The organism is Streptomyces sp. NPDC003943, assembly GCF_053605265.1.
The window spans coordinates 1-42,636 of the sequence record NZ_JBSGIW010000075.1; the positions used below are offsets into that span (position 1 = coordinate 1).

At 74.1% G+C, this 42,636-nt stretch carries 37 protein-coding genes and 1 pseudogene; 25 read left to right on the forward strand and 13 right to left on the reverse strand.

Annotated features, from left to right (window positions below):
- Window positions 1-14: 14 nt before the first annotated feature.
- Together ACWEV0_RS26540 and ACWEV0_RS26545 are read left to right on the forward strand one after the other, a co-directional pair.
- The gene (locus tag ACWEV0_RS26540; protein ID WP_453152036.1) at window positions 15-1,337 is read left to right on the forward strand and encodes an MFS transporter; all 1,323 of its coding nucleotides are present in this window, start codon (window positions 15-17) and stop codon (window positions 1,335-1,337) included.
- 5 nt (window positions 1,338-1,342) lie between these two features.
- A complete protein-coding gene (locus ACWEV0_RS26545) occupies window positions 1,343-2,368 on the forward strand; it encodes a TolB-like translocation protein (RefSeq protein WP_453152037.1) in 1,026 nt (341 codons plus the stop codon).
- A 16-nt stretch (window positions 2,369-2,384) separates the two neighbouring features.
- Here ACWEV0_RS26545 and ACWEV0_RS26550 read toward each other — a convergent pair.
- A pseudogene (locus ACWEV0_RS26550) lies at window positions 2,385-2,879 on the reverse strand (DUF1345 domain-containing protein); the annotation flags it as partial.
- A 168-nt stretch (window positions 2,880-3,047) separates the two neighbouring features.
- Here ACWEV0_RS26550 and ACWEV0_RS26555 point away from each other — a divergent pair.
- Both ACWEV0_RS26555 and ACWEV0_RS26560 read left to right on the forward strand, forming a co-directional pair.
- A complete protein-coding gene (locus ACWEV0_RS26555; RefSeq protein ID WP_453152039.1) occupies window positions 3,048-3,458 on the forward strand; it encodes a hypothetical protein in 411 nt (136 codons plus the stop codon).
- Window positions 3,455-5,602, forward strand: a complete 2,148-nt coding sequence (locus ACWEV0_RS26560; protein ID WP_453152000.1) for a tetratricopeptide repeat protein — start codon at window positions 3,455-3,457, stop codon at window positions 5,600-5,602. Before ACWEV0_RS26555 ends, ACWEV0_RS26560 begins: the two co-directional genes overlap by 4 nt.
- A gap of 19 nt (window positions 5,603-5,621) precedes the next feature.
- Here the strand turns inward: ACWEV0_RS26560 and ACWEV0_RS26565 are convergent, their stop codons facing one another.
- Complete coding sequence (locus ACWEV0_RS26565; protein ID WP_453152040.1) at window positions 5,622-6,248, reverse strand: TOPRIM nucleotidyl transferase/hydrolase domain-containing protein; 627 nt, start codon at window positions 6,246-6,248, stop codon at window positions 5,622-5,624.
- Between the two features lie 148 nt (window positions 6,249-6,396).
- Here ACWEV0_RS26565 and ACWEV0_RS26570 point away from each other — a divergent pair, with 148 nt between their 5' ends.
- Complete coding sequence (locus ACWEV0_RS26570; RefSeq protein WP_453152001.1) at window positions 6,397-6,783, forward strand: VOC family protein; 387 nt, start codon at window positions 6,397-6,399, stop codon at window positions 6,781-6,783.
- 61 nt (window positions 6,784-6,844) lie between these two features.
- Here the strand turns inward: ACWEV0_RS26570 and ACWEV0_RS26575 are convergent, their stop codons facing one another.
- Both ACWEV0_RS26575 and ctaD read right to left on the reverse strand, forming a co-directional pair.
- Complete coding sequence (locus ACWEV0_RS26575; protein WP_453152002.1) at window positions 6,845-7,369, reverse strand: hypothetical protein; 525 nt, start codon at window positions 7,367-7,369, stop codon at window positions 6,845-6,847.
- The gene (gene ctaD, locus ACWEV0_RS26580; protein WP_453152003.1) at window positions 7,366-9,021 is read right to left on the reverse strand and encodes an aa3-type cytochrome oxidase subunit I; all 1,656 of its coding nucleotides are present in this window, start codon (window positions 9,019-9,021) and stop codon (window positions 7,366-7,368) included. The genes ACWEV0_RS26575 and ctaD overlap by 4 nt, the downstream gene beginning before the upstream one ends.
- Window positions 9,022-9,497: 476 nt before the next feature.
- Here ctaD and ACWEV0_RS26585 point away from each other — a divergent pair, with 476 nt between their 5' ends.
- Entirely contained in the window at window positions 9,498-11,126 is a 1,629-nt protein-coding gene (locus ACWEV0_RS26585) for a GAF domain-containing protein (protein WP_453152041.1), read from the forward strand.
- Window positions 11,127-11,160: 34 nt separating this feature from the next.
- On the opposite strand, the gene ACWEV0_RS26590 is transcribed toward ACWEV0_RS26585, so the two are convergent.
- Together ACWEV0_RS26590 and ACWEV0_RS26595 are read right to left on the reverse strand one after the other, a co-directional pair.
- Entirely contained in the window at window positions 11,161-11,880 is a 720-nt protein-coding gene (locus ACWEV0_RS26590; RefSeq protein WP_453152005.1) for a response regulator, read from the reverse strand.
- 241 nt (window positions 11,881-12,121) lie between these two features.
- A complete protein-coding gene (locus ACWEV0_RS26595; RefSeq protein ID WP_453152006.1) occupies window positions 12,122-12,682 on the reverse strand; it encodes a hypothetical protein in 561 nt (186 codons plus the stop codon).
- Between the two features lie 212 nt (window positions 12,683-12,894).
- On the opposite strand from ACWEV0_RS26595, the gene ACWEV0_RS26600 reads away from it, so the two are divergent.
- From ACWEV0_RS26600 to ACWEV0_RS26640, 9 genes are all read left to right on the forward strand, one after another.
- Complete coding sequence (locus ACWEV0_RS26600) at window positions 12,895-13,329, forward strand: pyridoxamine 5'-phosphate oxidase family protein (protein WP_453152007.1); 435 nt, start codon at window positions 12,895-12,897, stop codon at window positions 13,327-13,329.
- A gap of 164 nt (window positions 13,330-13,493) precedes the next feature.
- Window positions 13,494-13,835 (forward strand): ArsR/SmtB family transcription factor, encoded by a 342-nt coding sequence (locus ACWEV0_RS26605; protein ID WP_453152008.1) that lies wholly within the window; start codon window positions 13,494-13,496, stop codon window positions 13,833-13,835.
- Window positions 13,836-13,915: 80 nt separating this feature from the next.
- Complete coding sequence (locus tag ACWEV0_RS26610) at window positions 13,916-15,538, forward strand: SulP family inorganic anion transporter (RefSeq protein WP_453152042.1); 1,623 nt, start codon at window positions 13,916-13,918, stop codon at window positions 15,536-15,538.
- 152 nt (window positions 15,539-15,690) lie between these two features.
- On the forward strand, window positions 15,691-16,173 hold the full coding sequence (locus ACWEV0_RS26615) for an NADH-quinone oxidoreductase subunit B family protein (protein ID WP_453152010.1): 483 nt from the start codon (window positions 15,691-15,693) through the stop codon (window positions 16,171-16,173).
- Window positions 16,170-18,227: a proton-conducting transporter transmembrane domain-containing protein gene (locus ACWEV0_RS26620; protein WP_453152012.1), complete on the forward strand. Its 2,058-nt coding sequence runs from the start codon at window positions 16,170-16,172 to the stop codon at window positions 18,225-18,227. The genes ACWEV0_RS26615 and ACWEV0_RS26620 overlap by 4 nt, the downstream gene beginning before the upstream one ends.
- Complete coding sequence (locus ACWEV0_RS26625; RefSeq protein WP_453152013.1) at window positions 18,224-19,189, forward strand: respiratory chain complex I subunit 1 family protein; 966 nt, start codon at window positions 18,224-18,226, stop codon at window positions 19,187-19,189. The genes ACWEV0_RS26620 and ACWEV0_RS26625 overlap by 4 nt, the downstream gene beginning before the upstream one ends.
- The gene (locus tag ACWEV0_RS26630; RefSeq protein ID WP_453152014.1) at window positions 19,186-19,887 is read left to right on the forward strand and encodes a hypothetical protein; all 702 of its coding nucleotides are present in this window, start codon (window positions 19,186-19,188) and stop codon (window positions 19,885-19,887) included. Before ACWEV0_RS26625 ends, ACWEV0_RS26630 begins: the two co-directional genes overlap by 4 nt.
- Entirely contained in the window at window positions 19,887-21,509 is a 1,623-nt protein-coding gene (locus ACWEV0_RS26635) for a proton-conducting transporter transmembrane domain-containing protein (protein ID WP_453152015.1), read from the forward strand. Before ACWEV0_RS26630 ends, ACWEV0_RS26635 begins: the two co-directional genes overlap by 1 nt.
- Before the next feature lie 110 nt (window positions 21,510-21,619).
- Complete coding sequence (locus ACWEV0_RS26640; RefSeq protein WP_453152016.1) at window positions 21,620-23,185, forward strand: hydrogenase large subunit; 1,566 nt, start codon at window positions 21,620-21,622, stop codon at window positions 23,183-23,185.
- A gap of 24 nt (window positions 23,186-23,209) precedes the next feature.
- On the opposite strand, the gene ACWEV0_RS26645 is transcribed toward ACWEV0_RS26640, so the two are convergent.
- Window positions 23,210-24,289 carry a LuxR C-terminal-related transcriptional regulator gene (locus ACWEV0_RS26645; RefSeq protein WP_453152017.1) on the reverse strand — a complete coding sequence of 360 codons (1,080 nt, stop codon included), beginning with the start codon at window positions 24,287-24,289 and terminating at the stop codon, window positions 23,210-23,212.
- Window positions 24,290-24,431: 142 nt separating this feature from the next.
- Here ACWEV0_RS26645 and ACWEV0_RS26650 point away from each other — a divergent pair, with 142 nt between their 5' ends.
- The 6 genes from ACWEV0_RS26650 (at window position 24,432) to ACWEV0_RS26675 (ending at window position 29,692) form a co-directional block, all read left to right on the forward strand.
- Window positions 24,432-25,076 (forward strand): helix-turn-helix domain-containing protein, encoded by a 645-nt coding sequence (locus ACWEV0_RS26650; RefSeq protein ID WP_453152019.1) that lies wholly within the window; start codon window positions 24,432-24,434, stop codon window positions 25,074-25,076.
- A 176-nt stretch (window positions 25,077-25,252) separates the two neighbouring features.
- Complete coding sequence (locus tag ACWEV0_RS26655) at window positions 25,253-25,798, forward strand: hypothetical protein (protein ID WP_453152020.1); 546 nt, start codon at window positions 25,253-25,255, stop codon at window positions 25,796-25,798.
- Between the two features lie 62 nt (window positions 25,799-25,860).
- The gene (locus ACWEV0_RS26660) at window positions 25,861-26,700 is read left to right on the forward strand and encodes a DUF4097 family beta strand repeat-containing protein (RefSeq protein WP_453152021.1); all 840 of its coding nucleotides are present in this window, start codon (window positions 25,861-25,863) and stop codon (window positions 26,698-26,700) included.
- Between the two features lie 269 nt (window positions 26,701-26,969).
- Entirely contained in the window at window positions 26,970-27,962 is a 993-nt protein-coding gene (locus ACWEV0_RS26665; protein WP_453152022.1) for an ATP-binding cassette domain-containing protein, read from the forward strand.
- Complete coding sequence (locus tag ACWEV0_RS26670) at window positions 27,959-28,750, forward strand: ABC transporter permease (RefSeq protein WP_453152023.1); 792 nt, start codon at window positions 27,959-27,961, stop codon at window positions 28,748-28,750. Before ACWEV0_RS26665 ends, ACWEV0_RS26670 begins: the two co-directional genes overlap by 4 nt.
- Before the next feature lie 144 nt (window positions 28,751-28,894).
- The gene (locus ACWEV0_RS26675) at window positions 28,895-29,692 is read left to right on the forward strand and encodes a class I SAM-dependent methyltransferase (protein WP_453152024.1); all 798 of its coding nucleotides are present in this window, start codon (window positions 28,895-28,897) and stop codon (window positions 29,690-29,692) included.
- Here the strand turns inward: ACWEV0_RS26675 and ACWEV0_RS26680 are convergent.
- The 4 genes from ACWEV0_RS26680 to ACWEV0_RS26695 all read right to left on the reverse strand — a co-directional run bounded on the left by ACWEV0_RS26680 (window position 29,689) and on the right by ACWEV0_RS26695 (window position 35,657).
- Window positions 29,689-30,897, reverse strand: a complete 1,209-nt coding sequence (locus tag ACWEV0_RS26680) for an MFS transporter (protein ID WP_453152025.1) — start codon at window positions 30,895-30,897, stop codon at window positions 29,689-29,691. The two genes, ACWEV0_RS26675 and ACWEV0_RS26680, sit on opposite strands and share 4 nt — an antisense overlap.
- Window positions 30,898-31,005: 108 nt before the next feature.
- A complete protein-coding gene (gene pntB / locus ACWEV0_RS26685) occupies window positions 31,006-32,424 on the reverse strand; it encodes a Re/Si-specific NAD(P)(+) transhydrogenase subunit beta (protein ID WP_453152026.1) in 1,419 nt (472 codons plus the stop codon).
- 1 nt (window position 32,425) lies between these two features.
- Window positions 32,426-33,952, reverse strand: coding sequence for a Re/Si-specific NAD(P)(+) transhydrogenase subunit alpha (locus ACWEV0_RS26690; protein ID WP_453152027.1), 1,527 nt, complete (start codon window positions 33,950-33,952; stop codon window positions 32,426-32,428).
- 298 nt (window positions 33,953-34,250) lie between these two features.
- Window positions 34,251-35,657 (reverse strand): NAD(P)/FAD-dependent oxidoreductase, encoded by a 1,407-nt coding sequence (locus ACWEV0_RS26695; protein WP_453152028.1) that lies wholly within the window; start codon window positions 35,655-35,657, stop codon window positions 34,251-34,253.
- 223 nt (window positions 35,658-35,880) lie between these two features.
- On the opposite strand from ACWEV0_RS26695, the gene ACWEV0_RS26700 reads away from it, so the two are divergent.
- The 4 genes from ACWEV0_RS26700 to lanL all read left to right on the forward strand — a co-directional run bounded on the left by ACWEV0_RS26700 (window position 35,881) and on the right by lanL (window position 41,212).
- Window positions 35,881-36,423 carry an EF-hand domain-containing protein gene (locus tag ACWEV0_RS26700; protein WP_453152029.1) on the forward strand — a complete coding sequence of 181 codons (543 nt, stop codon included), beginning with the start codon at window positions 35,881-35,883 and terminating at the stop codon, window positions 36,421-36,423.
- 52 nt (window positions 36,424-36,475) lie between these two features.
- Window positions 36,476-37,618 (forward strand): carboxylate-amine ligase, encoded by a 1,143-nt coding sequence (locus tag ACWEV0_RS26705; protein ID WP_453152030.1) that lies wholly within the window; start codon window positions 36,476-36,478, stop codon window positions 37,616-37,618.
- Between the two features lie 808 nt (window positions 37,619-38,426).
- Window positions 38,427-38,609, forward strand: a complete 183-nt coding sequence (locus ACWEV0_RS26710; RefSeq protein ID WP_453152031.1) for an SflA family class IV lanthipeptide — start codon at window positions 38,427-38,429, stop codon at window positions 38,607-38,609.
- 2 nt (window positions 38,610-38,611) lie between these two features.
- Entirely contained in the window at window positions 38,612-41,212 is a 2,601-nt protein-coding gene (gene lanL / locus ACWEV0_RS26715; RefSeq protein ID WP_453152032.1) for a class IV lanthionine synthetase LanL, read from the forward strand.
- A gap of 331 nt (window positions 41,213-41,543) precedes the next feature.
- Here lanL and ACWEV0_RS26720 read toward each other — a convergent pair whose 3' ends face one another.
- Window positions 41,544-42,404, reverse strand: a complete 861-nt coding sequence (locus ACWEV0_RS26720) for a class II fructose-bisphosphate aldolase (protein WP_453152033.1) — start codon at window positions 42,402-42,404, stop codon at window positions 41,544-41,546.
- A gap of 9 nt (window positions 42,405-42,413) precedes the next feature.
- Window positions 42,414-42,636: PfkB family carbohydrate kinase (locus tag ACWEV0_RS26725; RefSeq protein ID WP_453152034.1), on the reverse strand; the 223-nt coding region annotated here is incomplete at its 5' end.

The following is a 42,636-nucleotide window of genomic DNA, read 5'->3' on the forward strand; positions in this document are numbered from 1 at the left end:
TGTGCTCTACCGATGTGGACAGCCGCACCACCCCCCCCGCGAGGGCCGCGCCGGCCGCCCCCCGGCACCGGGGCCCGGGGCGGCGCGCCGCCGTCGCCCCGACCGTGCTCGCGCTCGGCACGGTCAGCCTCGTCACGGACGTGTCCTCGGAGATGGTCACGGCCGTGCTGCCGCTCTACCTGGTCGCCGGGCTCGGCCTCTCGCCGCTCGGCTTCGGCCTGCTCGACGGCGTGTACAACGGTTTCAGCGCGCTCGTCCGGCTCGTCGGCGGCCATCTCGCCGACCGCGGCGGCCGGCACAAGACCGTGGCGGCCCTCGGCTACGGCCTCTCCGCGCTGTGCAAGCCCCTTCTCCTGGTGGCGGGTTCGCTGCCGCTGATCGGCGCCGTGCTGGCCGCCGACCGCACCGGCAAGGGCCTGCGGACCGCGCCGCGCGACGCGCTGATCTCGCTCGCCTCGCCGGAGGAGTCGCGCGGCCGGGCCTTCGGGGTGCACCGGGCGATGGACACCGCGGGCGCCCTGATCGGCCCGCTGGTGGCCTTCCTGATCCTCCGTCAGGCGGTGGACGGCTACGACGCCGTGTTCACGGTCAGCTTCTGCGTGGCCGCGGTCGGCGTGCTGGTCCTGCTGCTCTTCGTACCCTCGCGGCCCCGGCCCCTGGCGGCGCCGGCGACGCCCGACGGCGCGCCGCGTGCCTCGCTCAAGGCCGCGCTCGCCCTGCTCCGGGTGCCCGACGTTCGCCGACTCGCCCTGTGCGCCCTGCTCTTGGGGCTGGCGACCGTCAGCGACTCCTTCGTCTATCTGCTGCTGCAGCGACGCCTCGGCGTCGCCGACCGCTGGTTCGCGCTGCTGCCGATCGGCACGGCCGCCGCCTTCCTGCTGCTCGCCGTGCCGCTGGGACGGCTCGCCGACCGCGTCGGCCGCTGGCGGGTCTTCCTGGGCGGTCACGTCGCCCTGCTGCTCGTGTACGGGGCGCTGCTCAGCGGCTGGCAGAGCCCGGCGCTCCCCTACCTCGTTCTGGCGCTGCACGGCGGTTTCTACGCGGCGACCGACGGCGTCCTGATGGCGGCGGCGGCCGGCTGCGTGCCGCCCGAACTGCGCTCGTCCGGGCTGGCGTTGGTCCAGACGGGGCAGGCGCTCGCCCGGTTCGGCTGCTCGATCGCGTTCGGCGCGGCCTGGACCGCGTGGGGCGACCGCTGGGCGGTCGGCGCGGCGACGGCCGTGCTCGCGGTGTGCGCCGCGGCGGCGTACGCCCTGCGGCCCGCGACCCGGCACCCGTCCCAGGACCCGGCCACGCCCCCGCCCACCGCCCCCGTCTCGGAGGAAACCCCCGTATGACCCCGCTGACCCTGCGCGGCAGACTGCTCGTCCTGCTCGCGGCGCTCGTCGTGCTCGGCGGTGTGGCCGCGGCGTCGCTGCTGCACGCGTCCGACCGGGCCGCCGAGAAGGACCGCCCGCAGGCGGGTGGACCGGCGATCGGGTCCGGGCGGGTCTCGCTCGCGGCCGGCGCCGACCGCCGGATCGTCTTCCGCAACATGGCCTGGGGCCCGCACCGCGACGAGCTGGTCACCGTGCCGGCCTCCGCCCCCGCCGGTCCGCGCACCGCGTCCGGGGTGAAGTGTCTGCGCTTCCACGCGGCCGGCGGCACCGGCATCTGCCTGCAGGCGGTGCGCGGTGCGGTGGAGGACACCTACCGGGCGGTCGTCCTGGACCCGGCGCTCAAGGAGCGGGCCCACTATCCGCTGCCCGGCATCCCGACCCGCGCCCGGGTCTCGCCGTCGGGGCGGCTGGTGGCGTGGACGGTGTTCGTCGGCGGCGACTCGTACGCCAGCTCGAACTTCTCCACCCGGACCGCCGTCCTGGACACCCGGACGGGCCGGCTCACGACATCCCTGGAGGAGTTCCGGGTGGTGAAGGGCGGCAAGGACCACCACGCCGCCGACACCAACTTCTGGGGTGTCACCTTCTCCCGCGACGACCGGCACTTCTACGCCACCATGGCGACCGCCGGCCAGACCTACCTGGTGCGCGGCGACCTGGCCACCCGTACCGTCACCACGCTCCACCAGAACGTCGAGTGCCCGTCCCTCTCCCCCGACGAGACCCGGGTCGTCTACAAGAAGCGCGTCGCGGGCGCCCCCGTCGACGCGCCCTGGCACGAGTACGCCCTGGACCTGGCCACCATGCGGGAGACCGCGCTCGCCGAGCCCCGCAGCGTCGACGACCAGGCCGTCTGGCTCGACGACCGCACGGTCTCCTACTCCCTGCCGGGTGACTACGGCGCCGACCTCTACACCGTCCCGGCCGACGGCTCGGGCGCGCCGAAGCGCCTGATGACGGCGGCGCTGGCGCCGGCGTTCCTGAAATAGCCGCCGGAGACCCGGCTCAGACCCCGCTGACGGCGGAGACGAGGCTGGCGACCGTCACGGTGTTGAAGACGAAGGCGATGACCCCGTTGGCCGCGACCGTCCGGCGCATCTCCCGGGAGACGACGTCGACGTCGGTCGTCCCGAACGTCGTCATCACCGAGACGGCGAAGTACACGTAGTCGGACCAGCCCGTCTCCTCGTCGCCCGGGAAGTCGAGGGCCTCCTCCCGTTCCATGACGTTGTCCGCCTGGAAGGTGACGGCGAAGGACACCAGCACGCAGACCCACGCGATCACGACGAGGGCCAGCGCCGTCACCACCCGCGGCAGGGACGGGAACGCCGACCCGAGGTGCCCCGGCAGCCACAGCACCGCCACGATCAGCGCCGCCGTCGCGATGAAGATCGACCCGCCCGGCCCCGGCGCCGTCCCGAACACGTACCGCTGCAGCACCGTGCCCCGCCGCTCCCGCGCCGCCCAGACCCGCATCTGCTCGGTGGTCACGGTGGGGAAGGGACGCGGGACACCGGACTCGCGATGTGTGACGCCGCGTGACCGGGGAACCGACGGTATGTCATACGGGCGCTGCCAAGGGGCACTCGGGACGGCTTGTCGAACGGTGTCGACCTGGCCGCCGTCTGACCTAGGGTGGCGCTGCCGACGAATCTCGAGGGGGACGTGATGGACGCGGAGATCGCGACTCTGGCCGGTACGGCCGGGACGACACTGGTGACCCTGCTCGCCACCGACGCCTGGCAGACCGTGCGCGACGGCATCGCCGGTCTGTGGCAGCGCGTCCGGCCCGAACGGGCCCCGGCCGTCGCGGACGAGCTGGAATCCAGCCGGGAGGAACTGCTCAGGGCCAGGGCCACCGGGGACCAGGAGACCGAAGCCGAGGTACGGGCCGAATGGCAGGGTCGCATCCGGCGTCTGCTCGCCGCCCATCCCGAACTGGTCGAGGAACTTCGCGCGCTCCTCGCGGACACGGCCCCCGGCGCTCCCACCGTTCCCCAGGTCACTCAGCACGCCACCGCCTCCGGCCAGGCGCGGATCTACCAGGCGGGCCGCGACATGCGCCTGGAGCAGTCGTGACGGGCCGCAACGACGCCCGAGCCGAGGGGCAGGGGCGCGTCTACCAGGCATCCGGCGACCAGCACATCGTCGAGCACCACCATCACGGACCCTCCTGGGCCGGTCCGGACTCCGTGCGGCGCCCCGCCGTCGGCCGAGCGCCGGTGGTGCTGCGCGACCGCGCCGAGCTGATGAGCCGGCTGCGGGCGGCCGTGGACCGGGGCGCGGGCGACGAGGTGCTGGTGCTGCACGGGCTGGGCGGCTGTGGCAAGACTGCCGTCGCCTACACGCTCTTCCAGCATGCGACCGCCGACGGCGAGAGGCTCGGCTTCTGGGTGAACGCGTCGGACCAGGCGTCGCTGCGCGCCGGCATGCTCGCCGTCGCCGCCGACCGTGGGGCGGGCGAGGGCGAGCTCGTCGCCGCGCGCAGCGGTCTGCGGGCGGCGGCCGACCTCGTCTGGGAGTACCTGGACCGGTCCGAGCAGCCCTGGCTCCTGGTCCTCGACAACGCCGACGACCCGTCCGTGCTCCGTGACGGCGGGTGGCTGCGCGGCAGCCCGCGCGGCACCGTCCTCGTGACCACCCGGCAGGCGGCCGGCCACTGGTGGCCCCAGGCCGAGCTGCTGCACGTCGGCGTGCTGCCCCGGCCCGACGCCGCCCAGGTCCTGTGCGACATCGCTCCTGGCACGGGCACCCCGGAGGAGGCGGCCGCCGTCGCCGACCGGCTCGGCCGGCTGCCCCTCGCCCTCACCCTGGCGGGCGGCTTCCTCGCACATCAGGTCATCCGGCCGTGGACGATGACCGAATACGGCCGCCACCTGGAAGGCGACCAGGGAGTCGACCCCATCGAACTGATCGACCAGGGCGCCGCCGTCGATCCCGGCAACGACTCGCGGCACCTGGTCAGCGGCACCTGGCAGATCTCCATGAACCGGCTCGTCACCGGCGGCCTGCCTGAAGCGGTGACCCTGCTCCGGCTGCTCGCCTGCTGGTCGAACGATCCGCTCCCGCTGGCCCTGTTGAGCGGTGCCGCACTGGGCCCGACCCTGCCGGCCGTCCGCGTCGAGCCGGCGTTGCGCGGCCTGCTCGACCATTCGCTGACCGAGCTCGTACCGGCCGGGGTGCGGTGCCTGCGCACCCACGGCGTCCTGCTCGACAGCGTCGCCCGCGGCACCCCGGACGACGAGCACGAACTGCTCGCCGCCACGGCCGCGCGCCTCCTGGCCGCCGCGCTCCCCGCGGTGCCTGAGCGCGGCAGCACCGATACCGGCCTCGGCCTCCTCGTGCCCCATGTCCTGGCGCTGCTCCGGCGCATCCGCGACCGGCCCGCGGTGCGGCGGGAGACGGCGGAAGCCTCGGTGGAGTGTGCGCTGCGCCTGTCCACGGCACTGCACCGGGCGGGCGACTACACCTCGGCGCTCGCGCTGACGACCCAGGCGCGAGAGCTCGGCGAACCGCGTCTCGGCGGGGACCACGAACTGATCCTGGGCCTCCGGGAGCGGGCCGGCCGAGCGGTCTACCGGCTCGGGCGCTTCGAGGAGGCGGAGACGTTGCTGAAGCAGGTGCTGGCCGACTCCGAGCGGGCGCTCGGCCCTGCCGCCCTCAGGACGCTGGACTGCTGCGTGGCCCTCTCACGCCCCCTGTATCAGCGGGAGCAGACGGCCGAGGCCGTGTCGCTCATGCGGCGAGCGGTGCTGGGCCGATCCGAGCAGCTGGGGCCCTTCCACCCGTTGACGCTGCTGGTCAGGGCCCACCTCCTCGAAGTGCTTCCGGGGCCGGAGCTGGACGCCGAGGCACCAGCTGGTCCGCTGCTCCTCGCCGACTGTCTCAGAGAGCTGGGCCCGGACCATCAGATCACCATGGTCGCCCAGCTCGACTGCGCCTACGCCCTGTTCTTCACCGGACATCGCGCCGAGGCACTGCCCCTCGCCCGCGAGGCGCTGGCCGCCCACGAACGGCACTACGGGGCCGACTACCCCATCGCCCTCGCGGCGCGCCATCTCCTCGCCACCGTCCTTGCCGCCAACGGTGAACGCGCCGAGGCGATCGCCCAGTTGGCTCGGGTGGTCGACGGCAGGGAGCGGGTGCTCGGCCCCGAGCATCCTTTTGCGGTGCAGGCCCGCGAGGACCTGGTACGCCACAGGGAGGCGGAGTCGTCGCCGTAGGCCCCAGGGGTGTCCGCGGTCAGACTCCGGCGAGCAGGGCGTCCAGCGGGGCGGGTACGCGGTCGGGGTCGAGGGCCTCGACGAGGACGCGGCCGTAGTGGATCTTGCGCCCCTTCTTCGTACCGAGGAAGCGGCGCAGCTGTTGTTCCGGGGCGCGGCCCTGCTGGGCGGGCTGGCGCAGGAAGGTCTCCAGGGCGCGGAAGTCGCCCTCGGCGCGGACGAGTTCGGTGACGCGCGCCACTCCGAGCGCGCGGATGAGTTCGTCCTCGAGGTCGGCCGTGCAGACGAAGAAGCCGTCCCGATCGGCGCCGGCCCGCTCCAGGCCGCGGGCGTAGTAGCCGTGCTCGCGTTCGTCGCAGAGTCCGGTGAGGCGCAGGCCCAGGCCGGGCGGGCCGAGGAGGCGGGCGAAGCGGCCGACGTTCATGGCGCCGCCCATCGGCAGGACACAGACCCCCTCGGCCGCCAGGTCCCGGCCACGGCGTTCGGCGAGCGCGTCGACCGCGGCGAGGTCGCTGAGTCCTTCGAGCAGGACGACGGTACGGACGGGGAGCCGGCCGGCCAGTTCGCGCGCGGTGTCATCGGGCTCGCCGGAGCCGTCGGCGTCGAGCGCCGCCCAGGCGAGCGCCGCCTCCCGGAACTCCCGCATGGCGTCGGTTACATGGAGCATCGCATCAGCCTATCCACGCGGGAGGGGCACGCGCGTCCGCCGGAAGTACTTGCCCCGGGGCCGCGCGCTGATCATGATCGTTCGGGTCCGGCCCCACCCGTCCCACCCGAAAGCCGTGGTTCCTCTCATGCGCGTCAAAGCCTTCGACCACCTCGTCCTCAACGTGACCGACGTCGACCGGGCGCTCGACTTCTACACCGGCGTCCTGGGCCTCGCCCCCGAGCGGGTCGAGGAGTGGCGGGCCGGCAAGGTGTCCTTCCCGTCCGTACGCATCGACGAGAGCACGGTCATCGACCTCTTCTCGCGGCCGCGCGGCGAGTCCAACGTCGACCACATCTGTCTGGTCGTCGACCCGCTGGACTGGCAGGAGGTCATCGACTCCGGGACGCTCGACGTCGTCGAGGGTCCGGTGCCGCGCTGGGGTGCGCGCGGTTCGGCCGAGTCGGTGTACGTGAAGGACCCCGACGGCAACACGGTCGAGCTGCGCTGGTACCCGCAGGACGTCGAGGGCTGATGCCCCGCGAGGACCGAACGGAGCGCCCCACCCGGCGGACATGCCGGGTGGGGCGCTCTTTTCAGGGCCGCCGGGCGCTCACGGCCACGGCGGCCAGCAGTGCGCAGGCGGCGAGCGCCGCGGGCGCCGTCGCCACCAGGGCGAAGGGGATCCCATGGGGGCGCACCAAGACCGGCGCGAGGGCCGCGGCGAGGGCGAGGGCGAGGCCCGCGCCGATCGTGCGGGCGAAGACCCGCGGGCGCGGGGCGCCTGACCGCACCGGCGGCGGGATCTTCAGGGCCGTCCAGCAGACGGCGTCCTCCCGCTCCTCGCCGCGGCGCCGGACGGCCGCCCGGAGGCGGAGGGCGAGGCACCCGCCGGCGCCGGCCGCCGCCAGGGCGAACAGCGGCCGGGCGGGCACGCCCACGAGGAGCAGCAGGGCCGTGGCCGCGACGGTGGCCCAGCCGGCGAGGCAGCCGGCCGCGGCGAGGCGCCGGGAGACCGGGCGGTCGGCGCCGGCGCGCAGGTCGGCGAGAGCGGGGACGTACCAGACGCAGCCCGAGGCGGTCACGGCCGCGATGCCCAGTGCGGCCACGGCCGGGTTCACCGGTGGTTCTCCAGCCGGTCGACCGCCGCGATCTCCGGGTGGTGCAGGTCGAACGCCGGCGATTCGCTGCGGATCCTGGGCAGGGCGAGGAAGTTGTGCCGGGGCGGCGGGCAGGACGTCGCCCACTCCAGGGACCGGCCGTAGCCCCAGGGGTCGTCGACGGTGACCTTCTTCCCGTACCTGCCGGTCTTCCAGACGTTGTAGAAGAACGGCAGGAAGGAGAGGCCGAGAAGGAACGACCCGATGGTGGAGACGGTGTTGAGGGCGGTGAAGCCGTCGGAGTCGAGATAGTCCGCGTACCGGCGCGGCATCCCCTCGGCACCGAGCCAGTGCTGGACGAGGAACGTGGCGTGGAAACCGGTGGTCAGGGTCCAGAAGGTGATCTTGCCGAGGCGTTCGTCGAGCATCCTGCCGGTGAACTTGGGCCACCAGAAGTGGAACCCGGCGAACATCGCGTACACCACCGTGCCGAACAGCGTGTAGTGGAAGTGCGCGACGACGAAGTACGAGTCGGAGACGTGGAAGTCCATCGGCGGCGACGCCAGGATGACGCCGGTCAGACCGCCGAAGGTGAAGGTCACGAGGAATCCGGTCGCCCACAGCATCGGCGTCTCGAAGGACAGCGAGCCCTTCCACATGGTGCCGATCCAGTTGAAGAACTTCACGCCCGTCGGGACGGCGATGAGGAACGTCATGAAGGAGAAGAACGGGAGGAGCACACCACCGGTGACGTACATGTGGTGCGCCCACACGGTGACCGACAGGCCGGCGATGGCGATCGTCGCGGCGACGAGACCGATGTAGCCGAACATGGGCTTGCGGGAGAAGACCGGGATGACCTCGGAGATGATGCCGAAGAACGGCAGGGCCAGGATGTAGACCTCCGGATGCCCGAAGAACCAGAAGAGGTGCTGCCACAGCAGCGCGCCGCCGTTGGCCGCGTCGAAGACGTGCGAGCCGAACTTCCGGTCGCATTCGAGCGCGAAGAGCGCCGCCGCCAGGACCGGGAAGACCAGCAGGACGAGGAGGGAGGTCAGCAGCACGTTCCAGGTGAAGACCGGCATCCGGAACATCGTCATGCCGGGAGCGCGCATGCAGATGATGGTGGTGATGAAGTTGACCGCGCCCGCGATGGAGCCGAATCCGGACAGGGCGACGCCCATGATCCACAGGTCGGCCCCGAGGCCGGGCGAGTGCACGGCGTCGGACAGTGGCGCGTAGAGGAACCAGCCGAAGTCCGCTGCGCCGCCCGGGGTGAGGAAGCCGCCCGCGGCGATGAGCGAGCCGAAGAGGTAGAGCCAGTAGGCCAGCATGTTGAGCCGGGGGAAGGCCACGTCGGGCGCGCCGATCTGGAGCGGCGTGATCCAGTTGGCGAAGCCGGTGAACAGCGGCATGGCGAACAGCAGCAGCATGATCGAGCCGTGCATCGTGAACGCCTGGTTGAACTGCTCGTTCGACATGATCTGCATGCCCGGGCGGGCCAGTTCCGCCCGCATCATCAGGGCCATGACACCGCCGACGATGAAGAAGAACAGCGCGGAGCAGAGATAGAGCGTGCCGATCCGCTTGTGATCGGTCGTGGTGAGCCAGCTCACCCAGGAGGGCCGGCCGGCGTCCGTGGCCGCGGGCGCCGGCTCCGTCGGCTGCTTCACCTGAATGCTGCGTGGCTGTGTCTGTGCCTCGTCCACCGGACGGCGACCTTCCTTCTGCGGTGCGGGAAACGACCGGAAGCGACCGCACACGGGGGAGAGGGACGGCACGCTTCCGGCCGCCCCAGATGATCGCCACCGCACCCCCTGCCCCCGATAGGGTCGAACAGACCCCGCGGAGCTGCGGCAACGGGCCGAACGGCCCCTTCCGTCCGGTACGGGCCGGTCACGTACGCTCCGTACGGGACGGACGCCCGACCCCAGGACGCCCGCCCGGAGGGCGTCCCAACCGAGGACGCCCGCCCGGAGGACGCCCCGCCCAAGGGCGCCCGACCGCAGGGCGCCCCACCCGAGGACGCCCGAGCCCAGGACGCCCGACCCCAGGACGAGAGCCGCGCACGCACATGACCGACACCGTTCCGGCCCCGTACGAACCGCCCGACCGGCCGCCCTGGCCCCGGCTCGACGTACCCGAGCGGATGCACGGCCTGCTCACCGCCGTCATGGACCTCGGCCGCGACCTCGAACTCCCTCAGGTCCTCATGAGCATCGTCGAGGCCGCGGTCAGCCTGACCGACGCCGAGTACGGGGCGCTCGGCGTGATCGGCGACGGCGCCCAGCTCTCGCGCTTCCTCCCGGTCGGCATGGCCGACGAACTCGCGGCGCGCATCGGCCCGGCGCCGTGCGGGCACGGCATCCTCGGCGAACTCATCCGCAACCCGGCCCCGTTGCGCCTCGACGACCTCGCCCGACACCCGAGCAGCTTCGGCTTCCCCGCACACCACCCGCCGATGCGGACCTTCCTGGGCGCGCCGATCCGCGTCCGGGACGAGGTGTTCGGCAACATCTACCTGACCGAGAAGCGCGGCGGCCGCGCCTTCGACGCCGACGACGAGGCGGTGCTGACGACGCTGTCGATGGCGGCCGGCGTGGCGATCGACAACGCCCGCCTCTACCGGGACAGCCAGCGCCGCGAGCGCCGTCTCGAAGCGCTCGGCGAGATCACCCGGGCGCTGCTCGCGGGCACCGCGACCGACGAGGTGCTGCGGCTGATCGCCCGGCGGGCCATGGAGGTGGCCGACGCCGACCTGGCGACCGTGCTGCTGCCCTCGGGGCCCGCCGGTGATCTGACGGTGCAGGTGGCCCATGGCGACACCGCCAAGCTGGTACGGGGCGCGGTGCTGCCGGCGGCCGGTTCGCTGGCCGGGCTCGCGGCTCGGGCCCGCGGACCGGTCGTGACGACGGACGTACGGACCGACCCGCGGGCCCTTCCGCTCGGCGGCGCGGCCGGGGGCGCGGCCGACCGCGCGCACGGGCCGGTGGTGGCCGTGCCGCTGCCCGTCGACGACGCCGTGTGCGGGGCGCTGCGGCTGAGCCGGAAGGCGGGCCGGCAGGGCTTCGACGCCGCCGAGACCCAGCTGATCAGCGGTTTCGCCGATCAGGCGGCGATCGCCCTCGAACTGGCCCGGCGGCGCGCCGAGTCGGAGGAGCTGGTGGTGCTGCACGACCGGGACCGCATCGCGCGCGATCTGCACGACGTGGCGATCCAGCGCCTCTTCGCCACCGGTATGACACTGCAGAGCGCGACCCGGACGATCGAGGACACCGGGGCCGCGGAACGCGTGTCCCGGGCGGTGAACGACCTCGACGCCACCATCCAGATCATCCGCTCCACGATCCTGCAGCTGCGCACCGCGGACGACGACCGCAGCGGCCCCGCGCTGCGCCGCCGGCTCGCCGAGACCACCCAACTGGCCGCACAGCACCTCGGGTTCGCTCCGTCGCTGCGCATCACCGGCCCGGTCGACAGCACCGTGCCGGAGGCGCTGGCGGAGCACGTCCTCGCGGTGGCGGCGGAGGCGCTGAGCAACGCGGCACGGCACGCGCGGGCGAGCCGGGTGGACGTCGTGCTCGCCGTCCCGGACCCGGCCGACCGGCTCGTCCTCACGGTCACGGACGACGGCGCCGGCCTGGGCCTCGCCCGGCCGACCGGCGGGCTGCTCAACATGGGGGCGCGGGCGGAGCAGTGCCGGGGCAGCCTCCGCGTGGACGTGCCCGACGAGGGCGGCACGCGGATCACCTGGAGCGCGCCGATCGCGGTGGACTGACCGCCCCGGCAGGAGGGGGCGGTGGTCCGTCACGTCAGGGGCGGTCGCCCCGGTGCGCCTCGCGGAACCGCTCGGCGATCATCGCCGCCTGTATCCGGCGGCCCACGCCCAGCTTGCCGAGGATGGCCGACACCCGGTTCTTCACCGTCTTCTCGGCGAGGAAGAGCCGGTCAGCGATCTGGCGGTTCGTCAGGCCGAGCCCGATGAGGTCGAGGATCTCCAGCTCGCGCGGCGACAGCCGGTCGAGCTCGCCGGGCACGGCCGCCGCGGGCTCCGGTTCGGGCTCACGGATCCGGGCCATCACGCGGGCCGTCATCCTCGGGTCGAGGAGCGACCTGCCCGTGGCGACCGTGCGGACCGCCGCGATCAGGTCCGAGCCGCCGATCTGCTTGAGCACATAGCCGGCCGCGCCGGCCATGATGGCGTCGAAGAGGGCCTCGTCGTCGTCGAAGGACGTCAGCATCAGGCACGCCAACTCGGGCAGCTCGGCGCGCAGTTCGCGGCACACCTCGACACCCTCGTGGTCACCGCCGGTCGCGCTGCCGAGGCGCACGTCGAGCACGGCCACGTCCGGCCGGGCCGCGGGCACCCGGGCGAGCGCCTCCCGGGCGTTCGCCGCCTCGCCGACGACCTCGATGTCGGCTTCGGCTTCGAGCAGGTCGCGCACGCCCCGGCGGACCACCTCGTGGTCGTCGAGCAGGAAGACCCGGATCGGCGTGCCCGCGGTGTCGGCGGAGGCGTCGGCGGTCAGCACGGACGCCCCGCGTGGGCCGCGCAGGAGCCGCAGAGGTCCGCGCGGGCGAGTGTCGGCGGGGCGGCCGGACGTGGGGTGGGGCAGGGCTTCACCGAGGACTCCTGGGCAGGGCGACGGCCGGGCCGAACGCCCTGCCGTACGAGAGACGAGCGCCAGTATGGCAACGCCGGGGGTGGGCCTTTCGGCCCTGGTCCCGAAGGGCCGAAAGGCCCTTCACGGCCCGGCCGGGAGCATGATCCACTCACCCTCGCGCCCCGGTGTGCCCGCCCTGCCGAGGCCCGGCCGTCCCCCGGGCCCGGGGCCGGCACACCCGGGGCGCACCAGCCGGCCCGGCCGCACCGGCCGCCCGGACCGCCCCGACGGGCCACACCACCTCCACCCGCACCCCGTGCGTGCGCGCGTAGGCGACAAGGTGCGCCGTGGCGTCCCGCCCGTCGGTGGGCGAGCCGTCCCACACGGCGAGGAGCCGGTCGCACTGGCGGACCAGCGCCTCGTCGGCCCGCACCCGCGAGTCGCGGTCCGCCGGGTCGTACGCGAGCAGCCGCACCTCGTCCGCGAGCCGCGTCGCGGCGCGGGCCGGCTCCAGGACCCGCGGCGGCAGCGGCGCGGGCACCGCGCCCCGTGCGGGCAGCAGGACGACGAGCCGCCGGCCCGCCGCCCGTACGGCACGCGCGAAGGCGACGGCGGGACCGGACCCGGCGCGGACGAGGGCGGGTGCCGGATCCGCGTACCGCTCCAGGCGCACCCGCAGCTCGCGCTCCACCAGCGCCGACGTCTCCGCGCGCAGGTCCTCGTGTCCCACGACCGCGATCATGTTCCCTCGCCTCCCCGCCCTCCAGGGGCGCCTCCGGGGGCCGCCGCGGCCCCTCGGTCAGTCAGTCAACAGGTCCGGATCCCCCAGGTGGCAGGGGCCGAACGGCCCTTCCGGCCACGGATCGGCGGACGTCTACTGAGGGCGAGGAACCAGACGGGAGACCGACGGTCCCGTCCCATCGCGGCCCCTGGAAGGCACCCGTGCAGTACGAAGCACCCCCGAGCCGGCGCACGGTCGAGCTCGACACGGACGAGGCCCTGCGACTGCTGGCCGGGGTGCCGCTCGGCCGGATCGTGTTCACCCGGCGGGCGCTCCCCGCCGTCCGCCCGGTCAACCATCTCGTCGACGGCGGCGACATCGTCATCCGCACCCACGAGGGCGCCGCGCTGACCCTGCAGGCCAGGGAGGCGGGCAGCAGCGGAGTCGTCGTCGCCTACGAGGCCGACGACATCGACCTCGACGCGCGCCTGGGCTGGAGCGTCGTCGTCACCGGCTACTGCCGGCTGGTCGACGACCCGGAGGAGGCGGCCCGCTACCGGGCCGTGCTCCGCCCCTGGACCGACCAGCGGACGGATCACGTGGTGCGCATCCGCCCGGACCTCGTCACGGGCGTCCGGCTCGTGCCCGCCGACTGACCCTCCCCCGGTCCGCGGGACACCGCGCGGGCGTCACAGTCACAGCCACTCCCCTCCTGACATTCTGGCGAATTGCATAATTCAGCAATTGGCCACATGATGGTTCTGCTGTGCCCGCAGGTAGCCGCGGGCACGGCACCAAGCCATGACGAGAGGGCGAGGCCGTGTCGGTTCCGCTGTACCAGGCCAAGGCCGAGTTCTTCCGGATGCTCGGCCACCCGGTGCGCATCCGCGTGCTCGAACTGCTGCAGGACGGGCCGATGGCCGTGCGGGACCTGCTCGCCCAGATCGAGGTCGAGCCGCCCGCGCTCTCCCAGCAGCTCGCCGTGCTGCGCCGCTCGGGGATCGTGATCTCCACACGCGAGGGGTCGACGGTGGTCTACCGACTCGCGGGCGGAGACGTCGCGGAGCTGATGCAGGCCGCGCGGCGCATCCTCACCGAGATGCTGGCCGGGCAGAACGAGCTCCTCGCCGAGCTCAGGGACAGCGGAATCACGGCCCGGTGAACAGCGCGCTGAGCACAGCGGTGAACGGCGTCATCGCCCGGACACGGTCCCTGCTGCCGGGCCGCGCCGACGTCGCCGCCATGCGCCGCAACCCGCGGCGCGACCTGCTCGCGGGCCTGACGGTCGCCATCGTCGCGCTCCCGCTCGCCCTCGGTTTCGGGGTCTCCTCCGGGCTCGGCGCCCAGGCCGGCCTCGCGACCGCCGTCGTCGCGGGCGCGCTCGCCGCGCTCTTCGGCGGCTCGAACCTCCAGGTGTCCGGGCCGACCGGGGCGATGACGGTCGTCCTGGTGCCGATCGTGGCGCGGTACGGGCCGAGCGGCGTCCTCACCGTCGGGCTCCTGGCCGGCCTGATCGTGGTCGCGCTGGCCCTCGCCCGGGCCGGCCGCTACATGGCCTACATCCCGGCATCCGTCGTCGAGGGCTTCACCCTCGGCATCGCGCTGGTGATCGGCCTTCAGCAGATACCCAACGCGCTCGGCGTCCCCAAGCCCGAGGGCGACCGGGTCCTCGTCGTCACCTGGCGGGCCGTCGAGGAGTTCGTCGAGGCGCCCGACTGGACCTCCGTCGGGCTCGCCCTCGGTGTCGCCGCCATCATGCTGGTCGGGGCCCGGCTGCGGCCGGCGCTGCCGTTCTCGATCGTCGCCGTAGTGGCCGCCACCGTCGTGGCGCAGGCATTCCACCTCGACGCGGCGAAGCCCATCGGCGATCTGCCGGCCGGCCTCCCGGTCCCTTCCCTCGACTTCCTTGACCTCTCGCGGCTCGGCTCGCTGCTCGCGCCCGCCGTCGCGGTCGCCGCCCTCGCCGCCCTGGAGTCGCTGCTCTCGGCGCAGGTCGCCGACGGCATGACCGTGGGCCAGAAGCACGACCCGGACCGCGAACTGTTCGGGCAGGGGCTCGCGAACCTGGCCGCGCCGCTCTTCGGCGGCGTCCCGGCGACCGGCGCCATCGCCCGTACCGCCGTGAACGTCCGTACCGGCGCCTCGTCCCGGCTCGCGGCGCTCACCCACGCGGCGATCCTCGCCGTGATCGTCTTCGCCGCGGCCCCGCTCGTCTCGCGGATCCCGCTCGCCGCCCTCGCCGGCGTGCTGCTCGCCACCGCGGTCCGGATGGTCGAGGTCGGCTCGCTGCGGGCGATGGCCAGGGCCACCCGCTCCGACGCCGTGGTGCTCGTCCTCACCGCCGTGGCGACCCTCGCGCTCGACCTCGTGTACGCGGTCGTCATCGGCCTGCTCGTCGCGGGCGCGCTCGCGCTGCGCGCGGTGGCGAAGCAGGCCCGGCTCGCGGAGGTCGACTTCCGCCCCGATCTGCCGGGCGAGCACGGCGAGGAGGAGCACGCGCTGCTCGCCGAGCACATCGTCGCCTACCGGATCGACGGCCCGCTCTTCTTCGCCGCCGCCCACCGCTTCCTCCTCGAACTCACCGAGGTCGCCGACGTGCGCGTCGTCATCCTGCGCATGTCCCGGATCACGACGATCGACGCCACCGGCGCGCTCGTCCTCAAGGACGCCGTCGAGAAGCTGAACCGGCGCGGGATCGTCGTCATGGCCTCCGGGATACGGCCCGAGCAGCGCCGGGCCCTCGACTCCGTCGGCGCCCTGGAGCTGCTGCGGCAGGGCGGCCGCGAGTTCGCCACCACGCCCGAGGCGATCGCCGGCGCCCGCGCCCATCTGCACCGCGCCGGCGTCCTCACCGCCACCCCGTGACCCGCTCGCCCTGACCTTTTCCCTCGGCCACGACGACACCAAGACTCGACAAAGCACGCAAAGTGCACGGAAAGTGCCGTGACTCCGGCCGTACGCGGGCCCGTTAGCCGCCGTGGAAAGGCTCTCGTGAGGACGCGGGAGGGGTGGTGTGCATGGGCTTGTTGCGCAAGATCCGTACGACCGGCCGGGTGGCCGAACCGGCACCGCCCGCGCCCGAGGAGGGACCGCTCCCCCAGGCCCGGCGGCTCGGCGGTTCGGCGCAGGTGCGGTGCGTGGACGCCGGGTCGTGCAACGGGTGCGAGATCGAGATCGCGGCCGCCTTCAACCCCGTACACGACGCGGAGCGGTACGGGGCCCGGCTCGTCGCCTCGCCGCGGCACGCCGACGTGGCACTGGTGACGGGCCCGGTGACCCGGAACATGGCGGTGCCCCTGCGCCGTACCGTCCAGGCGATGCCCGAGCCGCCGATCGTGGTGGCCGTCGGCGACTGCGCGATCGACTGCGGGGAGTTCGCCGGGGGGTACGGGATCGAGGGCGCCGTCTCCGACGTCGTGCCCGTCGACCTCGCCGTGCCGGGGTGTCCCCCGGAGCCCGCGGCGATCGTCGCGGCCCTGCGGCGGGTGACCGGGCGGTGAGTCTCGTGGCGGCCGGTCTGGCGACGGCGGCCGGATGCGGCGCGACGGGAGCGGCGGCCGGAGCGGCGCTGCCGGCGAAGGCCCGGCGGGTGGTGGCCGGGTGGTGCACGGCCGGGGTCGGGGTGGCGGGCGGTACGGCGGGGGTCGCCGCCCTCGGCGGGGCGGACTGGGCCGCCGGACTGCCGGGGCTGCTGCCGCTCGCGGGCGCGGCGCTCTCGGTGGACGCCCTGTCGGGGCTGTTCATGGCGGTGGCGGGCGCGGTGGTGGCCGCCGTGGCGCTGTACGGCATCGGCTACGCGGCCCCGCACGGCCCGCACGCCGCCGGCGAGGCCCGCGGTCCGGCCTCCCGCACCGTGCAGGCGGTGCTTCCGCTCTTCGCCCTCACGCTGGTTCTCGTCCCGGCCGCGGCCTCGGTGTCGACCTTCCTGTCGCTGTGGGAGCTGATGGCGCTCGCCTCGCTCCTGCTCGTGCTCGCCGAGCACCGCGAGCGGGCGGAGGTGCGGCGCGCGGGCGTCTGGTACGCGGTGATGTCCCAGCTGGGTGTGGTGCTGCTGCTCGCCGGGTTCGCCCTGTTCGCCGGCGCCGCCGGGGGCGAGGGCTTCGGCGCGCTGCGGGCGGGCTCGGCGGGGCTTTCGCCGGCGGTGCGCGGCACGGTGTTCGCGCTGACCGGCCTGGCCTTCGCGTCCAAGGCGGGCACGGTGCCGCTGCACGCGTGGCTGCCCCGCGCCCACCCCGAGGCGCCGGCGCCGGTGTCGGCGCTGATGAGCGCGGCCATGGTCAACCTGGGCGTGTACGGGATCGTGCGCACGGGCTTCGACCTGCTCGGCGGCGGACCGGCCTGGTGGTGGCTGGCGCTGATGACGCTGGGCGGGCTGACCGCCGCGTACGGGATCCTGCAGGCCGCGATGGCCGCCGACCTCAAGCGGCTGCTCGCCCACTCGACGGCGGAGAACATGGGGCTCGTGCTCGTCGGCACGGGCGCGGCGGGGCTCTTCGCGGCCGAGGGCGACCGGGCGCTTTCCGCGCTCGCGCTGTCGGCGGGGTTGCTGCACGTCGTCAACCACGCGGCGTTCAAGGCCCTGTTGTTCGGTGCGGCGGGTTCGCTGGTGCGGGCGACCGGTGTCCGGAACCTCGACCGGCTGGGCGGGCTGCGGGCCCGGATGCCGGTGACGGCCGGTCTGTTCGCGGTGGGCGCGCTCGGCGCGGTGGCGCTGCCGCCCGGGAACGGCTTCGTGAGCGAGTGGCTGCTGCTGCAGTCGCTGATCCACGGACTCGAACTGCCGGGTCCGGCCGTCGCGATCGCGCTGCCGCTCGCGGTCGGACTCGTCGCGCTGTCGGCGGGCATCGCCGCGGCCGTGTTCGTGAAGGCGCTCGGCGTCGGCTTCTTCGCCCGGCCGCGCGGACCCGAGGCCCACCGCGCCGAGGAGTCGCCGCCGTTGATGCTGGCCGCCCTTGGACTGCTCGCCGCCGCCTGCGCGGGGCTCGCGCTCGTGCCCGGGCTGCTCGGCCCGGCCCTGGACCGGGCGGTGGCCACCGTCGCACTGCCCGGGACCGGGCCGGCGCGCGGTGGCGGGGCCGGGGTGCGGCTGCACGACATCTCGGCCTCGCTGTCACCGCTGTGGGTGGTGGCCGCGCTCACCGGGGCGGTGGCGCTGACCGGCGCGCTGAGCCGGGTGTACGGCGCCGAGGCCCGGCACCGGCGGGCGGGCGCCCGGCTGTGGGACTGCGGCGGCGGAGCGCCCACCGCGCGCATGGCGTACACGGCGACCTCGTTCGCCGAGCCGCTCCAGCGGGTCTTCGACGACGTGCTCGCCCCGGAGCAGGACGTGGCGGTGACCCACGCCGGCGAGTCGGCCTATCTGGTGGAGCGGGTGCGCTTCCAACACCGGGTGCCGGACCGGATCGAGCACCGGCTGTACGAGCCCGTGCTCGGCGCCCTCGCCCGGACCGGTCGCGGGGCGCGCCGGCTCGCCGGCGGCAGCGTCCATCTCTATCTCGGCTACGGCTTCCTCGGTCTGCTGTCCCTCTTCGTGGTGCTGGTGGTGGGCTGGTGAGCGCGCTCGGGTACGCGGCGGTGACCGCCCAGGTGGGCACGGTGGTCGCGGGTGCCCCGCTGCTCACGGGGCTGATGCGGCAGGTGCGGGCCCGTCTGGAGGGGCGGGCGGGCGCCGGGGTGCTCCAGCCGTGGCGGGACGTACGGAAGCTGCTGCGCCGGGAGCCGATCGGCCCGGCCGGGACGGGGCCCGCGTTCCGCACGGCGCCGGTCCTGCTCGTGGCGACGGCCCTGGTGGTGGCCGCGCTGGTGCCCCTGGTCTCCACCGACACCCCGGTCGCCCGGCGCGCGGACCTGATCCTGGTCGTGGCGCTGCTCGCGCTCGGCACGGTCACGCTGGCCCTGGCCGGCCTGGACAGCGGCACCGCGTTCGGCGGCATGGGCGCGTCGCGGGAGATGACGATCGCGGCCCTGGTCGAACCGACGCTGCTCATGGCGGTGTTCGCGCTGTCGGCGCCGGCCGGGACCACCAATCTGCCGGCCATCGTCGACGGGGCCGTGCGCGAGCCGGACCGCCTGGTCTCGCCCGCCGGGCTGCTCGCGGCGGCCGCGCTGGCCGTCGCCGTGCTCGCCGAGACCGGGCGGATCCCGGTGGACAACCCGTCCACCCATCTCGAACTGACCATGGTGCACGAGGCGATGGTCCTGGAGTACGCGGGCCGGGACCTCGCGCTGATCGAGCTCGGGGCGCAGCTGCGGCTGACCGTCCTGCTCGGGCTGCTGGCCTCGCTGTTCGCGCCGTGGGGCATCGCCACCACGGCCTCCGCCGGGGCGCTCGCCGTGGCACTGCCGGTGTTCGTGGCGAAGGTGGCGGTGCTCGGCACGGTGCTCGCGGCGGCCGAGGTGTGCTGGGCCAAGCTGCGGCTCTTCCGGGTGCCCGAACTGCTCGCCGGTTCCTTCCTGTTGGCGCTGCTCGCGGTGGCCGCCTCGTCCTTCCTTGGCGGAGCGGGAGCCGGCACATGACGGACCTTGCCTCCACTCCGTACTCCGAGCTCCTCGATCTGGCCTGCGGGGCCTTCCTGCTCGCCGCCGTCCTGGTCCTCTGGCGTCATGAAATCGCCGCCGTCGTACGCGCGTTCGCGCTCCAGGGCGTCGCGCTTGCCGCGATCGCGGCGCTGCTCGGCGTGCACGAGCGGCGCGCGGAGCTGGTCGTGGTGGCGGTCGGCGTCGGGGTGCTGCGGGCGGGCGTGCTGCCGTATCTGGTGCGGCGGGCGCTGACCGCCCTGACGGCCGGCCGGAGCCCGTACGACTCCGGGGGCAGCGAGACCCGGGAGACCCGGCCGCTGGTGAACGTGGCCGGGTCGCTGCTCGCGGCGGCCGCGCTGACCCTGCTGGCCCGCGCGGTGGCCCGCCCGCTGGTCGCGCTCGACCCGACGCCCGCGACCCGGGCGCTGCCGGTGGGGCTCGCCGTCGTGCTGATCGGCTTCTTCGTCCTGGTCACCAGGCGCCGGGCGCTCTCCCAGGTGGTGGGCTTCCTGCTGCTCGACAACGGGATCACCGCGACCGCGTTCCTCGCCGCCTCCGGGGTGCCGCTCGTCGTCGAACTTGGCGTCTCCTTCGACGTGTTGTTCGCGGTCCTGGTGCTCCATCTGCTGACCGCGCGGATGCGGGCCGCGTTCGGCACGACCGACCTCGACGACCTGCGGGAGCTGCACGACTGATGGACGCCGCCACGACCGCTCTCGTCCTGACCGCACCCGTCGCCGCGCCGTGCGCCGCCGCCGGCGCGTACGCGGTGCGCGGGCCGCTGCGCCGGACGCCGGCGAGGGCGCCGCTGCGGACACCCGTACCGGTCGGGGCGGGCCCCACGCCGCCGGACCTCGAAGCGGACCCGGTTCCGGCCGGCCTCCCGCCCGGCTGGGCCGTCGCCCCGCCCGTCGTCATCCTCGGCTGCGGCGCGCTCCTGGCCGCGGTCCTGCCACGGGGCGGTGCGCTCACCGCGTTCGGCGGGCTGCTGCGGGCCGACGCGCTGACGGTGTGGCTGCTGCTCGTGGTCGGCGCGGTCGCGGTGATCGCGTGCGGGACGCTGCCGGCGTATCTGGCCGGGGAACGGGAGGGCGCCCGGCACACGGCGGTGCTGCACGTGCTGGTGCAGGCGTTCCTGGGCGCGATGTGCCTGGCCGTGCTCACGGCGAACCTCGGCGTGCTGTGGGTGGCGGTCGAGGCGACCACGATCGTGACCACGTTCCTGGTGGGCCACCGCCGCACCCGCCGGTCCGTCGAGGCCGCGTGGAAGTACGTGGTGATCTGCTCGGCCGGCATCGCCCTGGCCTTCCTCGGCACGGTCCTCGTCTACTACGCGGCCCGGCAGGCCGGCATCGACGAGGCGCACGCCCTGGACTGGCCGACGCTCGTCGCGGGCGCCGGCCGGCTCGACCCGGCCGTGACCCGGCTCGCGATCTCGCTCGTGGTGCTCGGCTTCGGCGCCAAGGCCGGCCTGGCGCCGTTGCACGCCTGGCTGCCCGACGCCTACGGCCAGGCGCCCGCGCCGGTCTCGGCGCTGATGTCCGGCGCGCTCGCGTCCGTCGCCTTCGCGGCGGTGCTGCGGTACGAGCAGATCGCGGCCGGCGCGCTCGGCACGGGCCTGACGCGGGGCCTGCTGACCGGGATGGCCCTGATCACGCTGGCCGTGGCGGCGGCCCTGCTGCTCGCCCAGCGGGACTACCAGCGGATGCTGGCGTACTCCAGCATGGAGCACATGAGCCTGATCGCCCTGGGCGCGGCGATCGGCACCCCGCTCGCCCGGGCGGCCCTGCTGCTGCACGTCGCCGGGCACGGACTCGCGAAGGCGGTCGCCTTCTGCGCGTCGGGGCATGTGCTGCGGCTGACCGGGACGCCGCTGGTCGGGCGGGTACGGGGGCTGCTCGCCCGACTCCCGTGGCTCGGCGGCGCCTTCGGACTGGCGGTCGCCGCGCTGCTCGGCTTCCCGCCGTTCAGCCTCTTCGCCTCCGAACTCGGCATCGTGCGCGCCGGGTTCGGCGCGGGCCTGGGGTGGGTGGCGGCGGTCGCGCTGCTGCTCGTGCTCGTCGTCTTCGGCGCGCTCGCGGTCCGCACGGCCCGGATGCTGCTGGGTCCGGCGATGCCCGCCGCATCCCCGGGGGCGGAGGCGGGGCCCGGGGCGGGGCCGGGGCTGGGGCAGGGGCAGGGGGCAGGGCCGGGACCGTGGCCGGGCGCCGTCTGGCCGCTCGTCCTCGGCCTGGCCGCGTGCGCCGCGCTCGGCCTGACGACCGGCCCGCTGACCGGCCTGCTCCACGACGCCGCCGCCGTGATCGGAGGGCACTGACCCCCATGCGTACCGAATCCACGCGTTCCGACTCCGTACGTACCGACTGCGTGCCCGCCCCATCGGTGCCGACCGCTTCCGTGGCGACGGCTTCCGTGGCGGCCGCTTGTGTGTCCGCCGGCGCCGCCGTCCGCTCGGTCGAGGAGACCGGCACCGGTGAACTGGTCGCGCGGGCAGCCGAGTTGCTCGACGCCGGTCACCGGCTCGCGCTGGTCGCCGCCCATCACGACGACACGGACCGGGTCCGGGTGGTGCTGCTCTTCGTCGCGGGCCCGCCGGACGTCCGGACCGAGCTCCACGTGCGGCTCGACCCCGACAAGCCCGCGATCCCCACGCTCGCGGGGCTCTCCTTCCCCGCGGGCCGGTTCGAGCGCGAGATGCGCGACCTGCACGGTGTCGTACCGCTCGACCATCCGCTGCCGCGCCGCCTGGTACGGCACTTCCACTGGCCCAAGGGCTGGTACCCGATGCTCCCGGACGCCGGACCGCCCCCGCCGTTCGGCGAGCAGGAGGGCCCGTACCCCTTCCTGGAAGTCGAGGGCGACGGCGTGTACGAGATCCCCGTCGGCCCGGTGCACGCGGGGCTCATCGAGCCCGGCCACTTCCGCTTCTCGGTCGTCGGCGAGACCATCCTGCGGCTGAAGGCGCGGCTGTGGTTCGTACACCGCGGGGTCGAGAAGCTGTTCCAGGGCCGCACGGTCGAGGCCGGGCTGCCGCTGGCCGAGCGCATCAGCGGGGACACGGCCGTCGGTCATGCGCTCGCGTACTGCCTCGCCGCCGAGGAGGCCACCGGCACCGTCGTCCCCGCGGCCGCCGCCCGCGCCCGGGCGCTGCTCCTCGAACTGGAGCGGCTGCACAACCACGTCGCCGATCTGGGCATGCTGTGCAACGACGTCGGGCACGGGATCCTGAACGCGCACGCCCAGCGGATCCGCGAGCAACTCCTGCGCCTGAACGCGGAGATCACCGGTCACCGGCTGCTGCGCGGCGGCGTGGTCCCGGGCGGCGCGGTGCTGCGGGCGCTGCCCGATCCGGGGCGGCTGGCCGCCTTCGGCCGTGACATCCGCGAGATCGCCGGGCTGGCCCTCGGCCACTCCACCGTGCTCGACCGCTTCACCGGGACGGCCGTGCTCGGCGCGGACGCCGCACGGCAACTCGGCTGCCTCGGCTACGTGGCGCGCGCCAGCGGACTCACCGGCACGGACGCCCGGGTGGCGCATCCCTTCGTGCCGTACGACACCGAGGTCGCCGTCCCGGTGCGCGAGACCGGCGACGTGCTGGCCCGCTTCCTGGTGCGGGCCGAGGAGATCGACATCTCGCTCGCCCTGATCGAGCACCTGGCCGAGGGGCTCGCGCCGGGCGAGATGCGCGCCCCGGTCGGTGCGCGCCCCGGCGCGCGCACCGGATCGGACGGCGGCTCGGGTGCCGGATCGGGCGTCGGCTCGGGCGTCGGCTCGGGCGTCGGCTCGGGCGTGGGGCTCGTCGAGGGCTGGCGCGGCACGATCGCCACCCGGGTGGAGGTCGCCGCGGACGGCCGGCTCACCCGGGTCAAGCCGGTGGACCCGTCGTTCTTCAACTGGCCGGCCCTGCCGGTGGCACTCGCGGACACGATCGTTCCCGACTTCCCGCTCACCAACAAGAGCTTCAACCTGTCGTACGCCGGCAACGACCTCTGACGTCGCCGCGCTCCCGGGGCGTCGTCACTCACCATCACCGGGGAGCGACAGGGCCGGCAGGTAGTGCGGGAAGAAGACCTGGGCCACCAGTTCGCGGCGGGAGCGGACGCCGGTCTTGGTGAAGACCGCCTTCAGGTGGTCCTGCACGGTGAACGGGGAGAGCGCGAGCCGGGTGGCGATCTCCGACGTGGGCGCGCCGCTGACGACCTGGGTGAGGACCTGGCTCTCCCGGGGGGTGAGCGCGTACGCCTCCATCAGGGCGGCGATGCGGTCCGGTGGCGAGGCCGGTCCCATGGACAGGGCGATCTGGGGCTGCTCCCCCGTCTCCAGGCGCCAGCCCTCGATGGCCGCCCAGCCGCCCGCGCGGGTCGGCACACAGGCACGGCTGCCGCCGGTCGGGCTGCACAGGGCCGCGGCGGCGACGCCGTACGCGGCGGCCGGCAGGCCCGTACCGCGCGCGGGCTCCTCGGCGAGTCCGGCGCACCAGGCGGCGGCCGTGACGGACTCCGACACGATCTCGTACGCGGAGTTGAGCACCACGAGCGAGCGGGCTTCGAGGCCGGGCGCGGCGGGCCGGTCGGTGAGCGCGTCCCGCAGCGCACGGCCCAGCGGGGCGGAGAGCCGGGCGACGAAGTCGGTCTCGGCCGCGGAGAACGGCGGCCGGTCGGCGGCGCGGGTGAGCACCAGCGCGCCCCACACGCGTCCGGCGTCGCGCAGCAGCACCCGCAGTTCGTCGCCGAGGCCGAGCGGGCGGTAGATGTCCCGGTAGCGGACGCTCCGTTCGAGCCGGCCGCCGAGGTCTTCGGAGAGCGTGCCGACGGGGACGGCCCGCCGGGCCAGGTCGGGCATCTGCAGGGCGTCGCCCTCGCGGTACTCGATGTCGAGCATCCGGGGCATCCACTCGCCGGTGAGCCCGTGGCGGTAACTGCCTCCGACGTTGAGGAGCGTCAGCGGATCGAGCAGCACCCCGGCCCAGATCTCGAAGGGGACGGCTTCGGCGAGGGCCGCGGCCGCGGCCTCCAGGACGGGCACCGAGCCGCGCGCCTGCCTGGCCGCCCGGACGATCCTGCTGTGACTCGCCCGCACCTGACGGGGACGGTCCATACGCCCTCCCGCTGTTCGACCTGCGTCCAGGATCCCTCGGCGCGCTGAACGTCTGATAAACGCCCGACGCCCGGCGTCTGTTCGCCTCCCCCCCAGATTCCTGGGATGGCGGCGCCGTGGTGCGGACCGCACACTGCGCTGCATGTCCGAGATCCTGGGGGAGAGACCGGCCGGCCGGGGCGTGGTCGAGGGCGCGTTCGCGCTGCTCGACGCGCTGCGGCGACGGGGCGGGGAGGCAGGCCTGACCGAGCTCGCGGCGGAGTGCGGGGTACCCAAGGGGACCGCGCACCGGTTGCTGGAACAGCTGGGGCCGGTCGGGGCGATCGAACGGCGGGGCCGCCGTTACGTGTTGGGGGCGCAGTTGTTCCGCCTCGGTCAGTCGTGGCAGCCGCACCCGGGACTGCGGGCGGCGGCGCGGGCACCGCTGCACCGGCTGCGGGCGACGACGGGGGCCAGTGTGGTCCTCGTCGTGCTCAGTGAGGACCGGGCGCTGACCGTCGCCTCCGTTCCGGGCCGGGCGGAGTCGCTCCTGCCGGTGTACGACGGTCTGGCCCTCCCGCTGGGCCCGGCGCTCGGCGGCGCCCTGACGCGGGCCGGGCGCGAACGCGTGGCGCACCAGGAGGAGATCGTGGCCGGGGTGCGCTGTGTCGCGCTGCCGGTGCGCCGGGCGGACGGGCGGGTGGTCGCCGCGGTGGCGGCGCTGGTGCCGTCGGAGGGGCCGGTCGCTCATGTCGCCGCCGCGGTCGCCGCGGCGGCGAGCGCGGTGGGAAGTCGTCTGGCGCGCTGAGGCGGCGCCGGGGCTCTGATCTGCGGCGCCGTGGCACCATGGGTGCGGATCGGTGCCACCGGATGGCACACGGTGGCACCACATGGCGCACACCTGACACGCACATGGCGCCACGTGACGCCATTTGGCGCCACAGGGGGTTGCCATGGCGCCACTTTGGCGCCATGATGGTTCCCATGGACCTGACTCCCTACGTCGATCACCTCCGCCGCGAGCTCGCGGTCGCCGCCGAGGCGGGCGGGGAGGACGCTCGCGCCCTGGCCGAGCGGCTCACCACTCCGCTGGAGTCCGCTGTACGGCTGACCCTGCTGAACGCGCTGTCCGCCGCCTCGGACGAGATCACCCGTGAGCTCGCGCCCGGCTCGGTGGACGTGCGGCTGCGCGGGCTCGACCCCGAGTTCGTGGTGACGACGCCGCCGGCACCGGAGCTGCCCGCCGCGGGCCCCGAGGACATGGCACCGATGGCGCCACCGGTGGCACCACCGGCACCGGCGGCCCCGGACGCCGACGAGGGCGGCACGGCCCGCATCAACTTCAGACTCCCGGCCCACCTCAAGGCCCGCGTCGAGCACGCGGCCGGCCAGGAGGGCCTGTCCGTCAACGCCTGGCTGGTACGGGCGGTGGCCACCGCCCTGGAACCGGGCGCAACCGCACCGTCGGCCACTCCCGTGCGCACCGCGCGCCCGGGCAAGGGCCAGAGCTACCAGGGCTGGGTCCGCTAGCGGCCCGCCCCCCTCCCCACCTCCTGCGCATCCACCTTCACAGCCACGAGGACGGCACAGCCATGCCTTCTTACGAAACGCCTCAGCCCATCACCGCGATCCTCGAGTTCGACCTCGGCCACGTCCGGATCGTCGCGAGCGAGCGCACGGACACCGTCGTCGAGGTGCTGCCGAGCAACGGCGCCGACGACAACGACATCAAGACGGTGCAGCAGACGAAGGTCACGTACGCCAACGGCACCCTGACGCTCAAGGGCCCGAAGAAGCGCTCGGTGTTCGACAAGGTCGGCTCGATCGACGTGACCGTGGAACTCCCCGCCGGCTCCCACCTCCAGGCCAACTCCCCCATGGGCGACTACCTGAGCACCGGACCGCTCGGGGAATGCCGGGTCAAGACCTCGGTCGGCGACATCCGGCTCGACCAGACCGGCGCCGCGAACCTGCGCACCGGCCTCGGCGACATCCGCGTCGCCCGCATGGCGGGGAACGCGGAGGTCCACGGTTCCGGCCGGATCGACATCGGCGTTGTCGAGGGCGCGGCGACCGTCAAGAACGGCATGGGCGAGACGGCGATCGGCACGGTCACCGGCGACCTGAAGGTCAACACCTCCGCCGGCCCCGTCACGGTCGGCGTCGCGGAGGCGTCGGTGGACGTCAGGAGCTCCCACGGCTCCATCCAGGTGAACGAGGTGACCCGCGGCAGGGTCGAGCTCCAGACGTCGGTCGGCGGCGTCGAGATCGGCATCCGCGAGTCCACCGCGGCCTGGCTGGACGTCAGCTCGCGCGTCGGCACCGTGCGCAACTTCCTGGGCGCCGCCGAGGGCCCCGGCTCCGCCGACGACACCGTCGAGATCCACGCCCGCACCCAGGCCGGCGACATCGTGATCCGCCGCGCGGCCTGACCACGCGCCGCGAGCACCCGCCTGACCACGCGGCCCGAGCGCCCCGCGCGACCGCGCGGCCCGAGCACCCCGGTGACCGGCGCGCCCGAGCATCCCGCCCGCCCCGGACGCCCTGACCCGGACGCCCTGAGCGGCACGCCCGGGCGGCACACCCTGGCGCCGCGCCCCCGAGAGCACGCACGAGAACCGGGCGTCGGCACGGCGCGACGCCCGTCCTCGGATCCAGCTGTGCCATGTCACATCCCACAGGAGACTTCACAGGAGCCCCCATGGCCACCACCGCCACCACCCTCGTCGGCACCGCACCCGCGGCGCCGGCGATCTCCGCCCTCGGGCTGCGCAAGTCCTACGGCGACAAGCTCGTCCTGGACGGCGTCGACCTCACCATCCCCGAGGGCACGGTCTTCGCCCTGCTCGGCCCCAACGGCGCCGGCAAGACCACCACCGTCGAGATCCTCTCCACCCTGATCGCCCCCGACGCCGGCTCGGCCCGCATCGCCGGCCACGACCTGGCCGAACGGCCCGGTGACGTACGCTCCGCGATCGGCGTCACCGGTCAGTTCGCCGCCGTCGACAGCCTCCTCACCACCGAGGAGAACCTGCTCCTGATGGCCGATCTGCGGCATTTGCCCCGCGCCGAGGGCCGGCGCCGGACCGCCGAGCTGCTCGCACGCCTGGAGCTGACGGAGGCCGCGAAGAAGCCGGTGTCGACGCTCTCCGGCGGCATGAAGCGCAAACTCGACCTGGCCATGACGCTGGTGGGTGATCCGCGGATCATCTTCCTCGACGAGCCGACGACAGGGCTCGACCCGCGCAGCCGCCGGACCCTGTGGGAGATCATCCGCAATCTGGTCGAGCGCGACGGCGTGACCATCTTCCTCACCACGCAGTACCTGGAGGAGGCGGACCAGCTCGCCGACCGCATCGCCGTCCTCGACCGCGGCAGGATCGTCGCCGAGGGCACCGCGGACGAGCTCAAGCGGCTCATACCCGGCGGCCACATCCGGCTGGGCTTCACGGACCCGGCGCAACTCGACAGCGCGGCCCGTCACTTCGGTACCGCCGCGCGCGACGCCGAGGAGCTCACCCTGCGCATCCCGAGCGACGGGAGCCTCCCGACGCTGCGGGCCGTGCTCGACGTCCTGGACGCGGCCGGCATCCATCCCGAGTCGCTGACCCTGCACACCCCCGACCTCGACGACGTCTTCCTCACCCTGACCGGCACCGGCACCCCCGACACCTCCGTGGAGATGACCCGATGAGCACCCTCGGCCATGCCGTCAGCGACTCGATGACCATGCTGCGGCGCAACCTCAAGCACGCCCTGCGCTACCCGTCGATGACCGTCTCCGTCGTCCTCATGCCGGTGATGATGCTGCTGCTGTTCAACTACGCCTTCGGCGGCGCCCTCGGCGCGGGCATCGCCGGCGCGCCGACCGGCGGCGGGAAGTACATCGACTACGTCGCCCCCGGCATCATCCTGATGACCGCGACCGCCGGGGCGGTGGCCACGGCGGTCGGCGTCTGCGTCGACATGACCGAGGGCATCGTCAACCGCTTCCGTACGATGTCGATCTCCCGCGCCGCGTTCCTCACCGGGCACGTCGTCGGCAGCGTCATACAGACCCTGGCCGCCATCGCCCTGGTCGTCGGCGTCGCCCTCGCCATCGGCTTCCGCCCCAACGCCTCCGTCGTCGAGTGGCTCGCCGCGGCCGGCCTCCTCGCCCTGCTCACCCTGGCGCTGACCTGGCTGTCGGCCGGTATCGGCATGGTGGCCAGGACCCCGGAGTCGGCCAGCAACACCCCGCTTCCGCTGACCTTCCTGCCCTTCCTCGGCAGCGCCGTCGTGCCGACCGACTCCATGCCGACCGGACTGCGCTGGTTCGCCGAGTACCAGCCCTTCACGCCCGCGATCGAGACCCTGCGCGGTCTGCTGATGGGCACCGCGATCGGCGACAGCGGCTACATAGCCCTCGCCTGGTGCGTCGGCCTGACCCTGGTCGGCTACGTCTGGGCCCGCCGCTCCTTCGGCCGCGGGGCCAAGCGATAGCCCGAGCCGGTGGAGGGGCCGTGCCGGATTCCGCCGGAACGGCCCCTCGGGTGCACGTTCGGCCGGCCAGGCGGACGATACGTCCATGAGACCGTTCGGCAGCTTGGTCACGTCCGGCACCTTCGGCAGCGCGGCAGCGGCGGCATGACGGCCGCGCCGGGCGACGGGCGGTACGGCGAGGACGTCTTCCGGCCCGAGCAGGCCGGCGAGGGCGAGCGCATCGACTTCGGAGCGCTCGCCTACGACGACATCACCATGGCCCGGCTCGTGGCGCTCGGCGCCGGGCCCGGCTGGCGCTGTCTCGACGTGGGCGCCGGTACGGGCACGGTCTCCCGCCGGCTGCTCGCGGACGCCGGGGTGGCGAGCGTGCTCGCCGTGGACCGCGATGTGCGCTTCCTGCGCGAGCGGCCCGTGCCGGGGCTCGATCTCATGGAGGCCGACATCACCGCCCCGGACTTCGCCCCCGGCCGGTTCCGGCTCGTCCACGCGCGCTTCGTGCTGATGCACCTGGCGGAGCGCGAGCGGCTGGTCAGGACGCTCGCCGGACTGGTGGAGCCCGGTGGGTTCCTGGTGCTCAGCGACGCCGTCGATCCGACCGGTGACCGGGCGCCCGTCACCCCGTACACGAGGGCGATGCGGGCGATGTGGCAGGGGCTGCGCGCCACCATCGGCACCGACGTCTCGTGGGTGCCGTCCTACCCGCAACTGCTGCGCGGGCCCGGTCTCGGTCACGTCGGCGCCGAGATCCACGTGCCGCCGCTGCTGCCGGGCAGTCCGATCAGCCGCTTCTGGGCGGACACCTGGCAGCGCAGCAGGGCGGCGATGGTCGCCACCGGCCTGGTGGACGACGCGGCCGTGGACGGGGCGGTGCGGTATCTGGAGTCCGACGAGTGCGCGGATGTGTCGGCCGGCATGCTGACCGTCTGGGGCAGGCGGTCCTAGCCGTTCCGGTCCGGATCGGCGACCGGCAGGCGTGCCCGCCGGAGCAGATAGGCGGCGGCGAACGCGACGAGCACCAGCATGCAGGCGATGAACACCAGGCCCGCGTCTTCGAGGCCCATCGGCTCCGCCACCAGGCCGACGCCGATCACCGGAATCGAGATGCCCGTGTACGCGACCACGAACAGGGACGAGATGACCGCCGCCCGCTGGTCGGCCGGCGACGCCGCGGCGACGGCCGACAGCGCGGCCCGGAAGGACAGGCCCTGCCCGGTGCCGCCCACGACGGCGGCCAGGACGACGAAGACGAGGAGGTCCGTGTAGAGCGCGACGCCGAGCAGGACCAGGCCGGTGAAGAGGATGCCGCAGCCCAGCGGCAGCGAGCGCGCGGGCCCGACGCGGCCGGCCAGGACCTGGCCGCCGGTGGAGGCGAAGAAGGCGAGGGCGACGACGAGGCCGCTGACGGCGTGGTTGTCGACGTCCAGATAGCGGGCGAGGAAGGCGGGACTGACCGAGGTGAACACGCCGAAGAGGGCGAACCCCGCGAAGGAGGCGACCGCCGCCGGTACGAACACCGGCCGCACCTCGGCCGGCAGGGCCGGTCGCTGCGGCCGTACGGCGCTCAGCGGCTGCCGGTCCGCCACCGTCTCGGGCAGCCACTGCAGGACGGCGGCCGAGACCGCGACCAGGCCGAGGTGCACCGCGAACGGCAGCAGCAGCGGCTCGGGCGCGTACTCGGCGAGCAGTCCCGCCAGGAGCGGACCGCAGCCCAGGCCGCCCATGTTCGCGGCCGTCGCCACGAGCGTCGCCCGCGAGCCGCCGCCGGGCGGGGCCAGCTCGATGACGTACGCGGTGGCGGCTCCGGTGAAGAGGCCGGCCGAGAGCCCGGACAGCAGCCGCCCCGCGTACAACCAGCCCAGGGAGTCGGCGAGCAGGAAACAGACCGCGCTCGCCGCCGCGAACCCGAGGCCGAAGCGCAGCGTGGGCCGCCGGCCGATGATGTCGGATGCGTTGCCCGCGACGAACAGCACGCCGATGACACCGAAGGCGTACACGGCGTAGACCACCGTTACCGTCAGTTCGGAGAAGCCGAACTTCTCCTGGTAGAGGGGGTAGAGCGGGGTGGGCAGCGTGGTGCCGATCATGCACACCGCGAACACCGCTCCGCCGAGCAGACACCGCAGCCAACCTCGTCGCTCACCCGCCATGCCGGCGACCGTAACCCGGCGGGGGCCGCACGGCCGGGCCGACACGGCCGAGCCGGCCGAGCCGGGGGTCCCGGCCGCGTACGGCCGGGACCCCCGTGCCCGTCGGGCTCAGAGCGCGCCGACGATGTCCTCGACCCGTGCCTTCGCGTCACCGAAGAGCATCGAGGTGTTCTCGCGGAAGAACAGCGGGTTCTGCACGCCCGCGTACCCGGAGGCCATCGACCGCTTGAACACGATGACCTTGCCGGCCTCCCAGACGGTGAGCACCGGCATGCCGGCGATGGGGCTGCTCGGGTCCTCGGCGCCGGCCGGGTTGACGGTGTCGTTGGCGCCGATGACGAGGACGACGTCGGTCGCGGCGAAGTCCTCGTTGATCTCGTCCATCTCGAGCACGATGTCGTACGGCACCTTGGCCTCGGCGAGCAGCACGTTCATGTGGCCGGGCAGCCGGCCGGCGACCGGGTGGATGCCGAACCGCACGTCGACGCCCTTCGCGCGCAGCTTCGAGGTGAGCTCCGCGACCGGGTACTGGGCCTGTGCGACGGCCATGCCGTAGCCGGGCGTGATGACCACGGAACGGGCCGATCCGAGGAGCTCGGCGACGCTCTCCGCGGTGATCTCGGTGTGCTCGCCGTAGTCGACGTCCGAGGCCGAGGGGGCCTCGATGCCGAAGCCGCCGGCGATCACGGAGATGAACGAGCGGTTCATCGCCTTGCACATGATGTAGGACAGGTAGGCACCCGAGGAGCCGACCAGCGCGCCGGTGACGATGAGCAGGTCGTTGCCGAGCAGGAAGCCTGAGGCGGCCGCGGCCCAGCCGGAGTAGCTGTTGAGCATCGAGACGACGACCGGCATGTCGCCGCCGCCGATCGAGGCCACCAGGTGCCAGCCGAGCGCCAGCGCCACGACGGTCACCGCGATCAGCGGCCACAGCGCCGGCGAGACGACGAACCAGACGGTCAGGGCGACGAACAGGCCGAGCGCGCCGAGGTTCAGGGCGTTCTTGCCCGGCAGGACCAGCGGCTTGCTGTTGATCTTCGCCGAGAGCTTCAGGTTCGCCACGATCGAGCCGGTGAACGTCACCGCGCCGATGAACACGCCGATGAACACCTCGGCGTGGTGGATGCCCAGCGTGCCGAGCGCGTCCAGGGCCTTGGCCTCGGGGCCGTCCGGGTGGTTCTCGACGTTGAGGAAGCCGTTCCAGCTGACGAGGACGGCCGCCAGACCGACGAAGGAGTGCAGCAGCGCGATGAGTTCGGGCATGCCGGTCATCTCGACGCCGCGGGCGCGCTGCAGGCCGATCAGCGCGCCGATCAGCATCGCCAGGAGCATCAGGCCGAGTCCGGCGGCGTCGATGTCGCCGTCGGCCGCGAGCACGATCGTCGCGACGAGCGCCACGCCCATGCCGAGCATGCCGAAGGCGTTGCCGAGCCGAGCCGACTCGTGCTTGGAGAGTCCTGCCAGCGCCAGGATGAACAGCAGCGCGGCAACGAGATAGGCCGCCTGTGCGGCGAGGGTCGCAGACATGTCAGCTCCGGTTGAACATGGCGAGCATGCGACGCGTCACCGCGAAGCCGCCGAAGACGTTGATACTGGCCAGAAGGATCGCCACGCACGACAGCACCGTGACCGTCGTGCTCGTCTGCCCGATCTGCAGCAGCGCGCCGACGACGATGATCCCGGAGATCGCGTTGGTCACCGACATCAGCGGTGTGTGCAGGGCGTGGTGCACATGGCCGATCACGTAGTAGCCGATCACGATCGCGAGCACGAAGACCGTCACATGGGGCAGTAGCGCCGCCGGCGCGAACCCGGCGGTGAGGAACAGCGCCAGCGCGCCGAGGGCGACGGCACCGAACTTCTGCTTCGCCGTCATCGGCGCCTTCTTCGGCGCGGGCGCCGTCGCGGCCGCGGGGGCGGCCGGGGCCGGGGCCGCCGAGACCTGGACCGGCGGGGGCGGCCAGGCGAGCTCGCCCTTGCGGACCACGGTGATGGAGCGCTGCACCGGGTCGTCCCAGTCGAGGACCAGTTGCGCGTCCTTGCCCGGTGTCATCAGCTTGAGCAGGTTCACCAGGTTCGTGCCGTAGAGCTGCGAGGACTGCGCGGGGAGCCGGCCGGCCAGATCGGTGTAGCCGATGATCGTCACGCCGTTGTCGGTGACGACCTTCTCGCCCTTCACGGTGCCGACGACGTTGCCGCCGTTGGCGGCGGCCATGTCCACGATCACCGAGCCCGGCTTCATGCTCGCCACCATCTCCGCCGTGATCAGCGTCGGCGCGGGGCGTCCCGGGATCAGCGCCGTGGTGATGACGATGTCGACCTCACGGCACTGCGCGCCGTAGAGCTCGGCCTCGCGCGCCTTGTAGTCGTCGCCCATCTCCTTGGCGTAGCCCGTCTTCGAGACCTCCACCTCCGGGGACTCGATCGACAGGTACTCGCCGCCCAGCGACTTGACCTGGTCGGCCACCTCGGGCCGCGGGTCGGTCGCCCGCACGATCGCGCCGAGCGAGCCGGCCGCACCGATCGCCGCGAGGCCCGCGACGCCCGCGCCGGCGACGAGCACCTTCGCCGGCGGCACCTTGCCCGCGGCCGTCACCTGGCCGGTGAAGAACCGCCCGAACGCGTGCGCCGCCTCGACCACCGCCCGGTAGCCGGCGATGTTCGCCATCGACGACAGCACGTCCATCGACTGTGCCCGGCTGATGCGTGGCACGGCGTCCATCGACAGCGCCGTGAAGGGGCGGCGGCCGAGCTCCTCGACCATCGCCGGGTCGAACGCCGGCGCGAACAGCGCGATCACGGTCGCCTCGGGCCGTACCCGGTCCAGTTGCGCCGGTTCCGGGGCGTTGACGCCCAGGACCACGTCCGCGGCGGCCGCGTCGCCGATGGTCGCACCGGCGGCCTCGTAGGCGCTGTCGGTGAAGCCGGCCGCGACGCCCGCGCCGGAGTCGACGACGACGTCGTACCCCAGTTTGCGGATCGGTTCGATCGTGGCCGGCGTGGCCGAGACGCGGTTCTCACCTGCCCGCGCTTCCTTGAGGACTCCGACAATCACGTGTGTTCTCCGTTCGCTGCTCTGGCCGTCAACGGCGTGTTCTCAACACGATCAGCAGTCCGCCCGCCCAAGACCCGGACCCACGCCGCACAGCTTGGCCGCCGGGAGCTCTCCCTGAACAGCACTCACTGGTGAGGCGTACGCAACACCGGCCGGAACAGGAACCGGGACCGGACGGGCAGGAGCCGGGGTTCCGGTCGTACGTGCGGAATGCGCTCGTCAGGTGACGAAACACCCGGCGCTCGTCGGCGCCGCGAGCGCGACCGCGCCCACGGGCTCGCAGCCCGCCCGGCGCGGGTCAGCCGTCGGCCCGGCGCAGCCCCAGGCGGGGTTCCAGCGTCAGTCTGAGTCCGGCGACCGCCTGGCCGGGGCCCGTGGGCCACGGCGTCATCGCGCTCGCCCCGTGCCCTCCGAGCCCCACCCGCTGGTGGCCCGCGAGGGGTTCCCGCAGCGCGCCGAACAACCGGGAGACCGTGTCGTCCCGGGTGTCGTGGAGGTCCTCGACACCGGTGACGATGTTCAGGAAGGACTCGTGCAGCCGCAACGGGCGCTGGTCGCGGAGGCTCAGCCGCTGGGCGCGGCGGAAGTGGGCGTCGCGGCCCCGGTGGATGTCGTAGAAGGCCCCGACGAGGACGAGCAGGCGCTCGTAGGCGTGCCGGTAGGCACCCTGGTAGAAGTCCGCGGCTTCGGACTCGCCGACGTCCTCGCGCAGGGCGGCGGCGACGGACGCGGCGGTCAGCATGCCGCTGTACATGGCGAGGTGGACGCCGGTGGACAGCAGCGGGTCCAGGAAACAGGCCGCGTCGCCGGCCGCGTACCACCCCGGTCCGCAGAACCGGTCGGCCACGTACGAGTAGTCGCTCTCCACCCGGAGGTCGGTGACCCGGTCGGCGTCGGCCAGGAGGCGGGCCAGGGCCGGAGTACGGTCCAGCCGGTCCGCGTAGAGGGCCTCGGTCCCGCCGAGCGCCCGACGGCCTTCCGCGAAGGAGCGCTTGTCGGTGACCAGGCCGACGCTGAGGGTGCCGTCGTGCAGGGGGATGGCCCAGAACCAGCCGTGGTCCGGCAGGGAGTACAGGCGGATGGCGCCCTCGGGGGCGTCCGGCGCGGGCTCGGCGTCCCGCCAGTAGCCCCAGGCGGCGACGTTGCGGAAGGCGTCGTGGAACCGGCGTGTCCGTAGCTGCCGGGCGGTGAGCAGCCCGGCCCGGCCGGACGCGTCCACCAGGTACCGGAACGAGATCGCGCCCTCGCGGCCGGCCGAGGAGGCCCATTCCGCGCCCCGCGCGCGCCCGTCGCCGAATTCGACCGCCCGTACCGCCGTCTCCTCGTGGACCCGTACGCCCTGGCACCGCGCGTGGTCGAGCAGCGCCTGGTCGAACTCCGAGCGGACGACCTGGAAGCTGTACGACGCGGCCGGGCCCAGTCCGTCGAACCGCAGGTCCCATTCCTGGCCGCCCCAGTCGTAGAAGGCGCCCGTCTTGCGTACGAAACCACGCCGTTCGACGGCCTCCCGGGCGCCCAGCAGGTCCAGCAGGGGCAGCAGGGAGGGCAGGAGGGACTCGCCGACGTGGTAGCGGGGGAAGCGGGCCTTCTCCAGCAGCGTGACCTCGAACCCCTGGCGGGCCAGCAGCGCGGCCGCCGTCGCGCCGGCCGGACCGCCCCCGACCACCAGGACGTCCGTCTCCACGAACGGCTGTCCGTCGCGCACAGCGGCCTCCGGTGCTCAGGGACTGCAAGATGACCCGGCCAGTGAACAGCGCGGCGCCGCGTACCGGAAGAGCGCCTCGGGAGAGCGCCCCGGGGCATCGCGTCCGCGGCGAACCGACGCCGCCACACAGGTGACACGGCCGCGCTCCTCCCGGCCCGGCGCCGCCCCGTCCGATAGACCTCCCGTGCACCGCCGTACAGCCCCACCCCCAGGGAGCACACCCATGACCGCAGACCTGCTGCGCCGCAAGTTCCAGCACCGCTTCGACCTGCTCGACACCGACCAGGACGGCTACATCTCCGAGAGGGACTTCACCTCCCTCGCCGACCGGCTCATCGCCGGAACCGGCGAACCCTCCGACGCGCACAAGGCCCGCGCTCTGCGCGACTCCAAGGCCCACTACTGGACCTCGCTCAGCCGGCTCGTCGCCGCCGACGCGGGCGGACGGATCTCCCGGGACGCGTTCGTCACCGAACTGTCCAAGTCGCCCGACCCGAAGCTGGTGTCCGCCATGGTCCGCCCCTCCGTGGAGGCCGACCTCGCCCTCGCCGACACGAACGACGACGGCGTCGTCGACATCGGCGAGTTCACCCGCCTCTACCACGCCATCGGCGTCCCGCGGCCGGAAGCGGAAGAGATCTTCCGGACCCTGGACCGTGACGGCGACGGTGAGCTCACCCTCGACGAATGGCTCGAGGCCGCGATGGAGTTCTTCACCTCGACCGACCCCGAGGCACCCGGGAACCGGATCCTCGGCCGGGTCTGAACCGGCCCGGGCGCCGTTCCCCGAACGACACCGTCTGTGCCACGATGCCCGAATGACCCCACTGACGGTCGGCGCCGAAGAGGAGTACCTCCTGGTCGATCCGGTGACGCGGGAGTTGAGACCGGAGGCACCGAAGGTGGTGGCCGAGGCCGCCACCGAGCTCGGGGACCGCGTGACCACCGAGATCACGAGCTACCAGGTCGAGGTGCGCACCGATCCGCACGCCCGTCTCGGCGAATTCGCCGAGCAGGTGCGGTCGATGCGGGCGGCCGTGGCGCGCGCCGCCGCGCGCCTCGGCCTGGGCGTGATCTCCAGCGGCACACCGGTGCTGCCCCAGCCGCTGCCACTCCCGATCGCCGAAGGACCCCGGTACGCGCGGAGCGTGGCCGCCTTCGGCGCCCTGGACGACGAGCAGAGCATCTGCGCCTGCCACCTCCATGTCGGCATGCCCGACCTGGAAACGGCCCTCCAGGTCGGCAACCATCTGCGGCCCCGGCTTCCGGCCCTGATCGCGCTGGCGGCCAACTCGCCCTTCTGGCAGGGCCGGGACACCGGCTACACGAGCTGGCGCACGCTGGCCTGGGCCCGCTGGCCGGCCGCGGGCCCGCCGCCGTACGTCACGTCACGGGCGCACTTCGAGGACCTCGTCGCCGGTCTCACCGCGACCGGCGGCATCCTCGACCGGGGCGGACTGTACTGGGACATCCGGCCCTCCGACCACGTTCCCACCGTGGAGATCCGGGTCGCCGACGCCACCGCCACCGCGCAGGACACCGTGCTGCTCGCCGCGGTCGTCAGGGCCCTGGTCGGCACCGCCCTGACCGACATCGAAGCCGGGCGGCCCGCCTTCCGGCCGTCCCCGGAGATCCTGCGCACCGCCTGCTGGCGTGCGGCCCGCGACGGCCTGGCCGGTGAAGCCTTCGACCTGCGCCGTCACCGTCTCGTCCCGGCGACCGCCCTCGTCGAGGAGATGCTGGCGGACCTCCGGCCGTCGCTGCTGCTCAACGGCGACCTGGAGACCGTGACGGAGGGGTGGGCCGTGCTGCGCACCGTCGGCAACGGTGCCGACCGCCAACGGGCCGCCCATCGGGACGGCGGCGGCCTCACCGGCGTCGTCGACTACCTGATGAACGCCATGACGGAGCAGCCGGGGAACGTCACCACGACGGCCGGTCCGGCAACCGATATCCGTTGAGCGGGTCGTCCGCGCCACGCAAGGCGGGCCGGGGAGGGGTGGCACGGACCGCGCTGATCCAGGGGGCAGGAGGCGGGCCGGCCGTGGTGGGTCCGGGCCTGCTTCTTCGCGGGCAGCGCGGCCGCCTTCGGCCTGTTCGTCGCGGTCGAGCGGAGCCTGGAACGGCGGGGCGGGGATCCCCTCGTACCGCTGTCGCTGTTCGGGCAGCGTTCGTTCGCGCTCGGAACCGTCCTCGTCCTCGCCCTGTACGCGCTGATCTACTCGTACTACCGGGCCCTGTCGGTGACGATGCAGCACGGGCTCGGCATGTCGGCGCTGGGCGCGGGCCTGGTCCAGGCGCCGGCGGCCACCGCGTTCTTCGTGTTCAGCATGGTCGCGAGCCGGACCGTCCCGAAGTACGGGCGCCGTGTGCTGGAGACCCCGGCGGTCGTCCTGTCGAGCGGCTGTCCGGCGACCGGCCTCCTGCTGTTCGCCGGCCCCGGCTCACTCCGCTGCCGGCGATTGCCACCCTCGTTCTGCAAAGCGCCGCCGGCGGACTGGTCGTCACACCGGCGCTCAGCACCGTGCTGAGCCGCGTCAAACCGGAGCCGCCGTCGTCGCCGGAGTCGCCGTCTTCCTGCTGCCGAAGGCGCCGACGACCCGGGCCTGACCGCGAGGATCAGCGGGTCCGAGAAGTGCCACCTGACCCCTTGTCAGCGGGTTCGCCCCCTCCCTACCTTTGTCCAGCGAGTTCTCGGCTCAGCGGGCCCACCGGCCCGTCTGGGCCGTTTCCTGCACTTCAGCGCACGACACAACATGGAGGCGTCACATGCCCGTAGCCGTGCCCGAACTTCTGGAAATCGACGGAATCCGCGACGCGGGTCCGCTGGAGATCGACGACGAGGCGATCGCGTTCGAGGACGACGACCGCGGCGACCGTGAGTACACGGCGTGTCTCGCCGACCCCTGGGTGACCGCCACCACCCGCTTCGCCTGTGACCTGAACTCGTAGCGGTGGCCGTCTCCATCGCCGGCCGAAGCGGTTGGTCCGATGACACGTGGTCGTACCTGAACGATCCGCGGATGCCGGCGATGGAACACGGCTGGAAACTGCACGTCTCGGCGCGCCCCGGCAACCTCGACGCCGTGACCCGGCTCGTCCTGCCGGTGCTGGCCCGGCACGTCTGCCACGCCAAGTTCGCCCGGGCCCCGGAGACACTGCGCCGCCTCAACTCCGGGGTGCTGAGCGCCGGGGCCGTCGGCAAGGCGATCACCGTCTATCCCCTGGCCGGCACGGTGGTCGAGGTCGCCCGGGAACTCGCCGCCGCCCTGCGTGACCAGGAGGGCCCGCGGGTCGTCAGCGACCGGCGGGTCGACCCGAGGGCCCCGGTCTACTACCGCTACGGCCCCTTCACGGGCGACTACCGGACCGGCCGGAGCGGGCGGCTCGAATCCGTGATGACCGGGCCGGACGGGCGGATCTTCGACGGCCTGGCCGTCGGCCGCTACCGGTGCCCGCCCTGGGCCGAGGACCCCTTCGCGACCGGCTCCGGCCCCGGGGACGAGCCGTCCGCGCCCGGCGTCGGCGGCGGCCGCTACCAGGTCACCGCCGGTATCGCGCGCGCACCCGGCGGAAACGTCTACCGCGCGGTCGACCGCACGCTCGGACGCCCGGTGGTGCTCAAACAGGCGAGGGCCTTCGTGGGCGAGGACGAATCCGGTACGGACGCCCGCCACCGGCTGCGCAACGAGCGCGCGGTCCTCACCGCCCTCGACGGTGTCACGGGCGTGCCCCGCGCGCTCGACTACTTCGCCCACCGGTCGGACGAGTTCCTGGCGCTGAGCAGCTGCGGCGACCGGGACCTGCGCAGGGAGGTCCTGCGGAACGGCCCCTACCGGGACTCCGCCCACCCGGAGGACTCCGCTCGGGAACGGGACGGCTCCTGCCGGGAAGACGGCGCCCGGCCGGCGCGCGCCCTGTCCGTCCTCGCCTCCCGGCTGCTGCGCGTCCTGGACGCGATCCACGGACGGAACGTGGTCGTCCGCGACCTCAAACCCGACAACGTGGTCCTCGACGACTCGGGCCCCGCCCACTGTCACCTGATCGACTTCGGGATCAGCGAGCGGGACGGCGCCGGGCCGGGCGGGGCGACCCCCGGGTACAGCGAGCCGGTTCTGCGCGCGACCGGCCCGGCCGCCCCCGCCGACGACTACTACTCCCTCGGGGCGACCCTCTTCTTCGCCGCCACCGGCATGGACCCGGTGATCGTCGACACCGACCACCGGGTCAATCGGGACCGGACCCTGGCCTGCCTGGCCTGGGCGCTGCCCGGGCCCGCCCACCGCGAGATCCGGGCGTCGATCACCGGCCTCCTGAGCTTCGACCCGGCCGTACGGACCGCCGCCGCCGACCGCCTGCGCACCGGCACGGCCGGGAGCGCGCGCCGGCCCGCGCACCCTCGGATCGACAGCGACCTGCTCGACGAGATCATCGAGCACACGACCGCGTACTGCGTCGGTGAGGCGCAGGCGATCGTGGACCCGGTACGGGCCGCACAGCTCAACGTCCCCACCTCCATCGACGTGTACGGCGGCAGTTCGGGACTCGGACTGGAGCTCCTGCACCACGCGCATCGGCCCGAGGTGCGTTCCGCGGTCGCCGCGCTCGCGCGGTGGACGTCGGAACAGTCCAGGAACCTGCCACCCGGCTTCTACACGGGACGCACCGGCGTCGAACTCTTCCTCGCCGGGGCGGGGTTGACGGCGGGGCCGGGCACGGACGCGGAGGCGCGGTCCGGGTACCCCGTCGTGCCGGAGCGCGCGCCGGACGGCGGGCCTCCGGAGGCGGATCTGATCGCGGGCGCCGCCGGAATCGGCCTAGGCCGGCTGCTGCTCGCCCGGCACGCCCTCCGGTCCGGTCACCGGGACGCCGCGGACCGGCACCTCGCCGTCGCCGCCGGCTGCGACCGGATGCTGGCGTCGGGCACCGCACGGCTGACCCCGACCGGCCCGGACACCGCCGGCAGCGCCGCGCTCCGCGAGGGCCTCGCGCACGGCGAGGCGGGCGTCGCCTGCTTCCTGCTCGAGTACGGCGCCGAGACCGGGGACCCGGACGCGGTCAGCCGCTCCGAGCAGGCCGCCGCCCGCCTGGCCGCCGTGACACCGGACATCATCGCGGCGGCCGCCGCACCCGGGGCGACTCGCCGCTACGGCTCGTGGTGCCGGGGCCTGGCCGGCATCGGGTCCGTACTCCTCACGGCCGCCGAACGCCTCGACGAGCCCGGGTACCTCGCCCTGGCGCAGCGCACCGCACGGGCCTGCGCCGCGCTGGCACCGCGGATGCCGCTGGTCACGCAGTGCTGCGGCCTGGCCGGAGTGGGCGACCTGATGGTGGACGTCGCGGCGGCGACCGGGTCCGAGGAGTTCCGGGACGCGGCCGGGACCGTGGCCCTGCTCATCCTGAGCCGCAGCGGCGGCACCTGGTCCCGGCCCGTCTTCCCGGACACCGGCCTCGCCCGGCCGAGCGCCACCTGGGCCGGCGGCTCCGCGGGCGTGCTGGCCTTCTTCCGGCGCCTGCGGGACGGGGGCGGCCCGCGGCTCGGTCCCGTCGCCTGACCGCCGCCACCGCCGCCACCGCCGTCGCGGTTCCCACCACGGGGACGATCCGGCGTGCGCGAGGCGCTGTGGCGGCGGCCCGGGACGCCGGCCGAGAACACCTCTGTAGCCGGCCGGCTGGTGGGCACACTCGGCCGACTGGTGGACGGACCCGGACGGCCGCTGGACGCACTCGGCCGGTGGTGGACGCACTCGGCCGGCCGCTGGACGATTCGGCCAGCCGCTGGACGCCCGATCGCCGCGTCCACCAGCCGGGCGCGCGGGCCGGTCGGGTCCGGTCCGCGCGACGCCGGGGCGGGGTCGGCCGACGCCTGCTCCCCCCCCCGGCTCGTCAGCGGGCCGGCACCCCGGACGCGGCCGGAGCCCTGAGTACGCCGAGCAGCCGCGTCACCTCCTCGGCCATCGCCGTCCGTCCGGCGCCGAGGTAGCGGCGGGTGTCGACGAGCGACGGGTCGCTGTCGAGCACCTCGCGCGCGGCCAGGGTGAAGACCCGGTTCAGGTGCGTGGCGAGATTGACCTTGGTCATGCCGTGGTCGACCGCGGCCGTCAGCACGTCGTCCGCGACGCCGGAGGAGCCGTGGAGGACCAGCGGTACGGGGACGGTCTCGCGCAGCGCGCGGATCAGGGCGAGGTCCAGTGCCGCGTCCCGGGTCAGCATGGCGTGCGAGGTGCCCACGGCCACCGCGAGCGCGTCCACTCCCGTGGCGGCGGCGAAGGCGGCGGCCTCCGCGGGGTCGGTGCGGGCGCCGGGGGCGTGGACGCCGTCCTTGCCGCCGACCTCGCCGAGCTCGGCCTCCACCCAGACGCCGGCCGCGTGGCAGTGGGCGGTGATCGCCCCGGTGGCGCGGAGGTTCTCCTCGTACGGGAGCACCGAGGCGTCGTACATGACCGACGTGAAGCCGAGCTCGACGGCCTCGTGCACCAGGCCGTCGTCGGTCGCGTGGTCGAGGTGGACCGCGACCGGGACCCGGGCGGCACGGGCCACGGCCAGAGTGGCGAGGCCGATGGCCCGCAGGCCGCCGTGGTAGCGGGCCGCGTTCTCGCTGATCTGGAGGATCACCGGCGCGTCGGCCTCCTCCGCGCCGGCCACGATCGCCTGGGCGTGTTCGAGCTGGATGACGTTGAAGGCGCCCACGCCGTGTCCGGCGTGCGCGGCGGGGGCGACGATGTCCCCCGTACCTGCGAGAGGCATGACGGTTCCTTACGAGAGGGGCGGGAGGGGCTGGACGTCCACCGCGCCGCGCAGGCGCCGGTGGACGGTGGGATCGAAGGAGCCGGCCAGCGGCGCGGCGACGGCGGCGGCCGACAGCGCCACCGCTTCGGCGAGCCGCCGCGGCCAGGAGACTCCGGCCGCCAGGCCGCGGGCCAGGGCGGCGACCGCCGCGTCGCCGGCGCCGGTCGGGTTGCCGCGCAGCCGTTCGGGC

What these genes read in the sequence shown, in the direction of transcription:
- ACWEV0_RS26705 (WP_453152030.1), top strand. Translation starts at nt 36,476, where the DNA reads ATGACCCCACTGACGGTCGGCGCCGAAGAGGAGTACCTCCTGGTCGAT.
- ACWEV0_RS26655 (WP_453152020.1), top strand. Translation starts at nt 25,253, where the DNA reads ATGGACCTGACTCCCTACGTCGATCACCTCCGCCGCGAGCTCGCGGTC.
- ACWEV0_RS26615 (WP_453152010.1), top strand. Translation starts at nt 15,691, where the DNA reads ATGGGCTTGTTGCGCAAGATCCGTACGACCGGCCGGGTGGCCGAACCG.
- ACWEV0_RS26630 (WP_453152014.1), top strand. Translation starts at nt 19,186, where the DNA reads ATGACGGACCTTGCCTCCACTCCGTACTCCGAGCTCCTCGATCTGGCC.
- ACWEV0_RS26650 (WP_453152019.1), top strand. Translation starts at nt 24,432, where the DNA reads ATGTCCGAGATCCTGGGGGAGAGACCGGCCGGCCGGGGCGTGGTCGAG.
- ACWEV0_RS26660 (WP_453152021.1), top strand. Translation starts at nt 25,861, where the DNA reads ATGCCTTCTTACGAAACGCCTCAGCCCATCACCGCGATCCTCGAGTTC.
- ACWEV0_RS26720 (WP_453152033.1), bottom strand. Translation starts at nt 42,404, where the DNA reads ATGCCTCTCGCAGGTACGGGGGACATCGTCGCCCCCGCCGCGCACGCC.
- ACWEV0_RS26665 (WP_453152022.1), top strand. Translation starts at nt 26,970, where the DNA reads ATGGCCACCACCGCCACCACCCTCGTCGGCACCGCACCCGCGGCGCCG.
- ACWEV0_RS26570 (WP_453152001.1), top strand. Translation starts at nt 6,397, where the DNA reads ATGCGCGTCAAAGCCTTCGACCACCTCGTCCTCAACGTGACCGACGTC.
- ACWEV0_RS26585 (WP_453152041.1), top strand. Translation starts at nt 9,498, where the DNA reads ATGCACGGCCTGCTCACCGCCGTCATGGACCTCGGCCGCGACCTCGAA.
- ACWEV0_RS26555 (WP_453152039.1), top strand. Translation starts at nt 3,048, where the DNA reads ATGGACGCGGAGATCGCGACTCTGGCCGGTACGGCCGGGACGACACTG.
- ACWEV0_RS26670 (WP_453152023.1), top strand. Translation starts at nt 27,959, where the DNA reads ATGAGCACCCTCGGCCATGCCGTCAGCGACTCGATGACCATGCTGCGG.
- ACWEV0_RS26645 (WP_453152017.1), bottom strand. Translation starts at nt 24,289, where the DNA reads ATGGACCGTCCCCGTCAGGTGCGGGCGAGTCACAGCAGGATCGTCCGG.
- ACWEV0_RS26610 (WP_453152042.1), top strand. Translation starts at nt 13,916, where the DNA reads ATGCGCCGCAACCCGCGGCGCGACCTGCTCGCGGGCCTGACGGTCGCC.
- ACWEV0_RS26635 (WP_453152015.1), top strand. Translation starts at nt 19,887, where the DNA reads ATGGACGCCGCCACGACCGCTCTCGTCCTGACCGCACCCGTCGCCGCG.
- ACWEV0_RS26710 (WP_453152031.1), top strand. Translation starts at nt 38,427, where the DNA reads ATGCCCGTAGCCGTGCCCGAACTTCTGGAAATCGACGGAATCCGCGAC.
- ACWEV0_RS26675 (WP_453152024.1), top strand. Translation starts at nt 28,895, where the DNA reads ATGACGGCCGCGCCGGGCGACGGGCGGTACGGCGAGGACGTCTTCCGG.
- ACWEV0_RS26700 (WP_453152029.1), top strand. Translation starts at nt 35,881, where the DNA reads ATGACCGCAGACCTGCTGCGCCGCAAGTTCCAGCACCGCTTCGACCTG.
- pntB (WP_453152026.1), bottom strand. Translation starts at nt 32,424, where the DNA reads ATGTCTGCGACCCTCGCCGCACAGGCGGCCTATCTCGTTGCCGCGCTG.
- ACWEV0_RS26565 (WP_453152040.1), bottom strand. Translation starts at nt 6,248, where the DNA reads ATGCGGGAGTTCCGGGAGGCGGCGCTCGCCTGGGCGGCGCTCGACGCC.
- ACWEV0_RS26680 (WP_453152025.1), bottom strand. Translation starts at nt 30,897, where the DNA reads ATGGCGGGTGAGCGACGAGGTTGGCTGCGGTGTCTGCTCGGCGGAGCG.